At 56.1% G+C, this 57,671-nt stretch carries 50 protein-coding genes and 1 pseudogene (2 of these 51 only partly in view); 24 read left to right on the top strand and 27 right to left on the bottom strand.

All coding sequences use genetic code 11. The annotated features are described in order from the left end of the window. From IMQ56_RS09890 to dapA, 5 genes are all read right to left on the bottom strand, one after another. Nucleotides 1–1,814, bottom strand: the 5' portion of a protein-coding gene (locus tag IMQ56_RS09890; RefSeq protein WP_040117929.1) for a GNAT family N-acetyltransferase. It extends 133 nt beyond the left edge of the window; 1,814 of the gene's 1,947 nt are visible here — the first part of the coding sequence; the start codon lies at nt 1,812–1,814; the stop codon falls past the left edge of the window. After that, nucleotides 1,814–2,683 carry a neutral zinc metallopeptidase gene (locus tag IMQ56_RS09885; RefSeq protein ID WP_001303362.1) on the bottom strand — a complete coding sequence of 290 codons (870 nt, stop codon included), beginning with the start codon at nt 2,681–2,683 and terminating at the stop codon, nt 1,814–1,816. The genes IMQ56_RS09890 and IMQ56_RS09885 overlap by 1 nt, the downstream gene beginning before the upstream one ends. A 120-nt stretch (nt 2,684–2,803) precedes the next feature. Next, complete coding sequence (purC, locus tag IMQ56_RS09880; RefSeq protein ID WP_001171626.1) at nt 2,804–3,517, bottom strand: phosphoribosylaminoimidazolesuccinocarboxamide synthase; 714 nt, start codon at nt 3,515–3,517, stop codon at nt 2,804–2,806. Between the two features lie 109 nt (nt 3,518–3,626). Beyond that, nucleotides 3,627–4,661 (bottom strand): outer membrane protein assembly factor BamC, encoded by a 1,035-nt coding sequence (gene bamC / locus IMQ56_RS09875; RefSeq protein WP_006811481.1) that lies wholly within the window; start codon nt 4,659–4,661, stop codon nt 3,627–3,629. A 16-nt stretch (nt 4,662–4,677) separates the two neighbouring features. After that, complete coding sequence (gene dapA / locus IMQ56_RS09870; RefSeq protein ID WP_003860542.1) at nt 4,678–5,556, bottom strand: 4-hydroxy-tetrahydrodipicolinate synthase; 879 nt, start codon at nt 5,554–5,556, stop codon at nt 4,678–4,680. A gap of 145 nt (nt 5,557–5,701) precedes the next feature. Here dapA and IMQ56_RS09865 point away from each other — a divergent pair, with 145 nt between their 5' ends. Next, nucleotides 5,702–6,271: a glycine cleavage system transcriptional repressor gene (locus IMQ56_RS09865; RefSeq protein ID WP_000213743.1), complete on the top strand. Its 570-nt coding sequence runs from the start codon at nt 5,702–5,704 to the stop codon at nt 6,269–6,271. Continuing rightward, nucleotides 6,271–6,741, top strand: coding sequence for a thioredoxin-dependent thiol peroxidase (gene bcp, locus IMQ56_RS09860; protein WP_015572198.1), 471 nt, complete (start codon nt 6,271–6,273; stop codon nt 6,739–6,741). The genes IMQ56_RS09865 and bcp overlap by 1 nt, the downstream gene beginning before the upstream one ends. Nucleotides 6,742–6,880: 139 nt before the next feature. On the opposite strand, the gene IMQ56_RS09855 is transcribed toward bcp, so the two are convergent. Beyond that, nucleotides 6,881–7,945 (bottom strand): AI-2E family transporter, encoded by a 1,065-nt coding sequence (locus IMQ56_RS09855; protein ID WP_003860546.1) that lies wholly within the window; start codon nt 7,943–7,945, stop codon nt 6,881–6,883. 220 nt (nt 7,946–8,165) lie between these two features. Between IMQ56_RS09855 and bepA the strand changes: the two genes are divergently transcribed. Together bepA and arsC are read left to right on the top strand one after the other, a co-directional pair. Further along, nucleotides 8,166–9,629, top strand: coding sequence for a beta-barrel assembly-enhancing protease (gene bepA, locus IMQ56_RS09850; RefSeq protein ID WP_023295124.1), 1,464 nt, complete (start codon nt 8,166–8,168; stop codon nt 9,627–9,629). A gap of 13 nt (nt 9,630–9,642) precedes the next feature. Further along, on the top strand, nt 9,643–9,999 hold the full coding sequence (gene arsC / locus IMQ56_RS09845) for an arsenate reductase (glutaredoxin) (protein ID WP_017383503.1): 357 nt from the start codon (nt 9,643–9,645) through the stop codon (nt 9,997–9,999). Here the strand turns inward: arsC and IMQ56_RS09840 are convergent. Continuing rightward, the gene (locus tag IMQ56_RS09840; protein ID WP_045141747.1) at nt 9,996–10,820 is read right to left on the bottom strand and encodes a homeodomain-like domain protein; all 825 of its coding nucleotides are present in this window, start codon (nt 10,818–10,820) and stop codon (nt 9,996–9,998) included. The genes arsC and IMQ56_RS09840 overlap by 4 nt on opposite strands. Before the next feature lie 145 nt (nt 10,821–10,965). Here IMQ56_RS09840 and celB point away from each other — a divergent pair, with 145 nt between their 5' ends. The 3 genes from celB to IMQ56_RS09825 are packed head-to-tail and all read left to right on the top strand — an operon-like array spanning nt 10,966 to nt 14,663. Next, nucleotides 10,966–12,285 (top strand): PTS cellobiose transporter subunit IIC, encoded by a 1,320-nt coding sequence (celB, locus tag IMQ56_RS09835; protein WP_015572194.1) that lies wholly within the window; start codon nt 10,966–10,968, stop codon nt 12,283–12,285. 3 nt (nt 12,286–12,288) lie between these two features. After that, nucleotides 12,289–13,245, top strand: coding sequence for a N(4)-(beta-N-acetylglucosaminyl)-L-asparaginase (locus tag IMQ56_RS09830; protein ID WP_196063805.1), 957 nt, complete (start codon nt 12,289–12,291; stop codon nt 13,243–13,245). Continuing rightward, nucleotides 13,245–14,663, top strand: coding sequence for a leucyl aminopeptidase family protein (locus IMQ56_RS09825; RefSeq protein WP_032673268.1), 1,419 nt, complete (start codon nt 13,245–13,247; stop codon nt 14,661–14,663). The genes IMQ56_RS09830 and IMQ56_RS09825 overlap by 1 nt, the downstream gene beginning before the upstream one ends. A gap of 86 nt (nt 14,664–14,749) precedes the next feature. Here the strand turns inward: IMQ56_RS09825 and IMQ56_RS09820 are convergent, their stop codons facing one another. The 4 genes from IMQ56_RS09820 to IMQ56_RS09805 all read right to left on the bottom strand — a co-directional run bounded on the left by IMQ56_RS09820 (nt 14,750) and on the right by IMQ56_RS09805 (nt 19,193). Then, complete coding sequence (locus IMQ56_RS09820) at nt 14,750–15,451, bottom strand: DnaA inactivator Hda (protein WP_166792068.1); 702 nt, start codon at nt 15,449–15,451, stop codon at nt 14,750–14,752. Nucleotides 15,452–15,547: 96 nt separating this feature from the next. After that, nucleotides 15,548–16,837, bottom strand: a complete 1,290-nt coding sequence (gene uraA, locus IMQ56_RS09815) for a uracil permease (RefSeq protein ID WP_032673269.1) — start codon at nt 16,835–16,837, stop codon at nt 15,548–15,550. An 82-nt stretch (nt 16,838–16,919) separates the two neighbouring features. Continuing rightward, on the bottom strand, nt 16,920–17,546 hold the full coding sequence (gene upp / locus IMQ56_RS09810; protein WP_003860560.1) for a uracil phosphoribosyltransferase: 627 nt from the start codon (nt 17,544–17,546) through the stop codon (nt 16,920–16,922). A 216-nt stretch (nt 17,547–17,762) separates the two neighbouring features. Continuing rightward, a complete protein-coding gene (locus IMQ56_RS09805) occupies nt 17,763–19,193 on the bottom strand; it encodes a 6-phospho-beta-glucosidase (protein WP_196063804.1) in 1,431 nt (476 codons plus the stop codon). Nucleotides 19,194–19,459: 266 nt separating this feature from the next. On the opposite strand from IMQ56_RS09805, the gene purM reads away from it, so the two are divergent. The 4 genes from purM to ppx all read left to right on the top strand — a co-directional run bounded on the left by purM (nt 19,460) and on the right by ppx (nt 24,965). After that, complete coding sequence (gene purM, locus IMQ56_RS09800) at nt 19,460–20,497, top strand: phosphoribosylformylglycinamidine cyclo-ligase (RefSeq protein ID WP_017383509.1); 1,038 nt, start codon at nt 19,460–19,462, stop codon at nt 20,495–20,497. Then, nucleotides 20,494–21,135, top strand: a complete 642-nt coding sequence (purN, locus tag IMQ56_RS09795) for a phosphoribosylglycinamide formyltransferase (RefSeq protein WP_006811493.1) — start codon at nt 20,494–20,496, stop codon at nt 21,133–21,135. Before purM ends, purN begins: the two co-directional genes overlap by 4 nt. A gap of 227 nt (nt 21,136–21,362) precedes the next feature. Then, on the top strand, nt 21,363–23,423 hold the full coding sequence (ppk1, locus tag IMQ56_RS09790; RefSeq protein ID WP_017692942.1) for a polyphosphate kinase 1: 2,061 nt from the start codon (nt 21,363–21,365) through the stop codon (nt 23,421–23,423). A 3-nt stretch (nt 23,424–23,426) separates the two neighbouring features. Next, nucleotides 23,427–24,965, top strand: coding sequence for an exopolyphosphatase (ppx, locus tag IMQ56_RS09785; protein ID WP_196063803.1), 1,539 nt, complete (start codon nt 23,427–23,429; stop codon nt 24,963–24,965). A gap of 4 nt (nt 24,966–24,969) precedes the next feature. On the opposite strand, the gene IMQ56_RS09780 is transcribed toward ppx, so the two are convergent. Next, on the bottom strand, nt 24,970–27,210 hold the full coding sequence (locus IMQ56_RS09780; RefSeq protein ID WP_032654437.1) for an EAL domain-containing protein: 2,241 nt from the start codon (nt 27,208–27,210) through the stop codon (nt 24,970–24,972). A gap of 368 nt (nt 27,211–27,578) precedes the next feature. Between IMQ56_RS09780 and IMQ56_RS09775 the strand changes: the two genes are divergently transcribed. The 3 genes from IMQ56_RS09775 to IMQ56_RS09765 all read left to right on the top strand — a co-directional run bounded on the left by IMQ56_RS09775 (nt 27,579) and on the right by IMQ56_RS09765 (nt 29,130). Next, nucleotides 27,579–27,749 (top strand): YfgG family protein, encoded by a 171-nt coding sequence (locus tag IMQ56_RS09775; protein ID WP_017383512.1) that lies wholly within the window; start codon nt 27,579–27,581, stop codon nt 27,747–27,749. A gap of 156 nt (nt 27,750–27,905) precedes the next feature. After that, nucleotides 27,906–28,373, top strand: a complete 468-nt coding sequence (locus IMQ56_RS09770) for a DUF6130 family protein (protein WP_039270207.1) — start codon at nt 27,906–27,908, stop codon at nt 28,371–28,373. Between the two features lie 10 nt (nt 28,374–28,383). After that, entirely contained in the window at nt 28,384–29,130 is a 747-nt protein-coding gene (locus IMQ56_RS09765; RefSeq protein WP_032649056.1) for an alpha/beta hydrolase, read from the top strand. A 129-nt stretch (nt 29,131–29,259) separates the two neighbouring features. Here the strand turns inward: IMQ56_RS09765 and IMQ56_RS09760 are convergent, their stop codons facing one another. After that, complete coding sequence (locus IMQ56_RS09760) at nt 29,260–30,096, bottom strand: MipA/OmpV family protein (protein WP_049132996.1); 837 nt, start codon at nt 30,094–30,096, stop codon at nt 29,260–29,262. Between the two features lie 203 nt (nt 30,097–30,299). On the opposite strand from IMQ56_RS09760, the gene IMQ56_RS09755 reads away from it, so the two are divergent. The 3 genes from IMQ56_RS09755 to IMQ56_RS09745 all read left to right on the top strand — a co-directional run bounded on the left by IMQ56_RS09755 (nt 30,300) and on the right by IMQ56_RS09745 (nt 33,012). Beyond that, the gene (locus tag IMQ56_RS09755; RefSeq protein ID WP_017383516.1) at nt 30,300–30,977 is read left to right on the top strand and encodes a response regulator; all 678 of its coding nucleotides are present in this window, start codon (nt 30,300–30,302) and stop codon (nt 30,975–30,977) included. Then, nucleotides 30,977–32,365, top strand: coding sequence for an ATP-binding protein (locus tag IMQ56_RS09750; protein ID WP_196063802.1), 1,389 nt, complete (start codon nt 30,977–30,979; stop codon nt 32,363–32,365). Before IMQ56_RS09755 ends, IMQ56_RS09750 begins: the two co-directional genes overlap by 1 nt. 167 nt (nt 32,366–32,532) lie before the next feature. Next, nucleotides 32,533–33,012 (top strand): Rrf2 family transcriptional regulator, encoded by a 480-nt coding sequence (locus tag IMQ56_RS09745; RefSeq protein ID WP_003860591.1) that lies wholly within the window; start codon nt 32,533–32,535, stop codon nt 33,010–33,012. Nucleotides 33,013–33,078: 66 nt separating this feature from the next. On the opposite strand, the gene oqxB is transcribed toward IMQ56_RS09745, so the two are convergent. Then, nucleotides 33,079–36,231, bottom strand: a complete 3,153-nt coding sequence (gene oqxB, locus IMQ56_RS09740) for a multidrug efflux RND transporter permease subunit OqxB (RefSeq protein ID WP_017692935.1) — start codon at nt 36,229–36,231, stop codon at nt 33,079–33,081. A gap of 23 nt (nt 36,232–36,254) precedes the next feature. Then, on the bottom strand, nt 36,255–37,430 hold the full coding sequence (locus IMQ56_RS09735; RefSeq protein WP_023295135.1) for an efflux RND transporter periplasmic adaptor subunit: 1,176 nt from the start codon (nt 37,428–37,430) through the stop codon (nt 36,255–36,257). Between the two features lie 337 nt (nt 37,431–37,767). Here IMQ56_RS09735 and IMQ56_RS09730 point away from each other — a divergent pair, with 337 nt between their 5' ends. The 4 genes and pseudogenes from IMQ56_RS09730 to IMQ56_RS09715 all read left to right on the top strand — a co-directional run bounded on the left by IMQ56_RS09730 (nt 37,768) and on the right by IMQ56_RS09715 (nt 40,008). Further along, nucleotides 37,768–38,121, top strand: a complete 354-nt coding sequence (locus IMQ56_RS09730) for a helix-turn-helix domain-containing protein (RefSeq protein ID WP_015572178.1) — start codon at nt 37,768–37,770, stop codon at nt 38,119–38,121. Nucleotides 38,122–38,482: 361 nt separating this feature from the next. Continuing rightward, nucleotides 38,483–38,820: pseudogene (locus IMQ56_RS09725) on the top strand (integrase core domain-containing protein); the annotation flags it as partial. Between the two features lie 161 nt (nt 38,821–38,981). Then, a complete protein-coding gene (locus IMQ56_RS09720; RefSeq protein WP_154299766.1) occupies nt 38,982–39,833 on the top strand; it encodes a DUF6602 domain-containing protein in 852 nt (283 codons plus the stop codon). Then, nucleotides 39,820–40,008, top strand: coding sequence for a hypothetical protein (locus tag IMQ56_RS09715; RefSeq protein ID WP_154299765.1), 189 nt, complete (start codon nt 39,820–39,822; stop codon nt 40,006–40,008). The genes IMQ56_RS09720 and IMQ56_RS09715 overlap by 14 nt, the downstream gene beginning before the upstream one ends. Before the next feature lie 526 nt (nt 40,009–40,534). Here the strand turns inward: IMQ56_RS09715 and guaA are convergent. Continuing rightward, nucleotides 40,535–42,112 (bottom strand): glutamine-hydrolyzing GMP synthase, encoded by a 1,578-nt coding sequence (gene guaA, locus IMQ56_RS09710; RefSeq protein ID WP_006811514.1) that lies wholly within the window; start codon nt 42,110–42,112, stop codon nt 40,535–40,537. A 67-nt stretch (nt 42,113–42,179) separates the two neighbouring features. Beyond that, entirely contained in the window at nt 42,180–43,646 is a 1,467-nt protein-coding gene (gene guaB / locus IMQ56_RS09705) for an IMP dehydrogenase (RefSeq protein ID WP_003860601.1), read from the bottom strand. A 159-nt stretch (nt 43,647–43,805) separates the two neighbouring features. Here guaB and xseA point away from each other — a divergent pair, with 159 nt between their 5' ends. From xseA to IMQ56_RS09690, 3 genes are read left to right on the top strand one after another with little or no spacing between them, the layout of a single operon-like run. Further along, nucleotides 43,806–45,179, top strand: coding sequence for an exodeoxyribonuclease VII large subunit (gene xseA, locus IMQ56_RS09700; protein ID WP_196063801.1), 1,374 nt, complete (start codon nt 43,806–43,808; stop codon nt 45,177–45,179). A gap of 58 nt (nt 45,180–45,237) precedes the next feature. Further along, nucleotides 45,238–46,257: a M4 family metallopeptidase gene (locus IMQ56_RS09695; protein WP_032654468.1), complete on the top strand. Its 1,020-nt coding sequence runs from the start codon at nt 45,238–45,240 to the stop codon at nt 46,255–46,257. Then, nucleotides 46,258–46,608, top strand: a complete 351-nt coding sequence (locus IMQ56_RS09690) for a protealysin inhibitor emfourin (protein WP_006811517.1) — start codon at nt 46,258–46,260, stop codon at nt 46,606–46,608. It abuts the gene before it with no gap. On the opposite strand, the gene IMQ56_RS09685 is transcribed toward IMQ56_RS09690, so the two are convergent. The 10 genes from IMQ56_RS09685 to IMQ56_RS09640 all read right to left on the bottom strand — a co-directional run. After that, nucleotides 46,605–46,826 carry a zinc ribbon domain-containing protein gene (locus IMQ56_RS09685; protein WP_015572176.1) on the bottom strand — a complete coding sequence of 74 codons (222 nt, stop codon included), beginning with the start codon at nt 46,824–46,826 and terminating at the stop codon, nt 46,605–46,607. The genes IMQ56_RS09690 and IMQ56_RS09685 overlap by 4 nt on opposite strands. 50 nt (nt 46,827–46,876) lie before the next feature. Beyond that, the gene (locus IMQ56_RS09680; protein WP_032102799.1) at nt 46,877–47,911 is read right to left on the bottom strand and encodes a Gfo/Idh/MocA family oxidoreductase; all 1,035 of its coding nucleotides are present in this window, start codon (nt 47,909–47,911) and stop codon (nt 46,877–46,879) included. Nucleotides 47,912–47,972: 61 nt separating this feature from the next. Further along, nucleotides 47,973–49,514: a peptide MFS transporter gene (locus tag IMQ56_RS09675; RefSeq protein ID WP_196063800.1), complete on the bottom strand. Its 1,542-nt coding sequence runs from the start codon at nt 49,512–49,514 to the stop codon at nt 47,973–47,975. Nucleotides 49,515–49,813: 299 nt separating this feature from the next. Further along, a complete protein-coding gene (gene der, locus IMQ56_RS09670) occupies nt 49,814–51,286 on the bottom strand; it encodes a ribosome biogenesis GTPase Der (protein ID WP_022648998.1) in 1,473 nt (490 codons plus the stop codon). A gap of 112 nt (nt 51,287–51,398) precedes the next feature. Beyond that, entirely contained in the window at nt 51,399–52,577 is a 1,179-nt protein-coding gene (gene bamB, locus IMQ56_RS09665) for an outer membrane protein assembly factor BamB (RefSeq protein ID WP_017383525.1), read from the bottom strand. Between the two features lie 10 nt (nt 52,578–52,587). Next, nucleotides 52,588–53,208, bottom strand: coding sequence for a YfgM family protein (locus tag IMQ56_RS09660; protein WP_196063799.1), 621 nt, complete (start codon nt 53,206–53,208; stop codon nt 52,588–52,590). 13 nt (nt 53,209–53,221) lie between these two features. Next, nucleotides 53,222–54,496, bottom strand: coding sequence for a histidine--tRNA ligase (hisS, locus tag IMQ56_RS09655; RefSeq protein WP_196063798.1), 1,275 nt, complete (start codon nt 54,494–54,496; stop codon nt 53,222–53,224). Nucleotides 54,497–54,577: 81 nt separating this feature from the next. Beyond that, entirely contained in the window at nt 54,578–55,696 is a 1,119-nt protein-coding gene (gene ispG / locus IMQ56_RS09650) for a flavodoxin-dependent (E)-4-hydroxy-3-methylbut-2-enyl-diphosphate synthase (RefSeq protein ID WP_017383528.1), read from the bottom strand. Nucleotides 55,697–55,722: 26 nt separating this feature from the next. Further along, entirely contained in the window at nt 55,723–56,733 is a 1,011-nt protein-coding gene (gene rodZ / locus IMQ56_RS09645) for a cytoskeleton protein RodZ (protein ID WP_196063797.1), read from the bottom strand. 291 nt (nt 56,734–57,024) lie between these two features. After that, a protein-coding gene (locus tag IMQ56_RS09640) for a bifunctional tRNA (adenosine(37)-C2)-methyltransferase TrmG/ribosomal RNA large subunit methyltransferase RlmN (protein ID WP_003860623.1) crosses the window boundary here: on the bottom strand, nt 57,025–57,671 show its 3' portion. The gene runs 520 nt beyond the window's last position; the window shows 647 of its 1,167 coding nt (coding positions 521–1,167); its start codon lies off the right edge, out of view — the gene reads right to left on this strand; it ends in the stop codon at nt 57,025–57,027.

The following is a 57,671-nucleotide window of genomic DNA, read 5'->3' as shown; positions in this document are numbered from 1 at the left end:
TTCCCTTCCATTTTCCCCCGCAGTGCCGGGAGCGGCATGTCCACGGCTAACAACAACCGCGTCAGCGCCGCAACCGAAGTTGAAAACGCCCGGTGAGCAAAGGCAAACCCCGCCAGCTCCAGCCAGTCGTCACTATTAAGGGTAGCTTCCCATGCATCCGTCACCGGGATCTTTTCGCCATTCCAGGCCGACAGGACGCGCATATCACGACATAACCGCTGATGCGCCTGTTCGCAGAGCTGATGCCCCGCCTCGCTCAGCGGCAGCAACGCCATCGCCGTATAGCACCCGCTGCTGGCTTCCCGGTGGCTGCCCATTCGCACCAGCACAAACCCGCACTGCCGCCAGAAACGCCACAGCTCGTCGGTATAGCCAAAGCTGACCGAGAGATAATCTTCTCCGCTGGCACTGCGGATCAGCCGCTGGCCGATGCCTTCCCGCTGGCGATGGGGATGAACCGCAATGCGGCTGACGCGTCGGCCTTTCAGCGTCGCCGCGAGCGGCGAGCCGCCGTGCGCTGCCAGCGACTGCGCCACCAGATTTCCACGCGGCCGACGAAAGCCCGCCCAGACTGCGCGGCTAAGTTCAGGGGGTAATCCCCCCTCCTCCACCAGCCAGAGCGCGCCCGCGATCTCCGCGCCCGCCTGAGCAACAGCAAAGTGCTGGCCGGGGGCGTCCATCATCCGGCGTAAATCGAGGGGTGACGTCCGGTAGTGCGCGGCGCAAAGCAGTTCATACACGCCTGCCCCGCGCGTCGGATCGCTCTCCCACATCCCGGGCTCCAGCGACGTTAAACGTACCTCGCCTTCCGGTTTGCGATCGATAAGCGCATCGTCGAACAGCAGCGCGTTCGCCACTATCCGCTCAAGGGGACATCCGGCAGCCCAGCGAACAGGCGTGGATAAGGTATAACGCCGCAGCCCGCTAAACCGGGCGCAGAACTTCAGCAGGAATCCCCTGCCCGTGCCTTCATAACCCTGCACCGTGGTGGTCAGCAACACGCGGGGAAAGCGCGACGCCAGCTTCTCCAGCAGCGGGCCGGGGATGGCGGCCGCCTCATCGACAATCAGCCAGTCAGCTTCTGTTGTGGAGGCCAGCAGCGCATCCGGGGCCATAAAGTGAAAATGTTCCCCGGCGAAACGCGCGATGACATCCGTCGCCCCTTTTGCCGGTGCCGTCACGACTGCACTCCCCTGAATGCCGTTGAGCAACATGCCCGCCAGGGCGGACTTTCCGCGTCCGCGCGGTGCCGTCACGGCGGCCACGCCCGCAGGCATGGTCAGAAGAGCGTCGAGGATCTCAGCTTGCTCGCGCTGCGGTTCACCGCTGGCAGGCTGCCAGGCGGGTAAATCTGACGTAACGGGAAGGCACAGAGGACGATGTTGATGCCAGACGATGGCATCTGAATCGGCGGCAAGCGTCCGGCAAAAGTGGTGAACAAAGTGCGGGGTGGCGATCGGCTCGGCGCTGTCGCTCCAGCGTAGAGAATCCGCGTCGGGCCTGTTAGCCCAGACGGAGAACGGCGGCACCAGCAGCATCAGAAGGCTTCCGGCGCGCAGGGTCCCGCTGAGGGCGGCGAAGGCCGAGACGTCAAACCCGCGACGCGCGTCAAAAACGGCGTGCAGGTATTCACGTCCCAGCAGGCCGCTGATGGTCTTAGAGGGGTTTTCCTCCAGCCACAGCCAGTCTCCTGGTAACGTATCGCGCAGAATGGTCGCCTGGCTCAACGTCCACGCTTCATCGCCGCTGAGTACCACCAGCCGGCGGTGCCCGGTACGCTGAAGCTGGTTGACCAGCTGTTCAAACCCCAACATCACATAGCTTTGCCGAAGGTATTACACTGCGACGGGTTGCCGCTGTCGAAGCCACGCTTAAACCAACTGTAGCGCTGCTCTGAGGTGCCATGGGTAAAGCTGTCCGGCACAACGCGCCCTTGGCTCTGCTGCTGCAAGCGATCGTCACCAATCGCCTGTGCGGCATTCAGGGCCTCTTCCAGATCGCCTGTTTCCAGCACGCCCTGCTGCTGCATGCTGTGTCCCCAGACGCCAGCGAAGCAGTCGGCCTGAAGCTCCATGCGTACGGACAGACGATTCACCTCCGCCTGAGAAGCATTCTGCTGCATCTGACGCACTTTAGGCTCAATGCCGAGGAGCTTCTGCACGTGGTGGCCGACTTCATGCGCGATCACGTAGCCCTGGGCAAAATCGCCGTCGGCGCCCAGCTTGCTTTTCATGTCGTCATAGAAGGAGAGATCGATATAGACGGTGCTGTCCGCCGGGCAGTAGAACGGCCCCATAACGGACTGCCCGGTGCCGCAGCCGGTGCGGGTTGCGCCCCGGTACATCACCAGTTTTGGCGGCTGATAAGTCCGCCCCATTTTCTCGAACTGCTGACCCCAGGTATCTTCGGTCGTCGCGAGAATAACGGAAGTAAATTTCGCCGCTTCATCTTCATTCGGGCTGATGGAGCGCTGAGAATACTGCTGCTGTTGCCCGGTTTCACCGGTCATCAAACCGGTCAGGTCGACGCCGTAGTAGCCCGCCACCAGCACGACGACCAGCAGAATAATGCCGCCCTTGCCGCTGGGTAACCGGAAACCTGGCCCGCCCATAGACGGACCACCGCCACCACTGCTGCGTCTGTCTTCTACGTTGTCACTTTCACGACGCCCTTGCCAGCGCATAAACACCTCGAACTATTCCATTTATAATAGCTATGATCGTAGGCGGTTAATGAAAGGATTACCATAGTAAACAAGGATAAGACGCCAAAGGATGCCAACATCCTTTGGCAAATGCGCAGTTTAGTCGAGCTTAACGCCTAAACGGTGAGCAACCGCTTCGTACGCTTCGACCACGCCACCCAAACTCTGGCGGAAACGGTCTTTGTCCATTTTATCCAGCGTCTCTTTGTCCCACAGGCGGCTGCCGTCCGGCGAGAATTCGTCGCCCAGCACCACTTCGCCCTTGTACAGACCGAACTCCAGCTTGAAGTCGACCAGGATCAGGCCCGCGTCATCAAACAGCTTTTTCAGCACGTCGTTGGCTTTGTAGGTCAGTTCCTGCATGCGCGCCAGGTTCTCTTTGCTTACCCAGCCGAAGGTTTCGCAGTAGGATTCGTTGACCATCGGGTCGTGCATGGCGTCGTTTTTCAGGAACAGATCGAACAGCGGTGGATTCAGTTCGATACCCTCTTCAATGCCCAGACGCTTCACCAGGGAGCCTGCGGCACGGTTACGGATCACGCACTCAACCGGCACCATATCCAGTTTTTTTACCAGACATTCCGTATCGGACAGCAACGCTTCCATCTGAGTCGGGATACCGGCTTCGGCCAGTTTGGTCATAATGAAGTGGTTGAACTTGTTGTTCACCATGCCCTTACGATCGAACTGCTCAATGCGTGCGCCGTCTCCTGCTGACGTATCATTGCGGAATTCGAGCACCAACAGATCCGGGTTTTCCGTGCTGTATACGGTTTTCGCTTTGCCACGATACAACTCAGCTTGCTTCTGCATCTTCATTACTCCTGGTGTGATGATTTGTATTCAAAACTGGCCATATTATGCCACGCACACGTTTGCGTAGCACGAAAATAAAAAGGGCTGGATTAACCAGCCCTCACTATTATTTGCTGAATGCGGCCTGGAAGGCAGCGACCAGCGCATCGTTCTGCGCCTGGGTCAGCGTGTGTCCTTTCGGATCGATAAATTGCAGGCTGCTGCGGTTATCGAGGTCGCCAACCTGGATTTTGTAGTCACCGGAAGGCAGCTGTGGATCGCTTGCCCCCAGCTCCTGCCAGGCGCTATCAGACAGCGGCTTATAGGTCGCTGTGATGCTGCCCGTTGAACGGGTGCTGTCGGTCACCTTCATGCCCACTTTTTCAAGCGTTGCTGGCAGGCGCTGCCAGGTCTGATTAAACGGCGCACGCACCACCAGCATTGGCAGGCCGGTATCGTCTGCACCGCTCTGCACATCAAACGTTGAACCGTTACGGTTCTGCGCGGCGTTTGCGGCATCGGTAGCGTTCTTATCCAGACCAGCGGCAATCACGTTCAGCATTTCAGTGCTGTAGCGCTGCATGGCGGCCGGATCGGCAACCGGTTTACCTGCCTGCTCAAGATTCAACAGCTTGACGGTAACCGCCTGCTGATAACCCTGCGGCTTAACGGAGACTTGATAACGACCACGATACTGCTGGTCTTCATCGAGACGGTTCCACTCAATCCAGTCGGTGGTTAAAGTCTGGCTGGCGTCGTCGCGTTTATCAATCGTATAGTTTTTCGACTGAATAACGCTCACAACCTGCGGCCACAGCGTGGTACCGCGTGCGCTTTCCACCAGCAGAGAGGCCGTATCACCGGTAAACTGCGTGCGCGCGCCACTCACCAGCGCCAGAGGCTGAGCCGGCGGACGAATATCAAGCGCTTTACCCACCAGGCCACTGCCGTTGGTAACCGGAATATTATAATCACCGTTCTGGATCGGCAGGATCATGCCGGCAGGCGCGTGAAGTTCAGCAAGCGGCGGCGCATCCAGATAGGATTCATCACCGCTCACCTGGCGCTTGTAGCGCGAGTCTGAACTACAGGCAGCGAGGAGCATAACAAGCGAAACACCCGCAACCTTCGCCAGGCGCGACTTCTGTACTGAATAAGCCATCAAATCTCCCTAAACTTTACAGCAAACCGGCATGCTTCAGCGCGCCAGCGACAATTTCACGACCGTGGTCGGTAATCGGTGTCATTGGCAGACGCAGCGTGTCGGTTGCTACAAGCCCCAACTCCTTACATGCCCATTTCACTGGGATCGGATTGGGTTCGACAAATAATTTATTGTGCAACGGCATCAGACGCTGATTAATCACGCGAGCTTCATCAAAGTGACCGGCTGCGGCCAGTTTGCACATGTCAGCCATATCACGCGCCGCCACGTTCGCCGTAACGGAAATCACGCCATTACCACCGAGCTGCATAAAGTCCAGCGCGGTCGCATCATCACCGCTCAACAGGATAAAGTCGTCTGAAACCAGCTCTTTGATCTGATGAACGCGGCTTAAGTTCCCTGTCGCCTCTTTAATCCCGATAATATTTTTTACTTTCGAGAGACGGCCAACGGTTTCCGGCAGCATATCGCAACCGGTACGGGACGGCACATTATACAGAATTTGTGGCAAGTCAGTATGTTCAGCGATGGCTTTGAAATGCTGGAACAAACCTTCCTGAGTAGGACGGTTGTAATAAGGGGTCACCGTCAGGCAGCCGACAATGCCGCTGTCGTTAAAACGCTGAGTCAGGCTAATCGCTTCTGCCGTTGCGTTTGCGCCCGTACCCGCGATGACCGGAATACGCCCGTCCGCCAGTTCCAGGGTCAGCATCACAACGTCGCCGTGCTCTTCGTGGCTCAGCGTAGCGGATTCACCGGTAGTCCCTACCGAAACGATCGCCGAGGTTCCATTGGCGACATGGTAATCAATGAGCTTCTTCATGCTTGACCGGCAGACATTACCTTTTTCATCCATCGGTGTAACAAGCGCGACAATACTTCCCGTGAACATGAGCCATCCTCTGTGCGAACAAGAGCCTCAATGTTACGTTTGGAACTGTAATAAAAGCAAGCGACCTGAGGCTCACAGGCGGTTGTATGCATGTTTTTTTTATGCTTTCCTTAGGAAGACTTAACCACGCAAAGGAAGAACAGGTTTGACAACCTCATCACAACATTACCTGGTTATCACTGCGCTGGGTGCTGACAGGCCGGGTATCGTGAATACCATCACTCGCCACGTGAGCAGCTGCGGCTGCAACATCGAAGATAGCCGGCTGGCTATGCTTGGCGAAGAGTTCACGTTCATCATGCTGCTTTCCGGAACATGGAATGCCATTACCCTCATTGAATCTACCCTGCCGCTGAAAGGCGCAGAGCTGGATTTACTGATTGTGATGAAGCGCACCACCGCGCGCCCGCGTCCGGCTCTGCCTGCCACGGTCTGGGTACAGGTTGAAGTGCCTGATTCACCTCATCTGATTGAACGTTTCACGGCGCTGTTTGACAGCCATCAGATGAACATTGCCGAACTGGTTTCCCGCACGCAGCCGGGCGATGAAAACGCAATCCCGACGCTGTTTATTCAAATTACCGCACACAGCCCTGCCTCGCAGGATGCGTCAAATATCGAGCAAGCGTTCAAAGCCCTCTGTACAGAATTACATGCGCAAGGCAGTATAAGCGTCGTCGATTATTCGCAGCACGAACAGGATGGAGTTGAGTAATGAACCCACTGAAAGCCGGTGATATCGCACCGAAATTTAGCTTACCGGATCAAGACGGCGAGCAAGTAAATTTGACCGACTTCCAGGGACAGCGTGTTCTGGTCTATTTCTACCCGAAAGCCATGACCCCGGGCTGTACCGTACAGGCCTGCGGTCTACGCGACAACATGGATGAGTTGAAAAAGGTCGGTGTGGAAGTGCTGGGCATCAGCACCGATAAGCCAGAGAAGCTGTCACGCTTTGCGGAAAAAGAGCTGCTGAACTTCACGCTGCTTTCCGATGAAGACCACCAGGTTTGCGAGCAGTTTGGCGTCTGGGGTGAGAAGTCCTTTATGGGCAAAACGTACGACGGTATTCACCGCATCAGTTTCCTGATTGACGCTGACGGTAAAGTTGAGCACGTGTTTGATGATTTCAAAACCAGCAACCACCACGACGTGGTGTTGAAGTGGCTGAAAGAGAACGCGTGATAATTTTAGTGCCGGGTGGCGCTGCGCTTACCCGGCCTACAAGGTAAATGCAAAACGGTAGCATGCGCTACCGTTTTTAGTGTTTGCCCCCTCTCCCCGCGGGAGAGGGTTGGGGTGAGGGCATCAGCCCGCAATAAATCTACTTCTCTTCCACCGCTGGCACATCCGGCCACGCGTGGACCACGGCCTTAATCAGCGTCGCCAGCGGAATGGCGAAGAATACCCCCCAGAATCCCCACAGCCCGCCGAAAATCACCACTGACAGGATAATGACCAGCGGATGCAGGTTAACTGCTTCTGAGAACAGCACCGGCACCAGCAGGTTCCCGTCCAGTCCCTGAATAATCAGGTATACGGCGAAACAGCTCCAGAACTCCGTACCCAGACCAAACTGGAACAGCGCCACACCGACTACCGGAATGGTCACCACAAACGCGCCGATATACGGGATCAGAACCGAGAATCCGACCAGCACCGCCAGCAGCAGCGAGTAGTTCAGTCCGAAGATCACGAAGCCAATCCAGGTCGCCACGCCCACCACAATCATCTCCAGCACTTTGCCGCGAATGTAGTTGGTGATCTGCTGGTTCATCTCCTGCCAGACCTGACCGGCGAGACCGCGATTGCGCGGCAGCACGCGGCGCACCGCGTTCAGCATCTGCTCTTTATCTTTGACCAGGAAGAACACCATTAGCGGCACGAGAACAAGGTAAACCGCCAGCGTCAGCAGGCCTACCAGCGAGGCCAGAGAGTATTTCACCACCGAGTCACCCATGGTCATGATGCGGGCGCGCATGTTTTCGGCCATCGCATCGATGATCCCGGCGTCCATCAGCGCAGGATAGCGGCGCGGCAGCGTGGCGGCAAAATCAGACAGTTTATTCAGCATGCCGGGCATATCGCGGATCAGGTAGATCCCCTGTTGCCAGGCGATGGGCATCACCACGAAGGACATCAGCAGCAGAATGCCGACAAACAGCACCAGAACAATGCTGGTCGCCCAGCGCCGGGAACAGCCGATATGTTCCAGACGCGCGGTGGGCCACTCCAGCAGATACGCCAGCACAATCGCTACCAGTAGCGGCGCCAGCAGGCCACTAAAGAAGAACAGGATACCGAATCCGGCAACCAGAATGACCAGCAAAGCAATGGCTTCCGGGTCGCTAAACCGACGCCGATACCACTGCATTAACATTTCGAGCATACAACCCTTCCCTGAATCGAATGGCGGGAGTGAGACGGTGAATTGTATCTAACTGTCACAAAAAAGACTTTCCTTTTTGTTTCACTGTCAGGTTTCGCAAAACCCTGATGAATGGGATTTTCTTCATCTCTTAACACGGCTACACTCGCAGAGCAGCGGAGATGAACGTTATGCGGGTTCATCGGTCAAATTAGCACATCCAACATACAGGACAGTGGTTATGTTCAGGCAGTTGAGAAAAACACTGGTTGCGACACTGATTGCCGCCGTGACGGTGGGTCAGGTGTTGCCCGCTTTCGCTGACTCGTCCGATTCATTGCCGGACATGGGCACCACGGCAGGAAGCACGCTCTCCATCGGGCAGGAGATGCAGATGGGTGATTATTACGTACGCCAGCTGCGCGGCAGTGCTCCGCTGATTAACGACCCTTTGCTGGTGCAATACATTAACGGCCTGGGGATGCGTCTGGTGGCGCACGCCGACTCGGTAAAAACGCCCTTCCACTTCTATTTAATCAATAACGACGAAATCAACGCCTTCGCTTTCTTTGGCGGGAACGTGGTACTGCATTCGGCGTTGTTCCGTTATTCCGATAACGAAAGCCAGCTGGCGTCCGTCATGGCGCACGAAATTTCGCACGTCACCCAGCGCCATCTGGCGCGTGCGATGGAAGATCAGAAGCGTAACGCCCCGCTAACCTGGGTGGGCGCGCTGGGCTCTATTCTGCTGGCGATGGCCAGCCCGCAGGCCGGGATGGCGGCACTTACCGGGACGCTGGCGGGGACGCGTCAGGGGATGATCAGCTTTACCCAGCAGAACGAGCAGGAAGCAGACCGCATCGGCATTCAGGTTTTACAGCGTTCCGGCTTTGACCCGCAGGCCATGCCGAGCTTCCTGGAAAAGCTGCTCGACCAGGCACGCTACTCGTCGCGCCCGCCTGAAATTCTGTTGACCCACCCGCTGCCGGAAAGCCGCCTCTCGGATGCGCGTAACCGAGCCAACCAGATGCGTCCGGTCGTGGTGCAGTCTTCGCAGGATTTCTACATGGCCAAAGTGAGAACGCTTGGCATGTACAACTCCGGACGTAATCAGCTCACCAGCGATCTGCTGGACGGGCTGGCGAAAGGCAACGTGCGCGAGAAAAACGCGGCGCAGTATGGTCAGGCGCTCCAGGCGATGGAGGCCAGCAAATACGATGAAGCGCGAAAAGCGCTACAGCCGCTGCTGGCGGCGGCGCCTGATAATCCGTGGTATCTCGACCTCGCCACCGATATCGATCTGGGGCAGAAAAAAGCGACCGATGCGATTAATCGCCTGAAAGGGGCGAAAGATCTTCGTAATAATCCAGTATTGCAGCTTAACCTGGCGAACGCCTACCTACAGGGCGGCCAGCCCGGCGAGGCGGTGACCATTCTGAACCGCTACACCTTTAACAATAAAGATGACCAGAACGGCTGGGAGCTGCTCGCCCAGGCCCAGGGGCAACTGGGTAACCGCGATCAGGAGCTGGCCGCGCGTGCGGAAGGTCTGGCGCTGGCGGGTCGTCTCGATCAGGCCATTTCCCTGCTGAGCAGCGCCAGCTCGCAGGTGAAGCTTGGCAGCCTGCAACAGGCCCGCTACGATGCGCGAATCGACCAGCTGCGCGGCCTGCAACAACGCTTTAAGCCGTACGAGAAGATGTAATAAAGGAGAAGTCATGACAGACGCGGTAAAAATTTACCATAACCCTCGCTGCTCCAAGAGCCGAGACACCCTCAGCCTGCTGAAGTCTAACGGCATCGAACCGGAAGTGGTGCTGTACCTGGAGACGCCGCCGGACGCGCAGACTATCCGCCAGCTGCTGAAGATGCTGAACATGGGCAGCGCACGCGACCTGATGCGTCAGAAAGAAGATCTGTATAAGTCGCTCAATCTGAACGATACCAGTCTCACTGAAGATCGGCTGATTCAGGCGATGGTCGACAATCCAAAGCTGATTGAGCGCCCGATTGTAGTGGCAAATGGCAAGGCGCGTATCGGCCGTCCGCCGGAAGACGTGCTCGAGATCGTCTAATCGTTACGCCGCAGCGCTTCCAGAAACGCCTGCGGCGTACGCTCTCCCAGCTTTTTCTGCGCTTTTCCCCGGTTGTAAAACTCACACAATTGGATCAACAGCTCTCCCATCGGTTCACTGTTCACCCGCGGAATGATTTCGCGTAACGGCACGGTGACCTGAAGGGCGAGATAATACTGTGAATGCACTTTTACGGTGACGTTATGCTCCGGCAAGTTCACTTCTAGCCCAAAAGTCTCAACAGATTGAATATCAGCCGGACAGGCAGCCAGCACCTCGTTCGTCCAGCGGGTCAGCAACTGCGGCGATACGCCAGCATAAAGCCGGGCGTAACACCAGCCGCTGACGGGTTCACGCGCCCAGAGCAGGTGTTGCTCGCCACCGTCGTCCATATGCAGCGACAGCGGCTGATGATGCAGAAACAGCTTCTGCGGCATGATACCGGCCTTCAGCGCCTTTTTGCCCTGCAACGACGCCCCCTTTTGTTTTACTGAAGCTGGTTTGAGGTAGCGGTTCAGGGTCGCGCGGGAAACGGCGATCCCGAGTCCGTCATTCACCAGCAGCAGCAGATCGTCCAGCGGTGCCCCGGTGATATCCCGCAGGGCATTTATCAGTGTCGCCTGCTCTTGTCTCAGCGCTTTGTGTATCACTTTTGGCGTGGTGTGGTTATCCGAAACCTGGTCGCGGTTGCGCCAGCGCCTGACGGTGGTGACCGAGATCCCCAGCTCAACGGCAAGTTCCCTGTCGCTTTTATCTGACTGCTGAAGATAACGACGGATACGCGGCGTGGTGGTGGCGTTGGCATGCAGTTTGATTTCCATCGCGTCTCTCCGGAACTAATCTTATGAGATTTATATCAGAGCAGCGAATGCTTTGTGACCAATTTCACCTTTCGCTCGCCGCGCTTCACTGATAATCCACAGACATAACATAAACAACACCCCTCAATCTTGTACGGAGTTCACAATGAACAATGTTCTGGGATTTCTTGAAGCAAAACTGATGCCGCTGGCGGCGAAAACGGCCCAGCAGCGTCATCTTGGGGCCATTCGCGGCGCCTACGTGTCATTCATGCCGTTTATCATCGTCGGCTCTATTCTGCTGGTGATCTCCTCCTTCCCGAATCAGGCCTATCAGCAGTTTATGTCTCAGGCCTTTGGTGAGAGCTGGAGTGCAATTATAGAGATCCCGTTTAACGCGGTGTTCTCAACCATGTCGCTGTTTATCAGCTTCCTGGTGGCCTACCGCCTGGCTGAGCATTATGGTGAAGACCGCATCTCCTGCGGCATCCTGGCGCTGGTCGCGTTTCTGATCCTGACGCCTTTTATCAAAGTGGCGGAAAACGGCGGCATTACCGTGATGCCGGTAGAGTGGATTGGCAGCAAAGGGCTGTTCGTGGCGATGATCGGTTCCCTGCTGTGGACGGAACTGTTCTGCTGGCTGAAGCGCAAAAAGCTGGTCATCAAAATGCCGGACGGCGTGCCTCCGGCGGTGCAGGAGTCGTTCGCGGCCCTGATCCCGGCCCTGCTGGTGATGATTCTGGTGCTGCTTATCCGCATCATCTTTGAAAACACCCACTATCACACCATCCACCAGTTTATTTATGAAGTGGTTGCCACCCCGGTGCGCCACTACGGCACCTCTTATTTCGGGGCGCTGATGACCGTATTCAGCATCACCATTCTGTGGTCAGTGGGCATTAACTCCGGTTCGATGATCAACGGGATTATTCGCCCGCTGTGGATGGAGAACCAGACCGACAACATCGCCGCGATCCAGGCGGGAACGACGCCGCCGCACATCATCACCGAACAGTTTTTTGACATGATCTGGATGGGCGGCGCGGGCGCCACGCTGTCGCTGGTGATTGCGATGCTGATTTTCGCCCGCAGCAAAAACATGCGCGAAGTAGCACGCCTCGGTGCGGGCGCGTCGGTGTTTAACATCAACGAACCGATTCTCTTTGGCCTGCCGGTGATCATGAACCCGATCATGCTCATCCCGTTCAATCTGGTGCCGCTGGTGCTGGTCACCGTGCAGTATGCGGCGATGAAAATTGGTGCGGTCGCCGTCACCACCGGGGTGTTTATCCCCTGGACGCTGCCGCCGGTTATCAGCGGCTTTATCGTCACCGGGCACCTGAGCGGCAGCGTGATGCAGCTGATCAACCTGCTGATTGGCGCCATGCTGTACCTGCCTTTCATGCGTATCGTGGATAAACAGTACCGCGCCGCGGAGCTGACTACCGCTACGCAAACCGACACCACCCTTGCAAAACAGGAGTAAAGCATGTGGGGAATTATCGCAACCTGGCGAATGGCGCTTGAAGGGATAACGGAATCTGCGTCTGCCCTGGCGGCCGGGAAACCGGTCGCTGCGGCGGTAGTCGATGCCGTCGCCGCCGTGGAGGACTTTCCGTTTTATAAATCCGTCGGCTACGGCGGGCTGCCGACCGAGAACGGCGAGGTAGAGCTGGACGCGGCCTATATGGACGGCGACACGCTGGCGTTCGGCGCCGTGGGCAATCTGGTGGATATCGCCAACCCGGTACGCGTGGCGCACGCGCTCAGCCGCCAGCGCTATAACAGCCTGCTGGTCGGCCAGGGCGCGCGCGAATGGGCGCTGAGCCAGGGCTTTGCCGACAAAACCATGCTCACGGATCGGGCCATGCAACACTACCGTAAGCGCTGCCGCGAAACGCTGGACAAGGGGTTAAGCCCCTACGACGGACATGACACCGTCGGCATCATTGGCCTCGATAAACAGGGATCGATGAGCGTCGCCACTTCCACCAGCGGCCTGTTTATGAAAAAACGCGGTCGCCTCGGTGACTCACCCATCATCGGCTCCGGCTTTTACTGCGACAGCGAAACCGGCGCGGCCACCGCCACGGGCGTCGGTGAAGATCTGATGAAGGGCTGTACCAGCTACGAAATCGTTCGCCGGATGGCGCAAGGGATGACGCCGCAGCAGGCGGCGGATTCGGTGGTGTTCGAACTGGAAGACAAGCTGATGTCGCGCTTCGGTCGCGCGGGCGATCTCTCCGTGGTGTGCATGAACAGCAAAGGAGAATTTGGCGCCGCAACCAACATCAAAACCTTCTCGTTTGTGGTGGCGACGGCTCGCCAGCCCCTCACCGTTTTCCGTACTGAACGCCTGCGGGAGAAAACGCACTATCACGCGGTAGATGAGGAGTGGATGCAGGCCTATGCCGCGCGGATCCGCGCACCGATTGAGGAGTCATGATGATCACATACCAGTTTATCAACGCGCTTTCAGACGCGAAGCCGCAAAGCCATTTGATTGCGCGCGCTGACAGTTCCCTGATACCGGAAAGCGCTCTTGTCGCTGAAATGCGCCAGCAGAGCACCGTCGCGGATGCGCGCTTTGGCTGCGCGCCGTTTGCCCGCATCACCCTGTTTCCGGATGCGCTCTGGCATGACGCCCTGACCGAAGGGTTGCTCACCGCCCTGCGACCGCTGCTTGCCGCCCCCGCCAGCGCCGAACTCGTGCTGGACGTGACGGATATTGACGATGTGGTGCTGGCGCAGGTACTGCGTTTTCTCTTTAATCAGGCGCACAGGCTCAGTGACCTGAAGCTGAAGAAGACGGACGAAGCGCTGCGTCTTACCTGCATCACTGCCCTTTGCCTGCCGGAACAGCAGGCGAAGCTGGAGACGACCTTCCGCCAGCAGCAGACCATTGCGCTCGGCATGGTTGCGGCGCGACGTCTGGCGGATATGCCGTCCGACCGCTGCACGCCGCAGTTTGTGGTGGAAGAGGCGCAAAAACTGTGTGCCGCCAGCCCTGCCCTGCGCTGCGAGGTGTTGGATGAAAAGCAAATTGTTAAGCAGGGGCTGGGGCTACTGCACGCCGTTGGCAAAGGGGCGACCTGCCCACCGCGTCTGCTCGCTATTCACTATAACGGCGTGTCTGATGGCCCGGTGCGCTGCTACGTGGGAAAAGGCATTACCTTCGACACCGGCGGCCTGTGGCTGAAGGAAGGCGCGGGCATGTACACCATGAAATATGACATGTGCGGCGCGGCTAACGTGCTCGGGCTGATGCTGACCGTTGCGGAGCTGAAATTACCCGTGCGCATCATGGGCGTGCTGGCGCTGGCGGAAAACGCCATCGGCCCCGACGCCATGCAGCCCGGCACGGTGGCGATGGCCTGCAACGGCACCACCGTTGAAATCAACAATACCGATGCCGAAGGCCGGCTGGTGCTGGCAGACGCTATCGCCTGGGCGAGTCAGCGCCATCCGCAGGCGCACTATATCATTGATATGGCGACCTTAACCGGAGCGGTGGTGAAAGCGCTGGGCTATGAATTGAGCGGATTAATGACGCAAGATGAACCGCTGCGCGCGGCGCTGACGCTGGCGGGTAAGCGCAGTGGTGACGAAGTGTGGTCCCTGCCGCTGGACGCCCGGCTGAAAAAACAGACCGACAGCGCCATCGCCGACCTGTGCAACACGCCGACCAACAATGCGGCAATCAGCGCCTCGGCGGCGTGGTTGCTGCATCACTTCTGCCCGCCGACCATTCCGTGGGCCCATCTGGACATCAGCGGTACGGCACTGTGGCGTGAAAGCGGACGAAGCGTGGCGTCGGGAAGGCCGATTCCGCTGCTGGTGGAGCACTTGTTGGGGGATCTTTAGCCGGGTGGCGGCTGCGCCTTACCCTGCCTACAAGGTATGACGGGTTTTCGTAGGCCCGGTAAGCGCAGCGCCAACGGGCAAAAAACTCAAAGCTTAAGAATATCTTTCACAAACGGAATGGTTAGCTTGCGCTGCGCGGTAATAGACGCGCGATCGAGCTGATCGAGCGTGTCAAACAGCGTGCGCATTTCCCTGTCCAGGCGTTTAAGCAGGAACCGACCCACGTCCTCCGGCAGCTCAAACCCACGCTGCTTAGCGCGCAGCTGAAGCGCCTGGAGTTTGTCTTCATCCGACAGCGGTTGCAGCTTGTAGATTTGCCCCCAGTCCAGACGAGACGCCAGATCCGGCAGCCCCAGATTGAGCTGGCGCGGCGGACGATCGCCGGTGATCAGCAGCCGGGTTTTGCCCGACTCCAGAATGCGGTTGTAGAGGTTAAAGATCGCCATTTCCCACGGTTCGTCCCCCGCCACGCATTCGATATTATCGATGCAGACCAGGGAAAGATGTTCCATGCCCTCCAGCACCTCAGGCACAAACCAGGTGCGTTTATCCAGCGGCACATAGCCTACCGCGTCACCGCGCGCCGAAAGCTCCGCACAGGCGGCATGCAGCAGGTGGCTGCGTCCCGCGCCTTCGCGTGACCAGATATAGATGTATCCGCTGTGTTCCTGGCGCAGCACGTTTTGCAGTGCAGCCAGTAAAGAGGGGTTATCACCCGGCCAGAAACTCGCGAAAGTTTCGTCGTCAGGGAGATAAAGTGGCAGAGAGAGCTGTGCCGGTCCGTTCAGAAATACCTCAACCAGAGATCTTACATAAAATCGGAATGGAGTTTAACACGGAACCTGCAAGGAGAGAACCGGGCGATCCTTCGCCCGGCATGACGATCAATGTGGCGCTTTTTCGCTTTCGTCTGCGTCCAGCACCACCTCTTCCGGGCGGATCACCGAGATCAGCTTGAAAATCAGGCTCAGGCCGACGCCGACGATGGTCGCCAGCGCCATACCCTTCAGCTCTGCCGCGCCGATGTGCACCTTCGCGCCGCTCACGCCGATAATCAGGATAACGGAGGTCAGGATCAGGTTCTGCGCCTTGCTGTAATCCACTTTGGATTCAATCAGCACGCGAATACCGGAGGCACCGATCACCCCGTACAGCAGCAGGGAAACGCCGCCCATCACCGGAACCGGGATAATCTGGATCGCCGCCGCCAGTTTACCAACGCAGGAGAGCAGAATGGCGATGATCGCCGCGCCGCCGATAACCCAGGTGCTGTAGACGCGGGTGATCGCCATTACGCCGATATTCTCACCGTAAGTCGTGTTTGGCGTGGAGCCGAAGAAACCAGAGATGATGGTGGAGAAACCGTTGGCAAACATGGAGCGATGCAGGCCCGGGTCGCGGATCAGGTCGCGCTTCACGATGTTCGCCGTCACCACCAGGTGGCCGACGTGCTCAGCAATCACCACCAGCGCGGCAGGCAGAATAGTGAAAATGGCGAACCATTCAAAGCGCGGGGTGTAGAAGGTTGGCAGCGCGAACCAGTGCGCCTCGGCAATCGGGGTGGTATCCACAACGCCCATCACGAAGGAGAGCGCGTAACCCGCCAGCACGCCGATCAGGATCGGGATAATCGCCATAAAGCCGCGGAAGAGGACGGAACCGAAAACCGTCACGCCCAGCGTCACCAGCGAAATAATAATGGTTGTAGAATCCGGTGACTGACCGTCCGCAGGCAGCAGCCCGGCCATGTTCGCCGCCACGCCCGCCAGCTCCAGGCCGATGACGGCAACGATGGCCCCCATTGCCGCAGGCGGGAACATCACGTCCAGCCAGCCGGTACCGGCTTTCTTCACGATGAAGGAGACCAGGCAGAACAGCACGCCGCACATGATAAAGCCGCCCAGCGCGACCTCATAACCCAGCGGCAGCAACAGCAGAACCGGGGAGATAAACGCGAAGCTCGACCCGAGATAGGCCGGGATTTTGCCTTTACAGATGAAGAGGTAAAGTAGCGTACCGATGCCGTTAAACAGCAGCACGGTAGCCGGGTTAATGTGAAACAGGATTGGCACCAGCACGGTTGCGCCAAACATGGCGAACAGGTGCTGCAAACTAAGCGGGATTGTCTGTAAAAGCGGCGGTCTTTCACTCACCCCGATAGCACGGCGCGTCATAGTGTTTTCCTCTGAGTGTCATTGTTGGTTTTTATTCAAAAAAAAGCCGACTATCAAAGTCGGCTTCTTTATCGTTATTCGATTATTTAGTACCAAAAATCTTATCGCCGGCATCGCCGAGCCCCGGGATGATGTACCCGTGCTCGTTCAGTCCCTGGTCGACAGACGCGGTATAGAGTTCAACGTCCGGGTGCGCTTTTTCCAGCGCCGCGATACCTTCCGGCGCCGCAACCAGCACCAGCACTTTGATGCTGCTGCATCCCGCTTTTTTCAGCAGGTCGATGGTGGCGATCATCGAACCGCCGGTCGCCAGCATCGGGTCAACCACCAGCGCCATACGCTCGTCGATGTTAGAGACCAGCTTCTGGAAGTACGGGACCGGCTCAAGCGTCTCTTCGTTACGGTAGATACCCACCACGCTGATACGCGCGCTTGGGACGTGCTCCAGTACGCCTTCCATCATGCCCAGACCCGCACGCAGGATTGGCACCACGGTAATTTTTTTACCTTTGATCTGCTCAACCTGTACCGGACCGTTCCAGCCTTCGATGGTCACTTTTTCCGTTTCCAGATCAGAGGTCGCTTCGTAGGTCAGCAGGCTACCCACTTCAGAAGCCAGTTCGCGAAAACGCTTCGTGCTGATGTCATGCTCACGCATCAGGCCCAACTTGTGTTTAACGAGTGGGTGTTTCACTTCCACAATCTTCATTCTCTTTCTCCTCTGAGGTGGCATCCGCAAAAAAATCGCGGGATTATACCGCTTTTTTCGGATTGCGCCATACCCATCTTGCTTGACGTATATCAATCAAAAACAAAAAAACCGGAGGCTGGGCTCCGGCTTGGGGGCGGGATTATGCCGGGTGGCGCTAACGCTTACCCGGCCTACACATCCCGTAGGCCCGGTAAGCGCAGCGCCACCGGGCAATTATAGCTGCTCTCCGTTGCTGGCAATCACCTGCTTATACCAGTCGAACGATTTCTTCTTGCTGCGGTTCAGCGTGCCGTTACCTTCGTTATCTTTATCGACAAAGATAAAGCCGTAGCGTTTTTTCATCTCGCCGGTGCCGGCAGAGACCAGATCGATACAGCCCCACGGGGTATAGCCCATCAGATCTACGCCATCCTCCACCACCGCTTTTTTCATCTCGCGGATATGCGCGGAAAGGTAGTCGATGCGGTACTGGTCGTTCACCGTGCCGTCGCTCTCCTGCACGTCGATCGCGCCAAAGCCGTTCTCAACGATAAACAGCGGCAGCTGGTAGTGATCCCAGAACCAGTTGAGGGAGTAGCGAAGCCCCACCGGGTCAATCTGCCAGCCCCAGTCCGATTTCTGCACGTACGGGTTAGAGACCAGGCTCTTGCTCTCGTCGTAGTCCAGCTGCGGGTTGTCCGCCGTCGCTTTGGTGGCGAAAGACATGTAGTAGCTGAACCCGATGTAATCCACGCAGCCCTGCGTCAGCGCCACTTTATCTTCTTCGGTGATATCCAGCGCGAAGCCGCGACGTTCAAAGTAGTTGAGCAGATGCTGCGGATACTTGCCGCGCACGTGAACGTCGGTGAACCAGTAGCGACGATGCATGGCGTTCATCGCCATCATCATATCGTCCGGGGCACAGGTCAGCGGATAGATGGGGCACATGGCAATCATGCAGCCGATTTGCAGTGACGGGTTGATCTCGCGCCCCGCCTTCACCGCCAGGGCACTGGCCACCAGCTCATAGTGCGCCGCCTGGAACATCACCGGCTCGCGATCTTCTTCCGGCGCATATTTCAGCCCGGAGTTGGTAAACGGCGCAAAGTCTTCGTGGAAGTTGGCCTGGTTATTGATCTCGTTAAAGGTCATCCAGTACTTCACTTTATGCTGGTAGCGCTCAAAAACGACCTTCGCGAAGCGAACAAAGAAGTCGATCAGCTTACGGTTGCGCCAGCCGCCGTATTCCGTCACCAGGTGGAAAGGCATCTCGAAGTGGGAAAGCGTGATCACCGGCTCGATGCCGTGCTTCAGGCACTCGTCAAAAAGATCGTCATAGAATTTGAGTCCCGCTTCGTTCGGCTCCAGCTCGTCGCCTTTCGGGAAGATACGCGTCCAGGCGATGGAGGTGCGGAAGCATTTGAACCCCATCTCGGCAAAGAGTTTGATGTCTTCTTTATAGCGGTGATAGAAGTCGATGGCTTCGTGGTTTGGGTAATTTTTCCCCTCCAGCACGCCGTTGGTGATTTCACGCGGTACCCCGTGGGCGCCTGCCGTCATGACATCGGCAACGCTCACGCCCTTGCCGCCCTCTTTCCAGCCGCCTTCAAGCTGGTGCGCCGCAACGGCCCCACCCCACAGAAAACCTGCTTTAAATCCTGACATTCGCTATCCCTCATTCTGCGTTATTTTCTGCAAAAACAGTTACAGAAACCGGTTTCAGTTTGATGATGTGCAAAGGGGATAGCCGTTGCAAGCAGATCGCCGAAACCGGTTTCATTTTCGTGAACAGAGTCAAGTTTGTTGCCCTGGACAGCCCGCACAGAAAAAAAGATCCCCGCGCCGAGAATAGGCTCGCAAACGTTTGCCTGGACTGTTAGAATTGCGCCGATTTTTCTTACTAGCTATGCAATTGCGTGGGGATTTAAGCCGTGACCAACAAAACTTCTCTCAGCTACAAAGATGCCGGTGTTGATATTGACGCAGGTAATGCGCTGGTTGACCGAATCAAAGGTGTGGTGAAAAAAACCCGCCGCCCGGAAGTGATGGGTGGCCTGGGTGGATTCGGCGCACTGTGCGCGCTGCCGCAAAAATATCGTGAACCTGTGCTGGTCTCGGGTACGGATGGTGTCGGTACAAAACTGCGCCTGGCGATGGATCTTAAGCGTCACGATACGATTGGTATCGATCTGGTGGCGATGTGCGTCAACGACCTGGTGGTACAGGGCGCCGAGCCGCTGTTCTTCCTCGATTACTACGCGACCGGCAAGCTGGACGTGGATACCGCAGCCAGCGTCATTAACGGTATCGCCGAAGGCTGCCTGCAATCCGGCTGTGCGCTGGTCGGCGGTGAAACCGCGGAAATGCCTGGCATGTATCACGGGGAAGATTATGACGTCGCAGGCTTCTGCGTCGGCGTGGTAGAAAAATCAGAAATTATCGACGGCAGCAAAGTGGCTGACGGCGATGTGCTGGTTGCGCTGGCCTCCAGCGGTCCGCACTCCAACGGCTACTCTCTGGTGCGTAAAATCCTCGAAGTGAGCGGTTGCGACCCGCTGACCACCGAGCTGGACGGCAAACCGCTGGCCGATCACCTGCTGGCCCCGACGCGCATCTACGTGAAAAACGTGCTGGAGCTGATTGAGAACGTTGACGTGCACGCCATCGCTCACCTCACTGGCGGCGGCTTCTGGGAAAACATTCCGCGCGTGCTGCCGGACAACACCCAGGCGGTGATCGACGCATCCTCATGGCAGTGGCCGTCCGTCTTCAACTGGCTGCAAACCGCAGGCAACGTGAGCTCTCACGAAATGTACCGCACCTTTAACTGCGGCGTGGGCATGGTTATCGCCCTGCCCGCCAGCGAAGCGGATAAAGCGGTTAAGCTGCTGACAGAAAAAGGTGAAAACGCGTGGAAAATCGGTACGATTAAAGCTTCCGATTCCGAACAGCGTGTGGTCATTGAATGAAAAACATCGTGGTGCTCATTTCCGGCAACGGAAGCAATTTGCAGGCAATCATAGACGCCTGCAAACAGAAGAAAATCAATGGCACCATTCGGGCAGTATTCAGCAACAAGGCCGATGCGTTCGGCCTTGAGCGCGCGCGGGAAGCGAACATTCCTGCGCACGCGCTGGAAGCCAGCCAGTTCGCCGGGCGTGAAGCCTTTGACCGTGAGCTGGTGCAGGAGATTGACGCCTACGCGCCTGACGTGGTGGTGCTGGCAGGCTACATGCGCATCCTGAGCCCGGCTTTTGTTGCACACTACGCCGGACGACTGCTCAATATCCACCCTTCCCTGCTGCCAAAATACCCCGGTCTGCACACCCATCGTCAGGTGCTGGAGAACGGCGATGAGGAGCATGGTACCTCCGTGCATTTCGTCACCGACGAGCTGGACGGTGGTCCGGTGATTTTGCAGGCAAAAGTACCGGTCTTTGACGGCGACAACGAAGACGACGTGACCGAACGAGTGCAGACGCAGGAACACGCCATTTATCCGCTGGTGGTAAGCTGGTTTGTCGATGGACGTCTGGAGATGCGCAACGGCGCAGCCTGGCTGGACGGCGTGAAGTTGCCCCCGCAGGGTTATGCGGCTGAAGAGTAGTCTGTTTGAATTGCCCGGCGGCGCTTCGCTTGCACGGGCCTACGGTCCCGTAGGTCGTGGTAAGCGCAGCGCCACCCGCCCCCCCTCCCCCAACCCTCTAAATTCCCCAACAAAAAAATAACTGTCATACTTTTCTGGCACTGTTGGACATATCGTGGAAATGCTCGCCATAATAAGGACGAGACGGATTTACCACGTCCTGTGATTGAACTGGAGTGTGAGCTGTAATGGGTCAGGAAAAGTTATACATCGAGAAAGAGCTAAGCTGGTTAGCATTCAACGAACGTGTACTTCAGGAAGCGGCCGATAAAAGCAACCCGCTGATTGAACGTATGCGTTTTTTAGGCATCTATTCCAACAATCTGGATGAGTTCTACAAGGTTCGCTTCGCCGAACTGAAACGCCGAATCATCATCAGCGAAGAACAGGGCTTAAACTCCCACTCGCGGCATCTGCTTGGAAAAATCCAGTCTCGCGTCATGAAAGCCGATCAGGAATTTGATGGCCTCTATAACGAGCTGCTGCTGGAAATGGCACGCAACCAAATCTTCCTGATCAACGAACGCCAGCTCTCCGCGAATCAGCAAAACTGGCTGCGCCACTATTTCAAACATTATCTGCGCCAGCACATTACCCCGATTCTGATCAACCGTGAAACCGATCTGGTGCAGTTCCTGAAAGATGATTACACCTATCTGGCGGTAGAAATCATTCGTGGTGAGACCATTAACTACGCGTTGCTGGAAATACCGTCTGATAAAGTCCCACGCTTTGTAAACCTGCCGCCGGAAACCCCGCGCCGGCGTAAGCCGATGATCCTGCTGGATAACATCCTGCGCTACTGCCTGGACGATATCTTCAAAGGCTTCTTCGATTACGACGCGCTCAACGCCTACTCGATGAAGATGACCCGTGACGCCGAGTACGATCTGGTGCATGAGATGGAGGCCAGCCTGATGGAGCTGATGTCTTCCAGCCTCAAGCAGCGCCTGACGGCGGAGCCGGTGCGGTTTGTCTATCAACGCGATATGCCGGACGCGATGGTGGAGATGCTGCGCGATAAGCTGACCATCTCCCGCTACGACTCCATTATCCCCGGTGGGCGTTACCACAACTTTAAAGATTTCATTGGCTTCCCGAACGTCGGCAAGGCCAATCTGGTGAACAAACCGCTGCCGCGCCTGCGCCATATCTGGTTCGATAAGTTCCGCAACGGGTTCGACGCCATCCGCGAACGGGATGTGCTGCTCTACTATCCGTATCACACCTTTGAACACGTGCTGGAATTGCTGCGTCAGGCCTCGTTCGATCCGAACGTGCTGGCGATCAAAATCAACATTTATCGCGTGGCGAAAGATTCCCGTATCATCGATGCGATGATCCACGCGGCGCACAACGGCAAGAAAGTGACCGTGGTGGTTGAGCTCCAGGCTCGCTTCGACGAGGAGGCCAACATCCACTGGGCGCGCCGACTGACGGAAGCGGGCGTACACGTCATCTTCTCCGCGCCAGGGCTGAAAATTCACGCCAAGCTGTTCCTGATCTCCCGTAAAGAGGGCGACGACGTGGTGCGCTACGCCCATATCGGTACCGGGAACTTTAACGAGAAAACCGCGAGAATCTACACCGACTATTCGCTGCTGACTGCCGATGCCCGCATCACCAACGAAGTGCGTCGGGTGTTCAACTTCATTGAGAACCCGTACCGCCCGGTGAGCTTCGATTATCTGCTGGTGTCACCGCAGAACTCACGGCGCCTGCTGTACGATATGATCGATAAAGAGATTGCCAATGCGCAGAACGGCTTGTCGTCCGGCATCACGCTGAAGCTCAACAATCTGGTGGACAAAGGGCTGGTGGACCGCCTGTACGCGGCCTCCAGCTCCGGCGTTCCGGTAAATCTGCTCATTCGCGGCATGTGCTCGCTCATTCCGGAACTGGAAGGCATCAGCGACAATATCCGCGTGATCAGCATTGTGGATCGCTATCTTGAACACGATCGCGTCTATATTTTCGATAACGCCGGTGATAAGCGCGTATACCTCTCGTCCGCCGACTGGATGACGCGTAACATTGATTACCGTATTGAAGTGGCGGCACCGCTGCTGGATCCTCGCCTGAAGCAGCGTATCCTGGACATTATCGAGATCCTGTTCAGCGATACGGTGAAAGCACGTTATATCGACAAAGAACTCAGTAATCGCTATGTACCGCGCGGCAACCGCCGTAAAGTGCGCTCGCAGCTGGCGATTTACGATTACATTAAATCACTTGAGCAATCCGATTAACCTATGCCAATAAACGATAATACCCCACGCCCGCAGGAGTTCGCCGCGGTCGATCTTGGCTCAAACAGTTTCCATATGGTCATCGCCCGCGAGGTGGATGGCGCGATGCAGATCATCGGTCGTCTGAAGCAGCGTGTGCATCTGGCCGATGGTCTCGACGCGCGTAACATGCTGAGCGAAGAGGCCATGGAGCGCGGGCTGAACTGTCTGTCGCTGTTCGCAGAACGTCTGCAAGGCTTTTCGCCGTCCAGCGTCTGCATCGTCGGGACGCATACGCTACGCCAGGCGCTGAACGCGCCGGAGTTTCTTAAGCGCGCGGAAAAGGTTATCCCCTACCCGATTGAGATCATCTCCGGTAACGAAGAAGCGCGCCTGATTTTTATGGGCGTGGAGCATACGCAGCCGGAAAAAGGCCGCAAGCTGGTGATTGATATCGGCGGTGGTTCCACGGAACTGGTGATTGGCGAGGATTTCGAGCCGCGTCTGGTGGAAAGCCGCCGTATGGGCTGCGTCAGCTTCGCGCAGATGTATTTCCCGGGCGGCGTCATCACCCGCGAAAACTTCCAGCGCGCGCGCATGGCCGCCGTACAAAAACTGGAAAATCTGGCCTGGCAATACCGTATTCAGGGCTGGAACGTGGCGCTGGGCGCATCGGGTTCGATTAAAGCGGCCCATGAAGTGCTGCTGGCAATGGGTGAAAAAGACGGCTTTATTACGCCTGAGCGCCTGGTGAAACTCACCGAAGAGGTGCTTAAGCATAAGAGCTTCGACGCCCTGAATCTGCCGGGTCTGTCCGACGAACGTAAAGCCGTGTTCGTACCGGGGCTGGCGATCCTCTGCGGCGTGTTTGACGCGCTGGCGATCAAAGAGTTGCGCCTCTCTGACGGCGCCCTGCGTGAAGGCGTGCTGTATGAGATGGAAGGCCGTTTCCGTCATCAGGATATTCGCAGCCGCACCGCGCAGAGCCTGGCCAACCAGTACAACATCGACCGCGAACAGGCGAAACGGGTGCTCGAAACCACGGTTCAGATGTACGAGCAGTGGGAGGAGCAGAATCCGAAGCTGGCGCATCCGCAGCTGGCCGCGCTGTTGAAATGGGCCGCCATGTTGCACGAGGTGGGGCTGAACATTAACCACAGCGGAATGCATCGCCATTCAGCCTATATTCTGCAAAACAGCGATCTGCCTGGCTTCAACCAGGAGCAGCAATCCATGATGGCGACGCTGGTGCGCTATCACCGCAAAGCCATCAAGCTCGACGATCTGCCGCGCTTTACGTTATTTAAGAAAAAGCAGTTCCTGCCGCTCATTCAGCTGTTGCGCCTGGGCGTGTTGCTCAATAATCAGCGACAGGCAACCACCACGCCGCCGACGCTGAAGCTAAAAACGGATGACTATCACTGGACGCTGAGCTTCCCGCACGACTGGTTTAGCCAGAACGCGCTGGTGCTGCTGGATCTGGAAAAAGAGCAGCAGTACTGGGAAGCGGTCACCGGCTGGCTGTTGAAGATTGAAGAAGAGAGTTCTGAGGCGGCAGCGTAACGGCTCAGGCGGTCTCCTGAGAAGGCTGCGTGTTGAGCAACGTATCAAGCTCAGCCGGCAACCCAATCAAATAGCCCTGCACATAATCGATACCTAGCGCGTGCACCGCGCTACGTATCTCTTCCGTTTCCACATATTCCGCCACCACCAGCATTTTCTTCATCCGGGCCAGATGGCAAATGGAAGCCACAATCTGGTAATCCAGGCTGTTGCTGACAATATTGCGAATAAAGCCGCCGTCGATTTTGAGAATGTCTGCGTCCACGCTTTTTAACCGCGCATAGCTGGCGTAGCCCGTGCCAAAATCATCAATGGCGATCCGGATGCCCATTTTTTGTAATTTCCTGAGGGTCGACGCCGCCAGATCCGCATGACCAAAGGCGCTGCTTTCGGTCACTTCAAAGATCAGCTGCCACGCTTCAACGGCGTATTTGGCTAACAGGCGGCTCACTTCAAGCGGGAACTGCGCCCTGTAGGCGGTAGAAGGTGCGAGGTTGATCGCAAAGCGCTGGCCCGGCAAACGCTGGCGGTGCTGTGCCAGAAAACTCAACGTATGCTCCAGTACCCATAAATCAACACGCGACGATAAACCAAACTCCTGTGCAATGGGCAGGAACTGCTCGGGAAAGATCAGCGCCCCGTTATCATCACGCATTCGCAGCAGCACCTCGTGATAACAATCACCGCGCAGCCCGCGAACAGGCTGAACCAGCAGGGTAAAAGCGTCCTGCTCCAGCGCGGCCTGCAAACGACTCATCATCGCGACCTTATCTTTCAGGCTACGCTGCAAATGAACAGCCCCGCGCTGCTGAAGATTTTCCGGGTGGTTGGTAGAAAGGGAGAGATCGGCCACGATGCCCAGTTCCCCCAGCACCAGATAGAGATGATTGACGGGTGAGCGTACATAGCAATAGCTCACGCCGACCTGAGGCTGTACCGGCATACCATCCCAGATAAAAACAAACTGCTTGATATGCTCGTCCAGCGTTTCAATGCGCTGTTGATGCGACTCCGCCTCCAGACGCACCGCCATGTCATACCCCGTGAGGTGATAGACTCGCTCATTGGGCTGAAGGGTACCGTTTATCCATTGCGCCAGCTGCTGTTTATACTGGATCCGCAGCATCACGCCGTAATTGCGTCCCAGCACCTCCAGCTCGGGCACGCGCAGTAAACAGAGCGCTGACCACGGATGACTGGCCAGCTCGCGCGACAGCGCCCGCAGGTTGGGCATATGCACCACCGGATCGAGAAAAGCCTGACTGCGGGAGCGAATATTGATGGCCCGCTGACGTGTCGCCAGCATCGACATGTACGTCACAACGAAGGAAAAGACCAGATAGCTGGATGAGGTGATCGCCAGCTGAATGCCATACCCCTCTTGCACCGGAATGTAGTGATAAAAAAAGTGAATCGACACCAGCAGGACCGGCGTCCAGATGAGTGACATCAGCTTGTAGCCAAAGCGCATCGCCCCCCAGAGCATCACGGGCATCAGCAGGGACAAGGTGTAGTTGGTACTGAAAATGGAACTGTTTGCATTCATGGGCAGCAGCAGCATGACCAGCAACCCGCCCAGGGCTAAAAACCACACCACAAACTCAAAGGCCGTCACCTTTTTGTCTATTTGCGCGCGGAGCTGGGACATCAGTCCCTTGATATAGCGCGGATGACGTATCAGGCGGATCAGCAGGTAGCTTAGCGGCACGCCCGTCAGCCCGCTCACCAGCAGCCCCTGATAGTTAATAAGGGTCCGAATATTGAGGGGATTCAGTCCTGCGAGGCTCTGGCGGCTCTCATAGACGCCGAGATAGACCGCAAACTGAAACAGCAGCAGAAATAGCGTTGCCGGGCAAAACACCTGCCAGAAAATACGCTGCCCCATCAGGCGTATGTCACCGTAAGCGGTCATATTGCGCCGGGGCGCAAACACGCGATAACCGCCCCAGCTGAGCACCAGAGGAACGATAAAATGCAGAATGCCGGCCATGGCTTCAAATAACCCAACGGAGGGGTAATAACGTAAAAACAGCGACACCACCACCCCGGGGAGGGCTTCTAGGCCAAAGAATAACATCAGCGTCAGCAAAAAGGAGAGCGGTAGATAATAGAGCGCAACGATACCGTCGCCCAACTGCGTTAAGGTATTAGCCACACTAAGCACCGGGAGTAACACGACGGGTAAAATAAGAGGAAGTGCCCACCAGCGGTCTTTATTTTGCTTCAGGATGTGGTGAATATTCATAGATGCTCGTTTACAACCCTTGCGCTCCAGAGGGTAAATGAAGACAGGCATCCAACCTGACGTACACGTTGCCTGGAAAATTCCTGGCAAGCACAGTGGAGGAGGGATTTTAAATATCAACGACGGGATGCGGTTGACCTAAATCAAATTAATTTATCTGAATAAACCTTTCTTACGTTTTTTTTGAATATTTTTCCTGTAATTATCAATGCGATAAATAAAAGCGTTGTTTTTAATAACATAAATTAATGTAAGCATTGACGCTATTTTACATTTCGCCGAATTGACCCTGACTTGCGGCTGTGCCTTAATAGCCGCATCGCCCAAAAGGGTATACTCAGGCAAAGAAAGTGAGTCAGGCTACGCGTATGCGAAAACGACATCGATTTAACACCCGGATGACCCGCATCATACTGCTCATCAGTTTCCTGTTTTTCTTTGGCCGCTTTGTTTATTCCTCCATTGGCGCCTGGTATCACCATCAGGACAAAATTCAGTCACAGCAATCAGGTCTTGTGGTGGATTCGCCCGAGCGCTAAAGCGTGTTTGCTCCCGGCAGACAAACTGTATCGCACTGTATCCCGAGCGCTACGCTGACAAACCGGTACAACACGCCCGCAAAAGCAAACATCCCCGATACATAAAAATGGTCTTCTGTATCCCTCGCCATAATAAACTGATGAGGAGAGAAACAGATGATTCGTCGATATTTCCTGCTTCCTGTATTTGCGCTGACGTCCTTTGCTGGCGCAATGGCCGCACCGTTGCATGGCCTGAGCGCCGCTGATGTCAACGGTCCAGCCGCCGTCGCCCCGCCTGAACACCCCCAGCCGCCAGCAAAACTGATTGTCGATCCGCCGCTGGCGGGACCGCTAAGTAAAGGTGCGGTCTTTATTCAGTACCGTGTCGAAAACCTGCGCATTGAACCTGTATTTGGACCCGACGCGCTGAAAGTCACTCCGCGTATCGGCCATATTCACGTTGTGGTGGATGACGCGCCCTGGCACTGGGCTGATACCAGCGGCGAGCCGGTGATCCTGGTCGGGCTGCCCGCAGGAAAGCACAAGGTGACGATCGTCGTTGCCGACCCGACGCATAAACCCATCGACTATAAAACCGTTGAATTCACCGTGCCGCCACACGCCGCGGTTCATCACTTTTAAGGAGCCTGTTATGAAAGCATTGTCTGTATTAACAGCGATGGTGCTGGCGGTTTCCACCAGCGCGCTGGCAGAGACGAAAGCCAGCGTGGTGCTGGTGCACGGGGCGTTTGCCGACGGCAGCAGCTGGAATAAGGTGATTACCCGGCTGCAAAAACACCATACCGAGGTCATTGCGGTACAACTTCCGCTCACGTCTCTGAAAGATGATGTCGCCGCCACGCAGCGTGCTATCGCCCGGGCTCATGGGGATGTGGTGCTGGTCGGTCACTCCTGGGGCGGGACGGTAATCAGCGAGGCGGGAAACAATGCCCGCGTGAAGTCACTGGTTTACGTTGCCGCTTTTGCGCCGGATTCCGGCCAGTCGACGGCAGCTCTGGCAAATAGCTTCCCTGCTCCGCCAGGGAGCGCCAGCCTCGCTAAAACCACAGAGGGGTATTTATATCTGCCGATAAAAGCGGTCAGCGAGAATTTCGCCCCTGACGTGAAGGACGTTGAGCGCAGCGTGATTGCCGCGACGCAGAGCCCCATTAAGGCCGATGCGTTTGGGGAGAAAATCGCGCATGCCGCCTGGCATGACAAACCGAGCTGGTATGTGGTCAGCAAAAATGACCGGATGATCAATCCTGAGCTAGAGCGCGCAATGGCGAAGAAAATCAACGCCAACACCACGGAGGTAGCGGCAAGCCATGTATCGATGGTCAGCCAGCCAGACGTCATTACCCGTACGATTGAACAGGCGTTATCGGGTCAACAGTGATAAAAAAGCCCGCATGATGAACGGTCCGACTTCGGGCCACGCCATCCTGCGGGCTTTATGCACTTCCGGCTCCTGCAACGGGGTTATGTGCGGTTTTGTCACAAACGCGCCTTCCCCCTCGCTGAACCATCAGAAGCTGTACGTCACCTTCAAACTTCCCACAGGAGACGTTTTTCGCTGAACAATGGGGCTATCGCCGGCCTCCCCCGTCAGCTGCGTAACGCCAGCTGCGGCAAGCAGGCTCCAGCGGGAGGTAAGCTTATGGGTCCAGTCCAGGCTCAGCGAATACGCATATATTCCCGATCCGGCATCGTGTCGGGCAAAACCCGATGCGGCCGACTGGGCGGCATTCACCCCGTAGTAGGTTTGCACATACTTACTGGATCCCCAGCTACCGGTCAGCGCCAGCGTTAACGCATTTTTCGGAGATGTATAGAGCGGGCTGGCAATGCCGAAATGCACAGCTTCACCATTGTCTCTCTCAGAAACCGGGACCTCTGCCTGTAACTGCACGGTCAGCCAGTCAGTCACCCTGTATCCCAGCCCTGGCACAACGATAGCTGAGCCTTTAATGTCACCCATTCCTCGCAGGTCGTCGCTGCCGGAGGCGATCGAATCGCTGCTTACGTCGCGATCCTTACGTCCTGCGCGATAGCTCAGCGCTGCGTTGTAGTCCAGGTTACCAAAGCTGTTGCCGTAGCCGATCCCCCGCGTGGTGCTGACAAAAAAACCATTGGCCATCGCGTAATCAACCACCTGAGCCGCAGAGACCCGGCTCTTGTCCGAACCGGAATAGCGTGGCGCAACATCCACGCCGCCACCCAGGGTTAACACGTTGCCCTGAGGCTGCTCTGTCGCCAGTGCCGGGGTGGCCAGTAACGCCAGGACGGCCCCCGGCAAGATGCTTTTCATGCTGCGACCGATGCGTGAACGGGGGAAACTATTACGCAGTGTGATGTTTCTCATTAAAGAAGCCCTTTGGATTCAGATGATTGCGATACAAGCGGTGTTAAACGCCAGAGCGCTCATTCTGAATACTTACCCTAAGGTTCTTATGAGCCGTAAATGAAGAAATGCTGAAGCACGTGAAGGTTCTGTAAACCCTGTAGAATTCCTGTTACCGTTTTTTCTTCAGTTGTTCTTCATGCACTGTTGATACAGTTACCAATGTGAAAATTCTACTAATTGAAGACGACCTGGATCTCGGCAATGGCGTGCGTATCGCCCTTGCAGATCAAGGATTTGATGTCATATGGGTACGCCGCAAAGAGGATGCGCTGCATCAGCTTGGGATCTGCGTGCCGGAACTTATTTTGCTCGACCTGGGGCTGCCCGATGGCGATGGCATGAGCCTGATGACGCGCCTGCGTCAACAGCTTAAGGGCGTCCCCGTCATCATCCTGACGGCGCGAGGCACGCTACAGGACCGCCTGTGCGGGCTGGATGCAGGTGCAGACGATTATCTGGTCAAACCTTTTGTTCTCGCCGAACTGCTGGCGCGCGTGAGAGCCCTTGCGCGGCGCAGTTACGGTTTTGAAAATGAGGCAATAGAAATTCGCGGTTTGTCGCTTCATATTCCGACGCGTCGCGTAACGGTGAGCGCACGCCACGTTGAGCTGACGGCAAGCGAATATGCGCTGCTTGAAACGTTAATGCTGCGCGCCGATCGCGTGCTTACGCGACGGTATCTGGAAGAAAGGATATTTGGCACGAAAGAAAACCTCAGCAACGCGCTTGACGTGCATATGGGTAACCTGCGGCGAAAAATTGGCGATGGTTTTGTGCGAACGGTAAGAGGCGTTGGGTATGTCATTGATACCGTACCCGTTCAGAAGGCGGCAGGTTGATGCGTAATTTTTGGCACCACCTCCGGCTTCCCACGCTGGTCAGGCGAATGCTGGTCGCCCAGATGCTGCTGCTTACGTTGCTCTGGTGTCTCTTTTTAACCTTCATTTTGCTGGAAGACCTGCGTAGCCCTCCCATACTGACGGGCAGTGAGACTTACGAAACCCTGTTTTCCCTGGTAGAGAGCATGGACGATCGTCCGCAGGCGCGTGATGCTGTGCTGGCAGCGTTCAGCAAGGCGCTGCGGGAGGGCTATGGCGGCGGCGAAGATCCGGAGCTGTCCATCAACCTCATTGTTCGCAAGAATAACGAGATTATTTTTTCTTCGGATGGTGCGCCGACGGGGGTAAAAAATAGCCGTCTGGGGGTCATGCAGCATGTCCAGAGTGAGGACCATAAATGGACGAGCCGTACCCTCAAATCCGCGCACTCCGACGTGGAAGTCACCCTTTTTACCCCTGCCGGTAGCTGGAATTTCTTTATCTATCTGAACTCGCGCGGCTACTACGTCATGCCGCTGATGATATGCATCCCTTTTCTTCTGTTCCCCGCGTGGCTGTCCATCCGCATCGCGATGCGCCCCTGGAACAAGGTGGTGAATGAAATTTCATTGCGCACGCCGGACGATCTCTCGCCTTTAAAAGCCGTCCCCAGACACAGGGAGCTTCGCCAGACAGTCGACGCGATTAATGACTTTCTGGCCAGGGTGCGGGAAAGCGCCGAAAGGGAAAGAATGTTTATTGCCGATGCCGCACACGAACTGCGTACGCCTCTGGCCGCGATGCGGATCAACGTCGAGGCGTTGCAGTCCTGGGTCATCAGCGAAAGCCAGCAGGAGCTGCTTGCGGGCATTGTTCGCAGCAATAGCCGTGCTGCGCGTCTCGTCAATCAGCTTCTGCTGATGATGCACAGCGAAGCGCACATCAGCACGGTGATGTCGCCTGTGCCGCTGACTACGCTTATTCAGGAGCGAATGGCTGCCCTGGAACCGCTGGCGTCCGGGCGCAGAATTGAGTTTGAATTCATCGCCGATGATGAAATCCATATCACAGGCATTCGGGAACGTCTGGTATCGCTGATCGACAATTTAATTGAGAATGCCGTGAAGTACAGCCCTGAGGGTGGACGCATTGAGGTACAACTGCAATCGCGTGACAAGTCCGCTCAGCTGCGCGTCTCAGACGCGGGTCCCGGCATTCCGGTTGAATTGTGGGAGCGCGTGTTCGACAGATTTTTCCGCGATCCTAATCAGACCCAAAGCGGGAGTGGACTGGGGCTTGCTATCGTTAAAGCCGTTACGCAGCAACACAACGGCAGGGTCAATCTGAGTACGTCAGCCGAAGGCGGTCTTATGGTGACCGTTGATTTCCCGAATCCGGCGTTCGCATGAACGTAAACGCGGCGCTACACGTCCTGACATGTGTCAGCGCAGCGTTACTTCACGTATGCCGCAGATTGCTTCAATAAAATTACCGTATTTGTTATATTGTTACTTACTGATTATTCACCTCTGCGGTGCCAAAAAGAACAAGATTCACCGCAACCCAGGACAGAAAAATGTTAGATTACCGCTTCCCGACAGCTTTGCAGATGGTTCTCAGCGTAGCGATGGCGGAGCAATCGGGTGAACGTTCGACGAGTGCAATCCTGGCTTACGGCCTGGAAGCGAATCCGAGCTTTATCCGCAAATTAATGGTTCCTCTCGCCCGCGACGGCATTATCGTCTCTACGCTTGGCCGCAACGGCTCTATTCACCTTGGCCGCCCGGCGGAAGAGATTACCCTGCGTGATATCTACCTCTCCGTCACTGAAGATAAAAAGCTGTGGGCGTCCCGTCCTGACGTCCCGGCCCGCTGCGTGGTCAGCGCCAACGCCTGCTGGTACTTCAAATCAATCGCTGATGAAGCGGAGCAGGCTTCGTTAGCGGTTTTAGCGCGCCATACCGTCGCCAGCGCGCTGGAAGAGGTGAAAAAAGCCGATACCAGCGGGTGCGATCCGGTGCCGGAACTCTGCACACAGCATAAAAAAGCGCCCTAATCCTGACAGACTGCGAAAAAAAAGCCGCCTTCATTGTGAAGGCGGCTTTTTGCTATCTGCTACGTCCTACGCAGGCAACACCTCTCTTTCCGCTTTACCGCGCGTCACGAACTTACGCAGCGTCACGTAAAAGACCGGCGTCAGGAACAGACCAAACAGCGTCACACCCAGCATCCCGGCGAACACGGTGATCCCGGTGACGCCGCGCACTTCTGCCCCTGCCCCGTGACCAAGGATCAGTGGAATGGTCCCGGCAATAAAGGCGATAGAGGTCATTACAATCGGGCGTAGACGCAGGCGGCACGCTTCCAGCGCGGCCTCCATAATGCCTTTGCCCTGAATTTCCAGCTCGCGGGCAAACTCCACGATAAGAATCGCGTTTTTACAGGCCAGCCCCATCAGTACCACCAGCCCTACCTGCACGAAGACGTTGTTATCGCCCCCGGTCAGCCAGACGCCGAACAGCGCGGAGAGCATCGTCATCGGCACGATGAGGATCACCGCCAGGGGCAGCGTCCAGCTTTCATACAGCGCCGCCAGCACCAGGAACGCCAGCAGCACCGCGACCGGGAAGACGATCAGCGCCGTGTTGCCCTGGGTGGCCTGCTGGAAGCTCAGGTCCGTCCATTCAATATTCATCCCGTTCGGCAGGATCTGCTTAGACATACCGTCCAGCTGCGTCATCGCCTGCGCGGAAGAGAGCACGCGCGGGTCAGCATCGCCAATCAGATCCGCCGCCGGGTAGCCGTTGTAGCGGATCACCGGGTCCGGACCGTAGGTGGTCGTGATTTTCACCATACTGCCAATCGGCACCATTTCACCCTGGCTATTACGGGTGCGTAAATTCGCGATATCTTCCACGCTGTCGCGGAACTGCCCGTCGGCCTGTGCCATTACGCGCCAGGTGCGACCGAACTGGTTGAAGTCATTCACATAAGACGAGCCCAGATAGGTTTGCAGCGTCCCGAAGAGATCGGTGAGCGACACGCCCTGCGCTTTCGCCTTATCACGGTCAACCTGTACATCCAGCTGCGGAACGTTTGCCTGGTAGGTTGAGATAGGGAAATGCATCCCCGGCGTCTGCATAATCGCCCCGGACATGGTGTTCACCGCGTTTTGCAGCGCGCCATAGCCCAGACCAGCACGATCCTGAATGTACAGCGAATAGCCCGATCCCTGGCCCAGACCTAAAATCGGCGGCGGCAGAATCGAGAAGCCAAAGCCCTGCTGGATTTGCGCGATTTTCGCGTTGATCTCCGCGTTTATTTCCGCCGCAGTATGTTTACGCTGGTCGAAAGGCTTCAGGCCAAAGAAGACCGTCCCGGTGTTCGGCGTATTGGTGAACTGGAGCGCATTCAGGCCAGGAAACGCGACCGCATAATCCACGCCTTCGGTATTCATCCCGATTTCGCTCATTTTGCGGATCACCGCATCGGTGCGCGCCAGCGACGAGCCTTCCGGCATTTTCACGCCGCCGATCAGGTACAGCTTATCCTGCGTCGGAATAAACCCGCCGGGAACGGCTTTAAACATCACGCCCGCAGCGCAAAGCAGCAGCAAATAAACCACAAACACCGCCCCGCGTCGGCCGAGCGTTTTGCCCACCAGCCCCTGATAGCCAGTCGAGCTGCGGTGGAAAAAGCGGTTAAACGGACGGAAAATCCAGCCGAACAGACGATCGATAAGCCGGGTCGGGAAATCTTTCGGGGCGCCATGCGGCTTCAACAGCAGCGCGGCCAGCGCTGGCGAGAGCGTCAGCGAGTTGATCGCGGAGATCACCGTGGAAATGGCTATCGTTACCGCAAACTGCTTGTAGAACTGACCGGTCACGCCGGAGAGGAACGCCATCGGAACGAATACCGCACACAGCACCAGCGCAATGGCAATAATCGGTCCGGACACTTCACGCATCGCCTGATGCGCTGCCGCAAGTGGGGCGAGCCCCTCTTCGATATTTCGTTCGACGTTTTCCACCACCACGATGGCATCGTCCACCACGATACCAATCGCCAGCACCAGCCCGAACAGGCTCAGGGTATTCAGCGAAAAGCCCAGCAGGTAGAGAATACTGAACGTGCCCACTACCGATACCGGCACCGCAATCAGCGGGATTATCGACGCGCGCCAGGTTTGCAGGAACAGGATCACCACCAGCACGACCAGCACCACCGCTTCCAGCAGCGTTTGCACCACAGCGCGGATCGAGTCGCGTACAAACACCGTCGGGTCGTAAGGCGCCGCCCATTTCATATCGTCCGGGAATCGTGTGGACAGTTCGTCCATTTTGGCGCGTACCGCGTTAGACAGATCGATGGCGTTTGCCCCCGGCGACTGGAAGATACCAATCCCGACCGCGTCTTTATTGTTCAACTGGGAGCGCAGCGCGTAGCTGCCGGACCCCATCTCGACACGCGCAACGTCGCGCAGTCGGACGACCGTACCATCCTGCGTGGTTTTCAGGACAATGTTGCCGAACTCGTCTTCGGTATGCAGGCGGCCCTGGGCGTTAATGGAGATCAGGAAATCGCTCTCTTTCGGCAGCGGCTCGGCGCCAAGCTGCCCGGCGGACACCTGCACGTTCTGCTCCTGCATCGCCGTGACCACGTCCGAAGCGGTCAGCCCGCGGGCCGCGACCTTGTTCGGGTCCAGCCAGACGCGCATCGCGTATTCACCCGAGCCGAAAATCTGAATCTGCCCCACACCAGGCAGACGCGCCAGCTCGTCCTTCACCTTCAGCGTGGCGTAGTTACGCATATACAGTGAATCGTACTTACCGCCAGGCGAAAACAGATGCACCACCAGCGTCAGCGTTGGCGACTGTTTCTGAGTCGTGATGCCCAGACGCCGCACGTCTTCCGGCAGACGCGCTTCGGCCTGCGCGACGCGGTTTTGCACCTGAACCTGCGCCTGATCCGGGTCGGTGCCCGGACGGAAGGTGACGGTAGTCACCAGCACGCCGTCGGAGCCCGCGACGGATTTCATGTACATCATGTTCTCAACGCCGTTGATCGCCTCTTCCAGCGGCGTTGCCACGGTCTCGGCAATCACTTTCGGGTTGGCGCCCGGGTACTCGGCGCGCACCTGCACGCTTGGCGGCACGACGTCAGGGTATTCGCTCACCGGCAGCAGCGGGATGGCGATTAATCCTGTGATAAAAATCAGAATCGACAGTACGGCGGCAAAAATCGGCCTGTCGATGAAAAAACGGGAAAAGTCCATGGATTGGATTCTCAGGTAAGGGATCAGTTGAGGGCGGCGCTGGCGGTCATGGCAACGGTTTTCGCGTTAACCGGCATACCCGGCATAAACACTTTTTGTAAACCATCGACGATGACTTTATCCCCGGGATTCAGCCCCTGCTGTACGATACGTAAACCGTCGGCCAGACGCCCGGGCGTAATGTCGCGGCGCTGCGCTTTCCCGTCTTTATCCACGATATAGACATATTTACGATCCTGATCGGTCAGCACCGCCTTATCATCAACAAGCGTGGCTTTAAATTCCGCACTGCCCGGCAGACGCACGCGGGCAAAGAGTCCAGGCGTGAACTGACGCTGTGAGTTATCCAGCAGCGCGCGCATGCGGATCGTTCCGGTACCCGGCGTGAGCTGGTTATCCAGGAAATCCACTTTGCCCTGATGGGGATAGCCCTCCTCGCCCGTCAGGCCAATCTCCACCGGCAGCGCCGCATGATCGCCGGACACCCGCTGCCCGCTGCGGGCCAGGTTCTGATAGTGAAGGTAGGTTGACTCGTCCACGTCGAAGTAGACATAAACCGTTTTCTGCGAGACCAGGGTGGTGAGCACGCTGGCGCTGTCGCCCGCCGTCACCAGGTTACCGCTGGTGATCAGCGCCCGGCTGGCGCGACCGTCGATAGGCGCGGTCACTTTGGTGAAGTCGAGGTTAAGTTGCGCGGCGTCTACCGCCGCCTGCGCGGCGCGAATATCGGCCTGCGCCTGGGTAGCGGCGGAACGGCGCTGCTCCCACTCTTCGCGGGACACCACGTTGGTATTGACTAATTTATCGGTACGGTTAGCCTCGCTTCGCGCCAGACTGGCCTGCGTTTTGGCTCTCGCCAGGTTCGCCTGCGCCTGTTCCAGCGCGGCGCGATAGGTTCGGTCATCAATCGTGAACAGCACCTCGCCCTTTTTCACCTCCTGGCCGTCGGTGTAATTCACTTTCTCAATGTAGCCGGAGACGCGCGGACGCAGCTGAACGCTTTCCACCGCTTCAATGCGACCGTTAAAGCTGTCCCACTGGCTAATGGATTTCACCACCACGTCAGCAGCGCTGACAACGGGCGCTTGCGGCGCGGCATTTTGCGCGACGCTGTCATCGCACCCGACGAGAAGCGCGGAGAGTAAAACCACCCCCATCGCGCTCAGATGAAAGTTACCCCAGGTTTTTTGCAGGCTCATTATTTTTATTCCGGTTATTGTAGCCGCCGGGCAAGACGCAGCGGGAGGCGCCGCGCCACTTCCTTTGTCCGGTAGCTGGCTGAAGGCCATTTGTGTCGTTCATCGCCACAAAACTGTAACAGTTGCGAATACACTATCGCGGCGATTGTAGGAAGGCGCTTAATTAAGTGCAAGAATAATTGTTGCACTTTATGTGCTATTTGCGGCGAAGATAAATCACGCGTTTTGAGAAGGGATTTAAATGCAACAATAAAACTTGCAATTAATGTAAAAACGGGTCACCTTTAAGTGCAACAAACAAAGATGCTTTTTAATGCGCGGCGTAGGGGGAAGCAAAATGAACACGGGTGCATTCATTCACGATTTACTCGACTGGATCGACAATAACCTCGATAGCCGTCTGGACATTGAAACCGTCTCCAGGCGAGCCGGCTATTCGAAATGGCACCTCCAGCGGCTTTTCAAAGAGCATACCGGCTCCCCTCTCGCCGAATATATTCGCGCGCAAAAGCTGCAAAAATCGGTTGAGCGCCTGGCCCACAGCGATGAACCGATTCTGAACGTGGCGATCGCGCTGGGCTTTGACTCTCAGCAGTCCTTCAACCGCAGCTTTAAGCGTCAGTATGGTCAGGCACCCGGCGCATGGCGACGCAGTATCGGCTGCCGTGAATCGCGGCAGATGAGCCAGTAGTTCACGTTCCGGTCGGGCAAAAAAACCCTCTGTTTAACAGAGGGTTTTAATACTTTTACCTGTTTATGAGAAAACAGGTTGGGTTACTGGCTTATTCACACTCAATTATTGATTGAAAATTAAAATACAATTATATCAGTATATTATATTGTTATGATGTGGCAGTACCATGAAAAATACCATCTTTTATAAAAAGTCTGATTCGAGCACAACCAGCCACTGATGTGATCTACCCCAAGTCATGGGTTGTTTCGTCCGGATAGACACCGTTGTGTAAGGATTGGTAGCCTCCCCCTCCTTTGAAGACTGATGATCGGTAAATTATGAATGGGCGTGAGAGAGGTTAAACACGGTTTCGCTTCAAATGCACATGGACAACGGCTCGGAATTTACCTCTCTGGCTCTTGGGCGGTGGGCAGAAGAGCATGCTGTTGCCAGGAACTTATCAGTCTAGGCAAGCTCATGCAGAATGCGTTTATCGAACGTTTTAACAGGACCTACCGGACGGGAATCCTGGATTTTTATCTGTTCAGAACGCTGAAAGAGGCAAGGGAAGTCACAGAGAACTTGCTGAACGAATACAACAGCGAACGCCCACACGTCCCCCTTAACAACCTGACGCCGAAAGCGCACCAGCTGATGAGGGAAAATCGGAAATCTCAAAAATTGGAGGGAACTAAACCGGTATACTTACAATAGATTTAAACGCAGAATGTGACTAGCTTTGAAGTTCGATGCAGAAATCTAATCTCTTTGGTGGATGAACTTGCGCGCGCTTCGCTATGATTGGGCTACTGTCGAGCAAAATTCGACAGTTTTCGCCGTTAACCAGATCGTTTTAAATAGAATAGAGCCAACTAATGAACCCAGCATTTAGCGCGCTTTTGAATGAGAAAATCGAACTCTTTAGGCATTCTTTTTCAGCTGCCTCACGCCAAACATTTGTATCTCCAAAAACGGGAAAACTAATACACTCTGGTGAATTTGGCACCTACAGGGAAGAAATTATTCGAGGATTCTTAAAGTTGTGCGTGCCCGCAAGACTTGAAATCGGTACAGGTTTTCTAATGAACTCAGCTGGGGAAATTTCTACCCAAGCGGACATCGTGATTTATGCCCCGTCGGCAGTGCCGCGAATAGAATCGAATGAGCATCAGCGTTTTTTTCCTATTGAAGGAGTTTGCGCTATTGGAGAAGTCAAGAGTCGCCTGTCCAAAGCAGGACTGCGAGATGCTTTGAACAAATTAGCGCGAGTAAAAGCTACGGCAGACATTTCACTCCCAGCGACTCCGATTTTTAGAGATGCCTCAATAATTTCATATCCTTTCAATAGAGAAGAAATCGAATATGATCAAATTTTATCTATACTTATATGTGAGGCCTTTGACTTTGATCCCAAAACATTTGCTAATGAGATTGATGATTGGTACGAATCCGATGTAAAGAATCATCACAAGCATAATATGATTTTAAGTGTCGAAGACGGAATCGCTCTCTATATGCATCCAAATGGTAAATCATGGATGTATCCTCCCACCAAAAAATCCCCAGCAAAGAATCGTTTCCTGACGCCAGTTGATAATAAAAATCTGCACTTTCATCTTTTTTGCAGTTATATGTTTTTGGCAGCATCAAGCACGACCGTGTTATATCCAGAAATCACCACCTACATGCCAACTCTGACTGGAGGGTTAAATTATGACCAAAAATAATTTTAAACGCAGCGATATAAATATAGAGAAAACATCGTTGCTGATCGGTCATGCTTGTAGCGGTAGTTTGATTTATAGTTACACCACTACTTCAGTTCCGGCCATTGAAATTTTAAAGGATAAGAAACTCCACCATGATGAGAAATACATACAAACTTATATCTCACTAGATTGAGATTGGTAGCGCGGTTTGATAAGTAGCCCAGCTTGATCATCTTTATTTGAGCCACGGTGCCCACCAGGTTGAGGCCGACTTCTGCCAGTGGGAGCTAGCCAGCTTGTCGGTCGAGTCCGACACAAGCGACTCATCGAGTAGTTGTAGCGAAAGGAGACCGAGCCCACTGCCGTGACGACCACGTAGAGCCTATCCCGGTCATTCACCTTGTAGAGTTTTTCTTTAGGTTTGGCTTGGGGTTCGCGGATTCCGTTCAAAAAATACCATGCTCAGAAACACATCAAAAAAGTAGGAAAAACGAATGAAATCGGGCGAATGGTGGGATTTGATACTATGCTCCCCTCGGCAGAGGCGATATGTTATCGAACGCCAAGCATAGCACTTGGCTAAGTGAATGCCCCATCCTATGCCACATAGATGCACAAAGCTGCCAAAAACTGCCAGCACCTAAAAGCCGAAAGCCCGCAATTAAGCGGGCTCCAAGGTATTTCTTGCTAGATCGTGCCAGACAGTGCCGGGAGCGGACTCACTCCCACTCGATCGTCGCCGGTGGCTTGCCGCTGATGTCATACACCACGCGGGAAATGCCGTTCACTTCGTTGATGATGCGGTTAGACACGCGGCCTAAGAAGTCATACGGCAGGTGCGCCCAGTGCGCGGTCATGAAGTCGATGGTTTCCACCGCACGCAGGGAGACTACCCAGTCGTACTTACGACCATCGCCCATCACGCCGACAGAGCGAACCGGCAGGAACACGGTGAACGCCTGGCTCACTTTATTGTACAGGTCAGCTTTGTGCAGCTCTTCGATGAAGATCGCGTCCGCGCGACGCAGCAGGTCGCAGTACTCTTTCTTCACTTCGCCCAGCACGCGCACGCCGAGACCCGGGCCCGGGAACGGGTGACGGTAGAGCATGTCGTACGGCAGACCCAGCTCCAGGCCGATCTTACGCACTTCGTCTTTGAACAGCTCACGCAGCGGTTCAACCAGGCCCATCTTCATCTCTTTCGGCAGGCCGCCCACGTTGTGGTGAGATTTGATGACGTGCGCTTTACCGGTAGCGGAGGCCGCAGACTCGATCACGTCAGGGTAGATGGTGCCCTGCGCCAGCCATTTCACATCTTCCAGCTTCAGCGCTTCTTCGTCGAACACTTCCACGAACACGCGACCGATGATTTTACGTTTCGCTTCCGGATCGTTCTCGCCTTTCAGCGCGTCCAGGAAGCGCTGCTCGCCTTCCACGTGAACGATGTTCAGACCGAAGTGGTCACCGAACATGTCCATAACCTGCTGGGCTTCGTTCAGACGCAGCAGACCGTTGTCCACGAAGACGCAGGTCAGGTTTTTACCGATGGCGCGGTGCAGCAGCATCGCGGTTACGGAGGAGTCCACACCGCCGGAGAGGCCGAGGATCACTTTGTCATCACCAACCTGCTGGCGGATACGCTCCACGGCATCGTCGATGATTTTTGCCGGGGTCCACAGGGCTTCACACTGGCAGATGTCACGCACGAAGCGCTCCAGCATGCGCATACCCTGACGGGTGTGGGTCACTTCCGGGTGGAACTGCACGCCGTAGAAACGTTTTTCTTCGTTCGCCATGATGGCGAACGGGCAGCTTTCAGTGCTGGCAACGGTCACGAAGTCGGACGGGATAGCGGTGACTTTGTCGCCGTGGCTCATCCACACGTCCAGCAGCGGTTTGCCGTCTGCGGTCAGGGAGTCTTCGATACCGCGCACCAGAGCGCTGTCGGTGACGACTTCAACCTGTGCGTAGCCGAACTCACGCTCGTTAGAGCCTTCTACGTGGCCGCCCAGCTGCATCGCCATGGTCTGCATGCCGTAGCAAACGCCGAACACCGGTACGCCCGCTTCGAACACGTACTGCGGCGCACGCGGGCTGTTCTCTTCGGTGGTGCTTTCCGGGCCGCCGGAAAGGATGATGCCGCTTGGATTGAACTCGCGAATCTGTGCTTCCGTGACATCCCACGCCCACAGCTCACAGTAAACGCCCAGTTCACGCACGCGGCGCGCCACCAGCTGAGTGTACTGAGAACCAAAGTCCAGGATGAGAATGCGATGTTTATGAATGTTTTCCGTCATTGACGCTAATTCCGAGGCAAGTGAAACAAAACAAAGCGCCCGGCATTGAGCCGGGCGCGGAAATTTATCAGGAGCCCAGACGGTAGTTCGGGGACTCTTTGGTGATCGTCACGTCGTGAACGTGGCTCTCCTGGATACCCGCACCGCTGATGCGTACGAATTCCGCTTTGGTACGCAGCAGGTCAATGGTACCACAGCCGGTCAGCCCCATACAGGAGCGCAGGCCGCCCATCTGCTGGTGAATGATCTCTTTCAGGCGGCCTTTATACGCCACACGGCCTTCGATACCTTCCGGCACCAGTTTGTCTGCGGCGTTATCGGTCTGGAAGTAACGGTCAGAGGAACCTTTAGACATCGCGCCCAGGGAGCCCATACCGCGGTAGGATTTATAAGAACGCCCCTGGTAGAGTTCGATTTCACCCGGGGATTCTTCGGTACCGGCCAGCATGGAGCCCACCATCACGGCTGCGGCACCTGCGGCGATCGCTTTGGCGATGTCGCCAGAGAAACGGATACCGCCGTCCGCGATGACCGGAATACCGGTACCTTCCAGCGCTTCAACCGCGTCAGAAACCGCCGTGATCTGCGGCACGCCTACGCCGGTGACGATACGAGTGGTACAGATAGAGCCAGGGCCGATACCCACTTTCACCGCGCTGCAACCCGCTTCCGCCAGCGCGCGAGCGCCTGCGCCGGTTGCTACGTTACCGCCGATGATCTGGAGATCCGGGTATTTAGCACGGGTTTCACGAATACGTTGCAGAACGCCTTCGGAGTGGCCGTGGGAGGAGTCAATCAGCAGCACGTCAACGCCCGCAGCAACCAGCGCGTCAACGCGCTCTTCGTTACCCGCACCTGCGCCAACCGCAGCGCCGACGCGCAGACGGCCATGCTCGTCTTTACAGGCGTTCGGTTTACGTTCTGCTTTCTGGAAATCTTTAACGGTGATCATGCCGCGCAGGTGGAAGTTCGCGTCCACAACCAGCGCTTTCTCAACGCGTTTTTCGTGCATTTTCGCCAGCACCACGTCGCGGGTTTCGCCTTCACGCACGGTCACCAGACGCTCTTTTGGCGTCATGTAGACGCTGACAGGCTGGTTCAGGTCAGTCACGAAACGCACGTCACGACCGGTAATGATACCCACCAGTTCGTTGTCTTCAGTGACTACCGGATAGCCTGCAAAGCCGTTACGCTCGGTCAGGGCTTTCACTTCGTGCAGCGTGGTGGTTGGCAGAACGGTCTGAGGATCGGACACGATACCGGATTCATGCTTCTTCACGCGGCGAACTTCTTCCGCCTGACGCTCGATAGACATGTTTTTGTGGATAAAGCCAATGCCGCCTTCCTGTGCCAGGGCGATAGCCAGACGCGCTTCAGTCACGGTGTCCATTGCTGCGGAGAGCATAGGAATGTTCAGACGAATGGTTTTCGTCAACTGCGTGCTGAGGTCGGCAGTATTCGGCAGAACGGTGGAGTGAGCGGGAACGAGGAGGACGTCGTCAAACGTCAGTGCTTCTTTAGCGATACGTAGCATGGGCAATATCTCTGACCTGGGTGGTTAAATATTGCCGTGGCATTATACAGAGCGTAACCGATTGCATCCACACTTTTTTGAAAAAAATGCTTGCGCTCACCTCTCAGCAGGTTACTATCGACTGAATAACTTGCTGATTTAGAATTTGATCCCGCTCACATGTTATCCTCTCAATCCCCCTCAATTTATACTGTCAGCCGCCTTAATCAGACGGTACGTTTGCTGCTTGAGCAGGAAATGGGACAGGTCTGGATCAGCGGTGAAATCTCTAACTTCACGCAGCCTGCTTCCGGTCACTGGTACTTTACGCTGAAAGACGACACCGCTCAGGTGCGCTGCGCGATGTTCCGCAACAGCAACCGTCGCGTGACGTTCCGTCCTCAGCATGGCCAGCAGGTTCTGGTTCGCGCCAACATTACCCTGTATGAGCCGCGCGGCGATTATCAGATTATCGTCGAGAGCATGCAGCCCGCGGGCGAAGGCTTGCTGCAACAGAAGTACGAGCAGCTCAAAGCCATGCTTTCGACTGAGGGATTGTTCGACCAGCAGTTTAAAAAGCCCCTGCCCTCACCCGCTCACTGCGTTGGGGTCATTACCTCGAAAACAGGTGCGGCCCTGCACGATATTTTGCACGTCCTGAAGCGCCGTGACCCTTCCCTGCCCGTCATTATTTACCCAACTGCCGTTCAGGGTGACGATGCGCCGGGGCAGATCGTGCGCGCGATTGAACTGGCAAATGCCCGTCAGGAGTGTGATGTATTAATCGTCGGGCGCGGCGGCGGCTCGCTGGAAGACCTTTGGAGCTTTAACGACGAGCGCGTGGCGCGGGCAATCTTTGCCAGCCTTATCCCGGTGGTAAGCGCCGTCGGTCACGAAACGGATGTAACGATTGCGGATTTTGTCGCGGATTTACGCGCGCCCACGCCGTCCGCGGCGGCAGAGGTAGTCAGCCGTAACCAGCTGGAGCTGCTGCGTCAGATCCAGAACGGGCAGCAGCGCCTGGAGATGGCGATGGACTACTTCCTCGCCAACCGTACCCGCCGCTTTACCCAGCTTCACCATCGTCTGCAACAGCAGCATCCGCAATTGCGTCTGGCGCGTCAGCAAACCGTGCTGGAACGTCTGCGTCAGCGGATGAACTTCGCGCTGGATAACCAGCTTAAGCGGGCGGTATCTCGCCAGCAGCGCGTCACGCAGCGTCTGAACCAGCAAAACCCGCAGCCGAAGATTTATCGCGCACAAACGCGTATCCAGCAGCTTGAGTTCCGCCTCGCGGAAAATATCCGCTCACGCCTGAGCACCACGCGCGAGCGTTTCGGCAATGCGGTCACCCATCTGGAAGCCGTCAGCCCGCTCTCCACGCTGGCTCGCGGCTATAGTGTGACCACCGCGACGGACGGCAAAGTGCTGAAACAAACGAAACAGGTTAAAGCCGGGGATGTGCTCACCACCCGGCTTTCTGACGGCTGGGTCGAGAGTGAGGTGAAAGAGATCAAACCGGTGAAAAAAACGCGCCAGCGTAAAAGCGGATAAATCTTCGCCGGTTACAAACTATACTGCTGCTATTGCCTTTTTTAATAAGGAGAGCAGCATGCCCCATTTTCATAGCGTCATCCCTCCGTATATTCTTCGCCGTATTATCGAAAGCGGTTCTGAGCCGCAGCAGCGCTGCGCCCGTCAGACCTTAACCCACGTCCAGACGCTGATGGCCCATATGCCGGGCAAACCCGCCGCGCCGCATGTGAATAAAGCCGGTCAGCTTGAGCGTGACATCTACGATGCGAAACAGACCCAGGAGCTGCCGGGTACCCAGGTGCGCTATGAAGGCCAGCCCTCCAACGGCGATGTGGCGGTGGATGAAGCGTACGATTATCTGGGTATCACCCATGATTTCTTCTGGAAAGAATATCAGCGCGATTCGCTCGATAACAAAGGGCTGATCCTCACCGGCACCGTGCACTATGGCCGGGAATATCAGAACGCCTTCTGGAACGGCCAGCAGATGGTCTTTGGCGACGGTGACGGAGAAATCTTCAACCGCTTCACCATTGCCATCGACGTGGTGGCGCATGAGCTGAGCCACGGCGTGACCGAGACCGAAGCCGGACTGATCTATTTTGAGCAGTCGGGCGCGCTGAACGAGTCCTTATCAGACGTGTTCGGCTCGCTGGTGAAGCAATACCATCTTAAGCAAACCGCCGATAAAGCAGACTGGCTCATTGGTGAAGGGCTGCTGGCAGCGGGGATTAACGGCAAAGGGCTACGTTCCATGTCTGAACCCGGTACCGCCTACGACGATCCGCTGCTCGGCAAAGACCCGCAGCCCGCGCACATGAAAGACTTCATCAAGACGCGCGAGGATAACGGTGGCGTGCATCTTAACTCCGGCATCCCCAACCGCGCGTTTTACCTGGCCGCAACGGCGATCGGTGGCTACGCCTGGGAAAAAGCGGGTTATGCCTGGTACGACACGGTTTGCGATCGCAACCTGGCGCAGGATGCGGATTTTGACGCTTTCGCAAAACTGACGATCGCGCACGGCGAGAAACGCTCCGGTAGCGACGTTGGGGCGGCTATAAAACAAGCCTGGGAACAGGTAGGAGTGCTGTAAATGCAGGTTCCGGAACTGACGGATGACGCCGTGGTTGAGCTGGCCCGGGAAGGCGGCGTCGCCTTTATCCCTAAACTGAGCGGCCAGCGCACCATTGCGCTCTCCTCGCTTAATGAGGCCCAGCGCCAGCGCCTGGTGAGCATTCTTGAGCAGGCTTTCCCGCGCGGCCAGCCGCCCGGGCAAGCCTCTTCCCCCGGCAGCGGTGACCAGCGCTATTTCCGCATCCAGATTATCTGGACCGGCCAAAATCAGGCGCACTACGCCGATATCATCGTGCTGGTACCCGAGCAGGAAGCACCCGAGTCGCTGGTGGAACTGTGGCAGAAAGGTGAAGGCTGCGTGTGCGATTAACCTTCGGCCCGAACAAACTCCACGCGTTTTTTAGAGATAAGACCGTGGCCGTTCTGGCAAAAATAGTCCACCGCACCGCAGGCTTTTAGTACCTGGAGTGGCTGATGACACTCCGGGCAGCGGGCTTCGAGCGCGATATCTTTATTACAACTTTCGCAGTGCGCTACCCCGTTCAGGGGCTCCAGCGGTGTCTGGCAATCCGGGCAGGTAATCGTCATGGTGACTCCTTCAAAGCGTTCAGGTCTGCGATAATTTTACCACGTCGCGTTCAGTGCGGGCCACGCAACTGTTGCTGTAAGGTCAGCAGCAGCGTCACCTCCTCGACCCTGCGGCGCGTCGTGCGGCTCACCTGGTGCGGATCCCGTTCAAAGAGACTTTTTGCCCCCAGAATATGCTCCGCAAGGCAATGCTCGTAGATCGTACCGGGAATATGCCAGCGCTGAATTTCTTTACCCTTAATCAGCTCCAGCACATCTTCTGCGCCGCGTCGGTCGTGGCTGACGATACGCCCGTCGCGCAAATGGAAGCGTAATCCCTTTTGCCCGCCCGCAGGTCCCGCGTATTTGTTAAGCCAGATGTCCACCGGCACGCCGCTGATGCTTCCCTGCAAATGCGCCTCGCCTTCCGCCGTGGTCAGATCGCCCGTTGCGATTTCGCGGCCCAGGCGGTCTTTTGCTGTCACCACCTGCAACGTCATATCGTCACTGCCGCCCAGGTAAAGCACCGTTTCACGCAGCATCGCCAGCACGTGCGTACCGATATCCAGAATCACACCATCTGGATGGCGAAGCGTTCGCGCGTCTGGCTCGCCGGTGGCGAAGTTGAGCGCAATGGGCTCTCCTTCGGCGTTATACCCGCTTGGCTCCTGCAAAAAACCTTCGATTTTGACGATGTCAGAAACATGAGCGACCAGTGATTGCTTTACGCTATCGAGACGCGCCATCCAGTGATCGAGCGCCAGCACGCGGTCGGCGGCTCCCGGTTGAGCCAGCAGCGCTTTCAGTTTTTCAATTTGGGGCAGCGTGGCGACAATCGGTTTTTCTACCACAATACGCGACGCGGGTGAGGCCAGCGCCTGCTCAAGTACCTCGAGATGGTACAGGGAGGAAGTGGTGATAAACAGGGTATCCAGCGGGTGGGAAAGAAGTTCACCGAGCGACGCGCAACGTGTGACCCCTTCAGGCTGCTTCTCGGGATGAATATCAAAACCTAAACAGCGCGGAGTATCAGGAAAAAGATTTCGTATTGCCGGTAAGTAAGCCGTTTCAACCACTGCACCAAGCCCAACAAACCCTAACAGCATGTTCTTACCTCGTTAAGTCAATTGCCGGGGCATAACGCCACCCCGGCAAGGTCGAGGTTTATCAGGCGTTAGCGGCCGGTTTAGTCTGCGCATTTTCCAGCATGCGGCGCACCGGAACAATGAGGACGATCAGCACCGCAGCACAAATCAGCAGCGCAATGGAGCAACGGGCAAAGAGGTCTGGCAGCATATCCAGCTGGTCGGCCTTCACGTGACCACCAATCAGCCCCGCAGCCAGGTTACCCAGCGCACTGGCGCAGAACCACAGGCCCATCATCTGGCCGCGCATTCTCTCCGGCGCCAGCAGGGTCATGGTCGCCAGACCAATCGGACTCAGGCACAGTTCCCCGAGCGTCAGCATCAGGATACTGCCCACCAGCCAGAACGGAGAAACCCCTGCCCCACCGTTGCTCAGCACGTTCTGCGCCGCCAGCATCATCAGGCCAAAGCCCGCCGCCGCGCACAGAATGCCGATCACGAACTTGGTGATGCTGCTCGGACGAATGTTTTTGCTCGCCAGCTTCGGCCATGCCCAGCTAAATACCGGGGCCAGCAGAATGATGAACAGGGCATTGATCGACTGGAACCACACCGCCGGGATCTCAAAATCACCGATCATGCGGTTAGTGTAGTCGTTGGCGAACAGGTTGAAGGAGGTTGGCTTCTGCTCGAACGCGGACCAGAAGAACGCGGCGGAGACCAGCAGAATAAAGCACACCAGCAGCCTTGCGCGCTCTTTGTGATTCAGCCCGGCGAAGATGAACAGATAGATGAAGTAGAGCGCGACGGAGGCGGCAATCACATACACCAACACGCTGGCGACCGCGACCGGATTAATCACAATCACGCCCTGGGCAATCAACGTTACGATGAGTGCAACACCCACAGCCAGCGCCAGCAGCCAGGCACCCACGCCGTTACGTTTCACTACCGGACTGTTCCAGGTGGAGTCCAGACCGACTTCACTGTCGTAGCGCTTCATGGCCGGAACGGCAAACACGCGGAAGATAATCAGGGCGACCAGCATCCCGATACCACCGATACCAAAGCCCCAGTGCCAGCCGTGGGTTTTAATCAGCCAGCCGGAAATCAGAGGGGCAATGAACGAGCCCATGTTGATGCCCATATAGAACAGCGAGAAACCGCCGTCACGACGCGCATCGCCTTTTTTATACAGGGTGCCGACCATGACCGAGATACAGGTCTTGAACAGGCCGGAGCCGAGCACGATAAACATCAGGCCGATGAAGAACAGGTTGTCGCCCATGATGGCCGACAGGGCGATCGACAGGTGCCCGAGCGCAATCAAAATCGAACCGTACCAGACGGCCCGCTGCTGGCCGAGCCAGTTATCCGCCAGCCAGCCGCCCGGCAGCGCAGCGAGGTACATGGTGCCGGCAAAGATGCCGACAATCGCCGAGGCGTTTTCACGCGCCAGGCCCATTCCGCCGTCATACACGGTGGCGGCCATAAACAGAATCAGTAGCGGGCGAATACCGTAAAACGAAAAACGCTCCCACATCTCGGTGAAGAACAGCGAACCGAGCGGATAAGGATGGCCGAAGAAGGTTCGGCTCTTTTTTTGATTAACAGAGGATTGCATAATTCTCCCGAAAAGGTATGTGTCGTGCTTGTAAACACCAGCATGTACGCCGAACGGTTACGTATCCGATCGATTTTTTACATGCGGCGAAATGTTGGTTAACCATTTGATAACCAGGCGCTAGTTTTGTCTAGTACCGAACCCTGGACTTTAAGACGAAAATTCGATGATTGTCTACTTTCTTAGATATAAACATGGTTAAAAGCGAATAGTGATTGACATCACACAGGGAAGGCAGGCCTTTTGAATGGGCGAAAAAAACCCGCGACAGGCGCGGGTTTTAGTGAGTTCGGTAAGAATTATTTGCTTTTCTTAATGTGCTTAATCAAACGCTTACGCTTACGCATCTGGTTCGGCGTCAGGGTGTTGCGTTTATTCGCAAACGGGTTCTCCCCTTCCTTGAACTGAATACGGATAGGCGTACCCATCACGTCCAGCGACTTGCGGAAGTAGTTCATCAGGTAGCGTTTGTAGGAGTCCGGCAGATCCTTCACCTGGTTACCGTGGATCACCACGATAGGCGGGTTATACCCCCCGGCGTGAGCATATTTCAGCTTCACGCGACGACCGCGCACCAGCGGCGGCTGGTGGTCTTCAGCAGCCATGTTCATGATACGGGTCAGCATCGCCGTGCTCTGACGGCGGGTAGAGCTGTCATAGGCTTCACGAACGGATTCGAACAGGTTGCCAACACCACTCCCGTGCAGGGCAGAGATGAAGTGAACGCGGGCAAAGTCGATAAAGCCCAGACGGAAGTCCAGCGTCTCTTTCACCTGCTCGCGCACTTCATTGCTCAGCCCGTCCCACTTGTTGACGACGATAACCAGCGAGCGCCCACTATTGAGGATAAAGCCGAGCAGAGAGAGATCCTGATCGGAGATACCTTCACGTGCGTCGATGACCAGCAGCACCACGTTGGCGTCTTCAATCGCCTGAAGGGTTTTGATCACCGAGAATTTTTCTACCACATCGGTGATTTTCCCGCGCTTACGCACCCCTGCGGTGTCGATAAGTACGTACTCACGTTCATCGCGCTGCATTGGAATGTAAATGCTGTCACGCGTTGTGCCTGGCATGTCGTAAACCACCACGCGCTCTTCACCGAGAATACGGTTAGTAAGCGTAGACTTACCTACGTTTGGGCGACCCACGATAGCCAGCTTGATAGGCAGATCCTGCGGGTTGAAGTCGTCTTCCGGCTCTTCCTCGCCTTCCTCTCCGGCTTCAAACTGCGCCCAGTATTCAGCGTCCTCGTCCACCTCTTCCGGCGGGTTCACTTCATCTACCCACGGCAGCAGAACGGTTTCCAGCAGGCTGGTAACGCCACGACCATGCGAGGCCGCGATAGGATAAATATCGCCCAGGCCTAAAGACCAGAAATCCGCAACAGCCTGATCGGCATCGATGCCGTCAGTTTTGTTCGCCACCAGGAAGGTTGGCTTTTCGCGTGAACGCAGATGTTTAGCGATAGCAGAATCCGCGGGCATCAGGCCAGCGCGAGCATCCACCATAAACAGAACCACATCCGCTTCTTCGATAGCCAGCAGAGATTGCTCTGCCATGCGGGTTTCTACGCCGTCTTCCGTACCGTCAATACCCCCGGTATCGATACAGATGAACTCGCGTCCTTCCACCTCTGCACGACCGTACTTACGGTCACGCGTCAGCCCCGGGAAATCCGCAACCAGCGCATCACGGGTGCGTGTTAAACGGTTAAAAAGAGTGGATTTTCCAACGTTAGGGCGCCCGACAAGCGCGACCACAGGTACCATGTTTGAAGCCTCATAAAATTCAAAATAACGTCGCTTTCGCAGCGTTTTTAAAAATGTCAAAACGGCTCCTGAGTGAACAGGAGCCGTTTAGTATACTACAACCGCCGTGTAATTAACGCGTGATCGCGTACAGCGTGCCGTCTTTTGCCTGAATCAGCAGTTTGCCGTCAGCCACAACGGGCTCCGTCAGGAAGCCTGAGCTATCCACTTTCTGCTGTGCCACGAAGCGACCATTCTCTGGATCGATCCAGTGCATATAGCCTTCGCTGTCGCCCACCACCAGGCTGCCGTTATACAGTGCCGGTGCGGTCAGCAGACGGTGCAGCAGATCGCTCTGCGTCCACAGCGTCACGCCACCTTCGGTGCTCAGCGCCAGCAGACGGTCGTTCTGATCCACCATATAAATACGGTTGCCGTCGACGATGAAATCGTTCACGGAACCCAGCTCACGTTTCCACATGATCTGGCCGCTACGCAGGTCCAGCGCCGTCAGGTTGCCGTTGTATGCCAGCGCGTAAACCACACCGTCGACGATAACTGGCGTGGTGTCCACGTCACTCAGACGGTCAATTTCAGTTGAACCGGTCGCCTGGGAAATACGCTGCTGCCAGATCATCTGGCCCTGCTGCATCAGTACCGCGCTGACACGGCCGTTGTCACCGCCCACAATGGCGGCGCCAAAGGCGGTCGCCGGAGCAGATTCGCCACGCAGAGACAGCGCTGGCATATCCAGGTTAACCGTCCATTTTACCAGACCATCGGCTTCGTTCAGCGCCTGCAACTGGCCGTTGCTGGTATGGATCAGCACCAGGCCGTCGCTGACAACCGGACGCGACAAGGATTCACCGGCAACGGTGGTCTGCCATGCAACCGAACCGTCGCTGGCATTCAGCGCGTAAACCTGCGCTTTTTCGCTGCCCACATACACGTGACCGCCAGCAACGGTCAGGCCGCCAGAAAGCAGTGCAGGTTTACGGGAGAACCAGCCGTCTTTTTCCGCCAGGTTAATGGACCACACTTCTTTTCCGTCATCAGCGTTCAGCGCTTTAACGGTGCCTTTGCGATCGGCCGCATAGACAACGCCGTCAGCAAATGCCGGGTGCAGGTTGGAATAAAAATCGCCAATACCATCACCCACGGAGGTGTCCCAGGCGGTGGATGGGGTGAACTGGTTTTCAACCGTCGGCAGCGGGGACATTTTAACAACGTCTTCTTCGCCACTGAACAGTGAACAACCACTCAATAACGTAACAGAAAGCAGTCCTGGCAGAAGTAATTTACGCAATTGCATTGGGTCCCTCTCAGACGGACAAATTATTTATTTTCATCTGCATCATTTCGCTCAGCGCAGGTGAAGCTTTACTATCCACGCCAGCTTGCCACGCTTTACGCGCGCCCGCTTTATCACCTTTACTCAGCAGTGCTTCACCGCGAAGATCGGCAACAATAGCGGCAAAGCCTTCGCCTTTGATGGTATCAAGCGTTTTCAGCGCGTCGTCGGCTTTTTTCTGCTGAACCTGGATACGCGCCAGACGCAGATTGATCACCGCTTTCAGATTTTCGTCACTGGCAGCAGCAAGCCCCTTAGACAGTTGCGCAGCGGCTTTGTCCAGTTCGTTTTTATCAACATACTGCTGAGCCACTTCCAGCGCAGCCAGCGCGCCGTAGGTGTTTTTGTTGTCAGCGGCAAATTTCTCCGCAGCCGTCAACGTTTGCGGCTGATCGGCACGGATTGCGCTAACGGTATTTTCGTAGTTCAGGGACGAACCGCGAGCAGAGTCAGCCTGATGATTGTTCCAGTAACGCCAGCCTACCAGCGCACCAACACCTAAAATAACCCCTACAACCAGTGCCTTGCCGTTTTCAGCAAAGAAGCGCTTAACCGCATCAACCTGGTCGTGTTCGTTCTCGTAAATTTCCACGCAGTCCTTCTCCTTAGCCCAATAGAGTGCGCAAGTGCGCCGCAACGCCATCCTGCGTTACCGTAGTTTGCTCACCAGAGCGCAGGTCTTTGACTACCACTTCGCCGTTGGCCACTTCGGACTCACCCAGCACCAGTGCGATACTTGCGCCCCACTTATCGGCACGAGCAAACTGTTTTTTAAAGTTGCCGCCGCCGTGGTTGGTCATCAGCTTAACGTCCGGCAGCGCATCGCGCACGCGTTCGGCAAGCTGCATCGCCGCAGACTGCGTATCCGCACCTGAAGCCACCAGGTATATATCGACAACAGGATCGGCTTTAAATTCCGGATTAACTGCCTGAACCAGCAAAACAAGTCGCTCAAGGCCCATCGCGAAGCCTACAGCCGGTGCTGCACGACCACCCAGTTGCTCGACCAGTCCGTCATAACGACCGCCGGCACAGACGGTGCCCTGCGAACCGAGGCTGGTGGTGACCCACTCAAATACGGTGCGGTTGTAGTAGTCCAGACCGCGCACCAGACGCTGGTTAACGGTATAAGCAATGCCCGCCGCTTCAAGCAGCTTGCACAGGCCGGCAAAGTGTTCGCGGGAGTCCTCATCCAGGTAGTCACCCAGCGCTGGCGCAACGTTCAGCAGCGCCTGTACGTCAGGGTTTTTGGAATCAAGTACGCGCAGCGGGTTGCTGTACATACGACGCTTACAGTCTTCGTCGAGCTTCTCTTTGTGCTGTTCCAGGAACGCCACCAGCGCATCGCGATAGTTCGCACGCGCTTCCAGAGAACCGATAGAGTTCAGCTCCAGGGAAACGTGCTCAGAAATACCGAGCGCACGCCACCAGCGGGCAGTAAGCATAATCAGCTCAGCATCGATATCTGGTCCTTGCAGACCAAACACTTCCACGCCAAGCTGGTTGAACTGACGGTAGCGGCCTTTTTGCGGACGTTCGTGGCGGAACATCGGGCCGATATACCACAGGCGCTGCTCCTGATTGTACAGGAGACCATGTTCGATGCCGGCGCGTACGCAACCCGCCGTCCCCTCAGGACGCAGGGTCAGGCTGTCGCCGTTGCGATCCTCAAAGGTGTACATCTCTTTTTCAACCACGTCGGTTACTTCGCCGATCGCGCGTTTGAATAACGGGGTCTGCTCTACAATCGGCAAACGAATTTCGCTGTAACCGTAGCTGCCGAGCACCTGCTTCAGTGTGCCTTCAATGCGCTGCCAGATGGCGGTTTCGCCAGGCAGATAATCGTTCATGCCGCGGATGGCTTGAATGTTTTTTGCCACGTTTATTCTCTTTCTATATACAAAAAAGAACCCAAAGAATGGGTTCAATCATACATGGGAAGCAGCCTGCTTCCCATCACGTTATTTTTCAACCTGCTGAACGCTGATGCGCTTCGCTTCGTCCATCATCGTCGCTTTCGCGCGAATCCGGGCTTCGAGCTGGTCGATCATATCACTATTATCCAGACGATCTTTACGAACACCATCTTCATAGAGACCACTTTTCTTGTTACCGCCGGTAACGCCCAGCGTGGACACCAGCGCTTCACCCGGACCGTTCACCACGCAGCCGATGATGGAAACGTCCATCGGGGTGATGATGTCTTCCAGGCGCTGCTCCAGAGCATTCACGGTGCCGATCACGTCAAACTCCTGACGTGAACAGGTTGGGCAGGCAATGAAGTTGATCCCACGCGCGCGGATACGCAGTGATTTCAGGATGTCGAAACCGACTTTGATCTCTTCCACCGGATCGGCGGCCAGGGAGACGCGTAACGTGTCGCCGATGCCTTCAGAGAGCAGCAGGCCGAGACCAATCGCCGATTTTACCGAACCGCTGCGCAGACCGCCCGCCTCGGTGATCCCAAGGTGGAGCGGCTGATCGATCTGTTTTGCCAGCAGACGATACGATTCAACGGCCAGGAAGACGTCAGACGCTTTCACGCTCACTTTAAACTGATCGAAGTTAAGGCGATCCAGATGATCGACGTGACGCATTGCGGATTCGAGCAGCGCCTGCGGCGTCGGCTCACCGTACTTTTCCTGGAGATCTTTTTCCAGAGAGCCAGCGTTCACGCCGATACGGATTGGAATGTTTTTGTCGCGGGCGCAGTCAACCACCATGCGAATGCGCTCTTCGTTGCCGATGTTGCCTGGGTTAATACGCAGGCAATCGACACCATATTCAGCGACTTTCAGCGCGATACGGTAATCGAAGTGAATATCGGCAACCAGCGGAACGCTCACCTGCTGCTTGATCAGTTTGAACGCCTCGGCGGCATCCATGGTCGGTACAGAGACGCGAACAATGTCCGCGCCTACGCGTTCTAATGCTTTGATTTGATTGACCGTCGCTTCTACATCCGTAGTACGCGTATTGGTCATCGACTGGACGGCGATAGGCGCCCCATCGCCGACTGGCACGTTCCCAACGTAAATCCGTTTCGATTTTCTACGTTGAATAGGAGCCTGGTTATGCATGTAAAATCTCCCGCATTGCCCGTCTGTTACTGTGCTGCTGATTGTTCGGCATTAACGGTAAGACGCGCAACCTGGTTAGTTCTGATAAAGCGGCTCAGATCGACAGGTTTTCCTTGATACTGGATCTGTACCGCTGCCGGTGCGCCGATTTTAAGCTTGTAAGGTGCCTGGCCCGTTAGATTTAACGTGCCATCTTTACGTTGCAGGCCGCTGAACAGCTTTTTACCTGTCGCATCAGTCACTTCCAGCCAGCAATCCGCCGTGAAATTCATCACCAGCGCATTCGGGTCAACGGCAGGTGCCGCCGTACCCGCCGGGTCAGTTGGCAGTGACGCCGCGGTGTTATCTGCCGGTGCCGTTGCCGCAGGGGCGGTATCAACATTGGCCTGTGAAGGTGATACGACCGCGTTCTGATCCTGGGCCTGGGTGGCTGGTGCGGTATTCGCCGTCGCTTCTGGCGTCGTCGCTGGCTCGGTTGCAGGCGTGCTGCTTGCTGCCGCTTGAGGTTCGCTGGAGGTCGCAGCTCCTTCGGTGCTCAGCGGCACGCTTTGCGCGCCGTTATTACCAGACTGATTGAGCTCAGCGGAGGACTGATCGGCCATCGTCGTGATCTCTTCCTGCTGCGCTTTGTGGTTTTGCCACCACCATGCGCCCGTCAGGCCGACAACCACGAACAGGACCAGCCAGGTAAAGCTCATCAGCCAGCCATCGCGTTTTTTACGACGTTTACCCAGAGAGAAGCTCTGCATCGGCGCAACTTTTGCCGCACGCACAGGCGCCTGCTTCTCCATCATCGGCATTAATTCGTCTTCAGGGATATGAACCAGTTTGGCGTAAGAACGGATATAACCGCGCAGAAATGTTGAAGCCAGATCGGCGGGTGCCTTATCTTCTTCAATATCGCGAACGGTGGAAACCTTCAGGCACAGGCGTTCTGCAACGGCTTGCTGGCTGAGTCCGAGTTGTTCACGGGCGTTGCGAAGACGAACGCCAGTGGAGAGTGCTGCATTTTGATCGTGAGTGGCTTCAGTATTCATTCGCTACAACTACTGGTACGTGAAAATAAGGGTTCAGGTGCCGGTGAGTCACAATGCCACCCGCACCGCGAAACTTTAGGTCAGTTAACCTGGAACAAACAGTATAAGACTGTCGGGCCGCAGATGACAGCGCTGGCAGGCCTTCACGCTAAACTGTTGTTACGTCGTTACATACTGCCCGAAAGTCGTATGAAACGCACCGTAATTATTAATCAGTCATAATGATTGTGACTGAATATTCAGTAAATTAATGCTTCACGGCGCAAAAAACGCGCCGTGTCTGCATAATAATCAAACGGTTTTAACCGCGATTGACTCACCCTGCATACGCTTACGCAGCGTACGTTTGGTACGGTCAATAACGTCACCCGCCAGCTGACCACAGGCTGCGTCGATATCGTCACCACGCGTTTTACGGACGATGGTGGTGAAACCATACTCCATCAGCACTTTTGAGAAGCGATCGATACGGCTGTTCGAGCTACGGCCATACGGCGCGCCCGGGAACGGGTTCCATGGGATCAGGTTGATCTTACATGGCGTATCTTTCAGCAGTTCAGCCAGCTCGTGTGCATGCTCGGTACCGTCGTTAACATGATCCAGCATCACGTATTCAATGGTCACGCGGCCCTGGTTAGCGTTGGATTTCTCCAGGTAACGGCGCACGCCAGCCAGGAAGGTTTCGATATTGTACTTTTTGTTGATCGGCACAATTTCGTCACGGATGGCGTCGTTTGGCGCGTGAAGGGAGATGGCCAGCGCAACGTCAATCATGTCGCCCAGTTTGTCCAGCGCAGGCACAACGCCGGAAGTAGAGAGCGTAACGCGGCGCTTGGACAGACCAAAACCGAAATCGTCGAGCATAATTTCCATCGCCGGAACGACGTTGGTCAGGTTGAGCAGCGGTTCACCCATCCCCATCATCACCACGTTGGTGA

Source organism: Enterobacter sp. Res13-Sevr-PEC09-46, assembly GCF_015672585.1.
Classification (GTDB): Bacteria; Pseudomonadota; Gammaproteobacteria; order Enterobacterales; family Enterobacteriaceae; genus Enterobacter; species Enterobacter hormaechei_C.
The sequence above is the reverse complement of the archived record's forward strand: the minus strand, read 5'-3'. Positions and strand labels throughout refer to the sequence as shown.

Bases quoted from the DNA above. Each gene is read 5' to 3' on its own strand.
- IMQ56_RS09885 (WP_001303362.1), bottom strand. From the start codon at position 2,683: ATGCGCTGGCAAGGGCGTCGTGAAAGTGACAACGTAGAAGACAGACGC.
- purC (WP_001171626.1), bottom strand. From the start codon at position 3,517: ATGCAGAAGCAAGCTGAGTTGTATCGTGGCAAAGCGAAAACCGTATAC.
- bamC (WP_006811481.1), bottom strand. From the start codon at position 4,661: ATGGCTTATTCAGTACAGAAGTCGCGCCTGGCGAAGGTTGCGGGTGTT.
- dapA (WP_003860542.1), bottom strand. From the start codon at position 5,556: ATGTTCACGGGAAGTATTGTCGCGCTTGTTACACCGATGGATGAAAAA.
- bcp (WP_015572198.1), top strand. From the start codon at position 6,271: ATGAACCCACTGAAAGCCGGTGATATCGCACCGAAATTTAGCTTACCG.
- IMQ56_RS09855 (WP_003860546.1), bottom strand. From the start codon at position 7,945: ATGCTCGAAATGTTAATGCAGTGGTATCGGCGTCGGTTTAGCGACCCG.
- bepA (WP_023295124.1), top strand. From the start codon at position 8,166: ATGTTCAGGCAGTTGAGAAAAACACTGGTTGCGACACTGATTGCCGCC.
- arsC (WP_017383503.1), top strand. From the start codon at position 9,643: ATGACAGACGCGGTAAAAATTTACCATAACCCTCGCTGCTCCAAGAGC.
- IMQ56_RS09840 (WP_045141747.1), bottom strand. From the start codon at position 10,820: ATGGAAATCAAACTGCATGCCAACGCCACCACCACGCCGCGTATCCGT.
- celB (WP_015572194.1), top strand. From the start codon at position 10,966: ATGAACAATGTTCTGGGATTTCTTGAAGCAAAACTGATGCCGCTGGCG.
- IMQ56_RS09830 (WP_196063805.1), top strand. From the start codon at position 12,289: ATGTGGGGAATTATCGCAACCTGGCGAATGGCGCTTGAAGGGATAACG.
- IMQ56_RS09825 (WP_032673268.1), top strand. From the start codon at position 13,245: ATGATCACATACCAGTTTATCAACGCGCTTTCAGACGCGAAGCCGCAA.
- uraA (WP_032673269.1), bottom strand. From the start codon at position 16,837: ATGACGCGCCGTGCTATCGGGGTGAGTGAAAGACCGCCGCTTTTACAG.
- upp (WP_003860560.1), bottom strand. From the start codon at position 17,546: ATGAAGATTGTGGAAGTGAAACACCCACTCGTTAAACACAAGTTGGGC.
- IMQ56_RS09805 (WP_196063804.1), bottom strand. From the start codon at position 19,193: ATGTCAGGATTTAAAGCAGGTTTTCTGTGGGGTGGGGCCGTTGCGGCG.
- purN (WP_006811493.1), top strand. From the start codon at position 20,494: ATGAAAAACATCGTGGTGCTCATTTCCGGCAACGGAAGCAATTTGCAG.
- ppk1 (WP_017692942.1), top strand. From the start codon at position 21,363: ATGGGTCAGGAAAAGTTATACATCGAGAAAGAGCTAAGCTGGTTAGCA.
- ppx (WP_196063803.1), top strand. From the start codon at position 23,427: ATGCCAATAAACGATAATACCCCACGCCCGCAGGAGTTCGCCGCGGTC.
- IMQ56_RS09780 (WP_032654437.1), bottom strand. From the start codon at position 27,210: ATGAATATTCACCACATCCTGAAGCAAAATAAAGACCGCTGGTGGGCA.
- IMQ56_RS09775 (WP_017383512.1), top strand. From the start codon at position 27,579: ATGCGAAAACGACATCGATTTAACACCCGGATGACCCGCATCATACTG.
- IMQ56_RS09770 (WP_039270207.1), top strand. From the start codon at position 27,906: ATGATTCGTCGATATTTCCTGCTTCCTGTATTTGCGCTGACGTCCTTT.
- IMQ56_RS09765 (WP_032649056.1), top strand. From the start codon at position 28,384: ATGAAAGCATTGTCTGTATTAACAGCGATGGTGCTGGCGGTTTCCACC.
- IMQ56_RS09760 (WP_049132996.1), bottom strand. From the start codon at position 30,096: ATGAGAAACATCACACTGCGTAATAGTTTCCCCCGTTCACGCATCGGT.
- IMQ56_RS09750 (WP_196063802.1), top strand. From the start codon at position 30,977: ATGCGTAATTTTTGGCACCACCTCCGGCTTCCCACGCTGGTCAGGCGA.
- IMQ56_RS09745 (WP_003860591.1), top strand. From the start codon at position 32,533: ATGTTAGATTACCGCTTCCCGACAGCTTTGCAGATGGTTCTCAGCGTA.
- oqxB (WP_017692935.1), bottom strand. From the start codon at position 36,231: ATGGACTTTTCCCGTTTTTTCATCGACAGGCCGATTTTTGCCGCCGTA.
- IMQ56_RS09735 (WP_023295135.1), bottom strand. From the start codon at position 37,430: ATGAGCCTGCAAAAAACCTGGGGTAACTTTCATCTGAGCGCGATGGGG.
- IMQ56_RS09730 (WP_015572178.1), top strand. From the start codon at position 37,768: ATGAACACGGGTGCATTCATTCACGATTTACTCGACTGGATCGACAAT.
- IMQ56_RS09720 (WP_154299766.1), top strand. From the start codon at position 38,982: ATGAACCCAGCATTTAGCGCGCTTTTGAATGAGAAAATCGAACTCTTT.
- IMQ56_RS09715 (WP_154299765.1), top strand. From the start codon at position 39,820: ATGACCAAAAATAATTTTAAACGCAGCGATATAAATATAGAGAAAACA.
- guaA (WP_006811514.1), bottom strand. From the start codon at position 42,112: ATGACGGAAAACATTCATAAACATCGCATTCTCATCCTGGACTTTGGT.
- guaB (WP_003860601.1), bottom strand. From the start codon at position 43,646: ATGCTACGTATCGCTAAAGAAGCACTGACGTTTGACGACGTCCTCCTC.
- xseA (WP_196063801.1), top strand. From the start codon at position 43,806: ATGTTATCCTCTCAATCCCCCTCAATTTATACTGTCAGCCGCCTTAAT.
- IMQ56_RS09695 (WP_032654468.1), top strand. From the start codon at position 45,238: ATGCCCCATTTTCATAGCGTCATCCCTCCGTATATTCTTCGCCGTATT.
- IMQ56_RS09690 (WP_006811517.1), top strand. From the start codon at position 46,258: ATGCAGGTTCCGGAACTGACGGATGACGCCGTGGTTGAGCTGGCCCGG.
- IMQ56_RS09685 (WP_015572176.1), bottom strand. From the start codon at position 46,826: ATGACGATTACCTGCCCGGATTGCCAGACACCGCTGGAGCCCCTGAAC.
- IMQ56_RS09680 (WP_032102799.1), bottom strand. From the start codon at position 47,911: ATGCTGTTAGGGTTTGTTGGGCTTGGTGCAGTGGTTGAAACGGCTTAC.
- IMQ56_RS09675 (WP_196063800.1), bottom strand. From the start codon at position 49,514: ATGCAATCCTCTGTTAATCAAAAAAAGAGCCGAACCTTCTTCGGCCAT.
- der (WP_022648998.1), bottom strand. From the start codon at position 51,286: ATGGTACCTGTGGTCGCGCTTGTCGGGCGCCCTAACGTTGGAAAATCC.
- bamB (WP_017383525.1), bottom strand. From the start codon at position 52,577: ATGCAATTGCGTAAATTACTTCTGCCAGGACTGCTTTCTGTTACGTTA.
- ispG (WP_017383528.1), bottom strand. From the start codon at position 55,696: ATGCATAACCAGGCTCCTATTCAACGTAGAAAATCGAAACGGATTTAC.
- rodZ (WP_196063797.1), bottom strand. From the start codon at position 56,733: ATGAATACTGAAGCCACTCACGATCAAAATGCAGCACTCTCCACTGGC.